This window comes from Nocardia otitidiscaviarum NBRC 14405 (assembly GCF_000308635.1).
Lineage (GTDB): Bacteria > Actinomycetota > Actinomycetes > Mycobacteriales > Mycobacteriaceae > Nocardia > Nocardia otitidiscaviarum.
In genome coordinates this window covers 1-57671 of sequence record NZ_BAGD01000101.1, presented here as the reverse complement: position 1 = coordinate 57671, position 57671 = coordinate 1, and the positions used below count along the sequence as shown (strand labels likewise).

49 protein-coding genes and 2 pseudogenes (1 of these 51 running past the window's edge) are annotated in these 57671 nt (G+C 68.9%); 20 read left to right on the top strand and 31 right to left on the bottom strand.

Features of this window, described 5'->3' with window-relative positions:
* Positions 1-204, bottom strand: partial view of an NAD(+) synthase gene (locus ON31_RS22945; RefSeq protein WP_051037631.1) — the beginning only. The gene continues 1887 nt to the left of window position 1, outside the view; the window shows 204 of its 2091 coding nt (coding positions 1-204); the start codon lies at positions 202-204; its stop codon lies off the left edge, out of view.
* 279 nt (positions 205-483) lie between these two features.
* Here ON31_RS22945 and ahcY point away from each other — a divergent pair, with 279 nt between their 5' ends.
* Positions 484-1959 carry an adenosylhomocysteinase gene (gene ahcY, locus ON31_RS22940; RefSeq protein ID WP_039816702.1) on the top strand — a complete coding sequence of 492 codons (1476 nt, stop codon included), beginning with the start codon at positions 484-486 and terminating at the stop codon, positions 1957-1959.
* A gap of 115 nt (positions 1960-2074) precedes the next feature.
* Here ahcY and ON31_RS22935 read toward each other — a convergent pair whose 3' ends face one another.
* Positions 2075-3178, bottom strand: a complete 1104-nt coding sequence (locus tag ON31_RS22935) for a glycerophosphodiester phosphodiesterase (protein WP_039816700.1) — start codon at positions 3176-3178, stop codon at positions 2075-2077.
* Between the two features lie 102 nt (positions 3179-3280).
* On the opposite strand from ON31_RS22935, the gene ON31_RS22930 reads away from it, so the two are divergent.
* The 7 genes and pseudogenes from ON31_RS22930 to ON31_RS22900 all read left to right on the top strand — a co-directional run bounded on the left by ON31_RS22930 (position 3281) and on the right by ON31_RS22900 (position 12193).
* A complete protein-coding gene (locus tag ON31_RS22930; protein ID WP_039816698.1) occupies positions 3281-3928 on the top strand; it encodes a dTMP kinase in 648 nt (215 codons plus the stop codon).
* Between the two features lie 79 nt (positions 3929-4007).
* Positions 4008-4685 (top strand): MtrAB system response regulator MtrA, encoded by a 678-nt coding sequence (gene mtrA / locus ON31_RS22925; RefSeq protein ID WP_029931579.1) that lies wholly within the window; start codon positions 4008-4010, stop codon positions 4683-4685.
* A pseudogene (gene mtrB / locus ON31_RS22920) lies at positions 4682-6277 on the top strand (MtrAB system histidine kinase MtrB); the annotation flags it as partial. The gene mtrA and the pseudogene mtrB, both read left to right, overlap by 4 nt.
* Positions 6278-7167: 890 nt before the next feature.
* Positions 7168-8982 carry an MtrAB system accessory lipoprotein LpqB gene (gene lpqB / locus ON31_RS22915; RefSeq protein ID WP_039816696.1) on the top strand — a complete coding sequence of 605 codons (1815 nt, stop codon included), beginning with the start codon at positions 7168-7170 and terminating at the stop codon, positions 8980-8982.
* Between the two features lie 239 nt (positions 8983-9221).
* On the top strand, positions 9222-9866 hold the full coding sequence (locus ON31_RS22910; protein ID WP_039816694.1) for a ComF family protein: 645 nt from the start codon (positions 9222-9224) through the stop codon (positions 9864-9866).
* A gap of 267 nt (positions 9867-10133) precedes the next feature.
* A complete protein-coding gene (gene hpf / locus ON31_RS22905) occupies positions 10134-10772 on the top strand; it encodes a ribosome hibernation-promoting factor, HPF/YfiA family (RefSeq protein ID WP_085996472.1) in 639 nt (212 codons plus the stop codon).
* 128 nt (positions 10773-10900) lie between these two features.
* Positions 10901-12193 (top strand): acetyl-CoA C-acyltransferase, encoded by a 1293-nt coding sequence (locus ON31_RS22900; RefSeq protein ID WP_039816691.1) that lies wholly within the window; start codon positions 10901-10903, stop codon positions 12191-12193.
* A gap of 12 nt (positions 12194-12205) precedes the next feature.
* Here the strand turns inward: ON31_RS22900 and bluB are convergent, their stop codons facing one another.
* From bluB to ON31_RS22870, 6 genes are all read right to left on the bottom strand, one after another.
* On the bottom strand, positions 12206-12877 hold the full coding sequence (bluB, locus tag ON31_RS22895; protein ID WP_255222220.1) for a 5,6-dimethylbenzimidazole synthase: 672 nt from the start codon (positions 12875-12877) through the stop codon (positions 12206-12208).
* Positions 12878-12985: 108 nt separating this feature from the next.
* Positions 12986-14239, bottom strand: coding sequence for a fatty acid desaturase family protein (locus ON31_RS22890; protein ID WP_039816687.1), 1254 nt, complete (start codon positions 14237-14239; stop codon positions 12986-12988).
* A 95-nt stretch (positions 14240-14334) separates the two neighbouring features.
* Positions 14335-15756: a fatty acid desaturase family protein gene (locus tag ON31_RS22885; protein ID WP_039816685.1), complete on the bottom strand. Its 1422-nt coding sequence runs from the start codon at positions 15754-15756 to the stop codon at positions 14335-14337.
* Between the two features lie 105 nt (positions 15757-15861).
* Positions 15862-16995: a ferredoxin reductase gene (locus ON31_RS22880; protein WP_039816683.1), complete on the bottom strand. Its 1134-nt coding sequence runs from the start codon at positions 16993-16995 to the stop codon at positions 15862-15864.
* A 202-nt stretch (positions 16996-17197) separates the two neighbouring features.
* The gene (locus tag ON31_RS22875) at positions 17198-17929 is read right to left on the bottom strand and encodes a DUF6912 family protein (protein WP_255222218.1); all 732 of its coding nucleotides are present in this window, start codon (positions 17927-17929) and stop codon (positions 17198-17200) included.
* A complete protein-coding gene (locus tag ON31_RS22870) occupies positions 17913-19334 on the bottom strand; it encodes a WS/DGAT/MGAT family O-acyltransferase (protein ID WP_039816680.1) in 1422 nt (473 codons plus the stop codon). Before ON31_RS22870 ends, ON31_RS22875 begins: the two co-directional genes overlap by 17 nt.
* Before the next feature lie 440 nt (positions 19335-19774).
* Between ON31_RS22870 and secA the strand changes: the two genes are divergently transcribed.
* Entirely contained in the window at positions 19775-22609 is a 2835-nt protein-coding gene (gene secA, locus ON31_RS22865; protein WP_039816678.1) for a preprotein translocase subunit SecA, read from the top strand.
* Between the two features lie 73 nt (positions 22610-22682).
* On the opposite strand, the gene ON31_RS22860 is transcribed toward secA, so the two are convergent.
* Positions 22683-23306: a hypothetical protein gene (locus ON31_RS22860; protein WP_039816676.1), complete on the bottom strand. Its 624-nt coding sequence runs from the start codon at positions 23304-23306 to the stop codon at positions 22683-22685.
* A 68-nt stretch (positions 23307-23374) separates the two neighbouring features.
* Positions 23375-24583 (bottom strand): MFS transporter, encoded by a 1209-nt coding sequence (locus ON31_RS22855; RefSeq protein ID WP_081592664.1) that lies wholly within the window; start codon positions 24581-24583, stop codon positions 23375-23377.
* A gap of 99 nt (positions 24584-24682) precedes the next feature.
* Between ON31_RS22855 and ON31_RS22850 the strand changes: the two genes are divergently transcribed.
* A complete protein-coding gene (locus ON31_RS22850) occupies positions 24683-25612 on the top strand; it encodes a LysR family transcriptional regulator (protein ID WP_051037628.1) in 930 nt (309 codons plus the stop codon).
* Positions 25613-25752: 140 nt separating this feature from the next.
* On the opposite strand, the gene helR is transcribed toward ON31_RS22850, so the two are convergent.
* The 4 genes from helR to ON31_RS22830 form a co-directional block, all read right to left on the bottom strand.
* Positions 25753-27951: an RNA polymerase recycling motor ATPase HelR gene (gene helR, locus ON31_RS22845; protein ID WP_172544770.1), complete on the bottom strand. Its 2199-nt coding sequence runs from the start codon at positions 27949-27951 to the stop codon at positions 25753-25755.
* Between the two features lie 141 nt (positions 27952-28092).
* Complete coding sequence (locus ON31_RS22840) at positions 28093-28689, bottom strand: dihydrofolate reductase family protein (protein WP_039816671.1); 597 nt, start codon at positions 28687-28689, stop codon at positions 28093-28095.
* Positions 28686-29504: a metalloregulator ArsR/SmtB family transcription factor gene (locus ON31_RS22835; RefSeq protein ID WP_039816669.1), complete on the bottom strand. Its 819-nt coding sequence runs from the start codon at positions 29502-29504 to the stop codon at positions 28686-28688. The genes ON31_RS22840 and ON31_RS22835 overlap by 4 nt, the downstream gene beginning before the upstream one ends.
* 33 nt (positions 29505-29537) lie before the next feature.
* A complete protein-coding gene (locus ON31_RS22830; RefSeq protein ID WP_039816668.1) occupies positions 29538-31079 on the bottom strand; it encodes a sulfatase family protein in 1542 nt (513 codons plus the stop codon).
* 63 nt (positions 31080-31142) lie between these two features.
* Between ON31_RS22830 and ON31_RS22825 the strand changes: the two genes are divergently transcribed.
* The gene (locus ON31_RS22825) at positions 31143-31775 is read left to right on the top strand and encodes a TetR/AcrR family transcriptional regulator (protein ID WP_039816667.1); all 633 of its coding nucleotides are present in this window, start codon (positions 31143-31145) and stop codon (positions 31773-31775) included.
* A gap of 1 nt (position 31776) precedes the next feature.
* Here the strand turns inward: ON31_RS22825 and rsgA are convergent, their stop codons facing one another.
* The 3 genes from rsgA to ON31_RS22810 all read right to left on the bottom strand — a co-directional run bounded on the left by rsgA (position 31777) and on the right by ON31_RS22810 (position 35667).
* On the bottom strand, positions 31777-32781 hold the full coding sequence (gene rsgA, locus ON31_RS22820; RefSeq protein ID WP_029931598.1) for a ribosome small subunit-dependent GTPase A: 1005 nt from the start codon (positions 32779-32781) through the stop codon (positions 31777-31779).
* Positions 32778-34061 carry a 3-phosphoshikimate 1-carboxyvinyltransferase gene (aroA, locus tag ON31_RS22815; RefSeq protein ID WP_081592668.1) on the bottom strand — a complete coding sequence of 428 codons (1284 nt, stop codon included), beginning with the start codon at positions 34059-34061 and terminating at the stop codon, positions 32778-32780. Before aroA ends, rsgA begins: the two co-directional genes overlap by 4 nt.
* Positions 34062-34158: 97 nt before the next feature.
* On the bottom strand, positions 34159-35667 hold the full coding sequence (locus ON31_RS22810) for an aldehyde dehydrogenase family protein (protein ID WP_039816665.1): 1509 nt from the start codon (positions 35665-35667) through the stop codon (positions 34159-34161).
* 146 nt (positions 35668-35813) lie between these two features.
* On the opposite strand from ON31_RS22810, the gene ON31_RS22805 reads away from it, so the two are divergent.
* Entirely contained in the window at positions 35814-36575 is a 762-nt protein-coding gene (locus ON31_RS22805) for an SOS response-associated peptidase (protein ID WP_051037634.1), read from the top strand.
* Positions 36576-36647: 72 nt separating this feature from the next.
* Here the strand turns inward: ON31_RS22805 and ON31_RS22800 are convergent, their stop codons facing one another.
* From ON31_RS22800 to ybaK, 4 genes are all read right to left on the bottom strand, one after another.
* Positions 36648-36959 (bottom strand): hypothetical protein, encoded by a 312-nt coding sequence (locus tag ON31_RS22800; RefSeq protein WP_029931602.1) that lies wholly within the window; start codon positions 36957-36959, stop codon positions 36648-36650.
* A gap of 186 nt (positions 36960-37145) precedes the next feature.
* The gene (locus ON31_RS22795; protein ID WP_039816662.1) at positions 37146-38843 is read right to left on the bottom strand and encodes an MDR family MFS transporter; all 1698 of its coding nucleotides are present in this window, start codon (positions 38841-38843) and stop codon (positions 37146-37148) included.
* Positions 38840-39379, bottom strand: coding sequence for a MarR family winged helix-turn-helix transcriptional regulator (locus tag ON31_RS22790; protein ID WP_051037627.1), 540 nt, complete (start codon positions 39377-39379; stop codon positions 38840-38842). Before ON31_RS22790 ends, ON31_RS22795 begins: the two co-directional genes overlap by 4 nt.
* A 120-nt stretch (positions 39380-39499) precedes the next feature.
* The gene (gene ybaK / locus ON31_RS22785; protein WP_039816659.1) at positions 39500-39991 is read right to left on the bottom strand and encodes a Cys-tRNA(Pro) deacylase; all 492 of its coding nucleotides are present in this window, start codon (positions 39989-39991) and stop codon (positions 39500-39502) included.
* Between the two features lie 292 nt (positions 39992-40283).
* Here ybaK and ON31_RS22780 point away from each other — a divergent pair, with 292 nt between their 5' ends.
* Positions 40284-41009 carry a sigma-70 family RNA polymerase sigma factor gene (locus ON31_RS22780; RefSeq protein WP_039816719.1) on the top strand — a complete coding sequence of 242 codons (726 nt, stop codon included), beginning with the start codon at positions 40284-40286 and terminating at the stop codon, positions 41007-41009.
* An 8-nt stretch (positions 41010-41017) separates the two neighbouring features.
* The gene (gene rsrA, locus ON31_RS22775) at positions 41018-41287 is read left to right on the top strand and encodes a mycothiol system anti-sigma-R factor (RefSeq protein ID WP_039816717.1); all 270 of its coding nucleotides are present in this window, start codon (positions 41018-41020) and stop codon (positions 41285-41287) included.
* A gap of 89 nt (positions 41288-41376) precedes the next feature.
* Here rsrA and ON31_RS38605 read toward each other — a convergent pair whose 3' ends face one another.
* Positions 41377-41451 (bottom strand): 50S ribosomal protein bL37, encoded by a 75-nt coding sequence (locus tag ON31_RS38605; RefSeq protein ID WP_115061593.1) that lies wholly within the window; start codon positions 41449-41451, stop codon positions 41377-41379.
* Between the two features lie 102 nt (positions 41452-41553).
* Here ON31_RS38605 and ON31_RS22770 point away from each other — a divergent pair, with 102 nt between their 5' ends.
* Positions 41554-41769, top strand: coding sequence for a biotin/lipoyl-binding carrier protein (locus ON31_RS22770; protein ID WP_029931608.1), 216 nt, complete (start codon positions 41554-41556; stop codon positions 41767-41769).
* 81 nt (positions 41770-41850) lie between these two features.
* Positions 41851-43365, top strand: a complete 1515-nt coding sequence (locus tag ON31_RS22765; protein WP_039816657.1) for a sensor histidine kinase — start codon at positions 41851-41853, stop codon at positions 43363-43365.
* 177 nt (positions 43366-43542) lie between these two features.
* Here ON31_RS22765 and ON31_RS22760 read toward each other — a convergent pair whose 3' ends face one another.
* Positions 43543-43797, bottom strand: a complete 255-nt coding sequence (locus ON31_RS22760) for a WhiB family transcriptional regulator (RefSeq protein ID WP_011211115.1) — start codon at positions 43795-43797, stop codon at positions 43543-43545.
* 258 nt (positions 43798-44055) lie between these two features.
* Positions 44056-44997: a diacylglycerol/lipid kinase family protein gene (locus ON31_RS22755; protein WP_039816654.1), complete on the bottom strand. Its 942-nt coding sequence runs from the start codon at positions 44995-44997 to the stop codon at positions 44056-44058.
* 83 nt (positions 44998-45080) lie between these two features.
* On the opposite strand from ON31_RS22755, the gene ON31_RS22750 reads away from it, so the two are divergent.
* Entirely contained in the window at positions 45081-45512 is a 432-nt protein-coding gene (locus tag ON31_RS22750) for a hypothetical protein (protein WP_039816651.1), read from the top strand.
* Positions 45513-45639: 127 nt separating this feature from the next.
* Positions 45640-46179, top strand: coding sequence for a DinB family protein (locus ON31_RS22745; RefSeq protein WP_039816650.1), 540 nt, complete (start codon positions 45640-45642; stop codon positions 46177-46179).
* Here ON31_RS22745 and ON31_RS38110 read toward each other — a convergent pair whose 3' ends face one another.
* From ON31_RS38110 to ON31_RS22715, 6 genes and pseudogenes are all read right to left on the bottom strand, one after another.
* Positions 46180-47772: an RNA polymerase sigma factor gene (locus tag ON31_RS38110; RefSeq protein WP_255222217.1), complete on the bottom strand. Its 1593-nt coding sequence runs from the start codon at positions 47770-47772 to the stop codon at positions 46180-46182.
* A gap of 140 nt (positions 47773-47912) precedes the next feature.
* Positions 47913-48299 carry a YciI family protein gene (locus ON31_RS22735; protein ID WP_255222216.1) on the bottom strand — a complete coding sequence of 129 codons (387 nt, stop codon included), beginning with the start codon at positions 48297-48299 and terminating at the stop codon, positions 47913-47915.
* Between the two features lie 53 nt (positions 48300-48352).
* Positions 48353-48826, bottom strand: a complete 474-nt coding sequence (locus tag ON31_RS22730) for a GNAT family N-acetyltransferase (RefSeq protein WP_039816648.1) — start codon at positions 48824-48826, stop codon at positions 48353-48355.
* Positions 48827-48836: 10 nt separating this feature from the next.
* Complete coding sequence (locus ON31_RS22725; protein ID WP_039816710.1) at positions 48837-49439, bottom strand: acid phosphatase; 603 nt, start codon at positions 49437-49439, stop codon at positions 48837-48839.
* A gap of 60 nt (positions 49440-49499) precedes the next feature.
* Positions 49500-50729, bottom strand: a complete 1230-nt coding sequence (locus ON31_RS22720) for an Rv3212 family protein (RefSeq protein ID WP_039816646.1) — start codon at positions 50727-50729, stop codon at positions 49500-49502.
* Between the two features lie 1926 nt (positions 50730-52655).
* Positions 52656-54278 (bottom strand): annotated as a pseudogene (locus ON31_RS22715) (DEAD/DEAH box helicase); the annotation flags it as partial.
* A 430-nt stretch (positions 54279-54708) separates the two neighbouring features.
* On the opposite strand from ON31_RS22715, the gene ON31_RS22710 reads away from it, so the two are divergent.
* A complete protein-coding gene (locus tag ON31_RS22710) occupies positions 54709-55743 on the top strand; it encodes a polyhydroxyalkanoate synthase family protein (protein ID WP_255222215.1) in 1035 nt (344 codons plus the stop codon).
* Positions 55744-55768: 25 nt separating this feature from the next.
* A complete protein-coding gene (locus tag ON31_RS22705) occupies positions 55769-56464 on the top strand; it encodes a ferritin-like fold-containing protein (protein WP_039816642.1) in 696 nt (231 codons plus the stop codon).
* A gap of 13 nt (positions 56465-56477) precedes the next feature.
* Here the strand turns inward: ON31_RS22705 and ON31_RS22700 are convergent, their stop codons facing one another.
* Positions 56478-57332: a glycosyltransferase family 2 protein gene (locus ON31_RS22700; protein ID WP_039816705.1), complete on the bottom strand. Its 855-nt coding sequence runs from the start codon at positions 57330-57332 to the stop codon at positions 56478-56480.
* Between the last annotated feature and the right edge of the window lie 339 nt (positions 57333-57671).

Genomic DNA, 57671 nt, shown 5'->3' with positions numbered 1-57671 from the left:
CAACTCCGGGAACACGGTCAGCACCGCCCCGCGCTCGGCCGCCTGCCGCGCCAGCCCCAGCGTCTGCTCGGCGTTGTAGGCCGGATCGGCCACCCGCACCCGCGGTACGGCCACCGCCACCCGCGCGAACCCGTGCCGATACAGCGAATCGAACGGCAGTTGCTGTGCCACCGGCGGCCCCTTACGTCCCGGCCAATCGATCATGCCGCCCGCAAATCTACCCATGCCCGCCCCGGAAACCCACCAACCGCCCCGCAGGTCCCTGCCTCGGCCGGTCCGATCCGCCGGGCACCCGCGGCGGCCAGGCGAGTTCGCCGCCTCTGCCCGGCAGCACGGACCCCGCCCGTCTCCCGCCGGGGTCCGGGGCGGCAGCCCCGAGACCGATCTCATCGACCCCCGGTAGGGGGTTTCCGGGGCGCAGCCCGGGAAAGCCTCGTGAGTTGGACTAGCCTTGCCTGGGAAGCAGCCGACCAGGAGAGGCAGATGACGACCGCAGTGTCCAGCATGATGACCCCCGATGTCCGCAACGGGATCGATTACAAGGTGGCGGACCTGTCACTGGCCGAGTTCGGCCGCAAGGAGATTCGCCTGGCCGAGCACGAGATGCCGGGCCTGATGGCGCTGCGTCGCGAGTACGCTGACGTGCAGCCGCTGCGGGGTGCGCGGATCTCCGGTTCGCTGCACATGACCGTGCAGACCGCGGTGCTGATCGAGACGCTGGTCGATTTGGGCGCTCAGGTGCGCTGGGCGTCCTGCAACATCTTCTCCACCCAGGACCATGCCGCCGCGGCCGTGGTGGTCGGCCCGCACGGCACCGTGGACGAGCCCAAGGGCACCCCGGTCTTCGCCTGGAAGGGCGAGACCCTGGAGGAGTACTGGTGGGCCGCCGAGCAGATGCTCACCTGGCCCGATGAGCCCGCCAACATGATCCTCGACGACGGCGGCGACGCCACCATGCTGGTGCTGCGCGGCGCGCAGTTCGAGAAGGCCGGTGTGGTCCCGCCCGCCGATGAGAACCACTCCGCCGAGTACACCGTGTTCTTGAATCTGCTGCGGGAGCGGTTCGAGACCGACAAGGGCAAGTGGACCGCGATCGCCGAGTCGGTCAAGGGCGTCACCGAGGAGACCACCACCGGTGTGCTGCGGCTGTACCAGTTCGCCGCCGCCGGTGAGCTGTCCTTCCCGGCCATCAATGTCAACGACTCGGTCACCAAGTCCAAGTTCGACAACAAGTACGGCACCCGCCACTCGCTCATCGACGGCATCAACCGCGGCACCGATGTGCTCATCGGCGGCAAGAAGGTGCTGATCTGCGGTTACGGCGATGTCGGCAAGGGCTGTGCGGAGTCCATGGCCGGTCAGGGCGCGCGCGTGCAGGTCACCGAGATCGACCCGATCAACGCGCTGCAGGCGCTGATGGACGGCTTCGACGTGGTCACCGTGGAGCAGGCCATCGGCGCGGCCGATATCGTCATCACCTCCACGGGCAACAAGGACATCATCCTGCTCGATCACATGAAGGCGATGAAGGACCAGGCCATCCTGGGCAATATCGGCCACTTCGACAACGAGATCGACATGGCCGCCCTGGAGCGCTCCGGCGCGACCCGGCTCAATATCAAGCCGCAGGTCGACCTGTGGACCTTCCCGGATTCGGGCAAGTCCATCATCGTGCTGTCCGAGGGTCGTCTGCTCAACCTGGGCAATGCCACCGGCCACCCCTCGTTCGTCATGTCGAACAGCTTCTCCAACCAGGTCATCGCGCAGATCGAGCTGTGGACCAAGCCGGAGGAGTACGACAACGAGGTCTACCGCCTGCCCAAGGTGCTCGACGAGAAGGTCGCCAAGATCCACGTCGAGGCCCTCGGCGGCACCCTGACCAAGCTCACCAAGGACCAGGCCGAGTACATCGGCGTGGACGTGGAGGGCCCGTTCAAGCCGGAGCACTACCGGTACTGAGCCGCGGCGGGATTCGCGCCACGGCGTGAGACACCCGGGGTAGAACGACGATTCGGCCGGTCATCGATCGATGACCGGCCGAATCGGGTTTTCGGGCCGCCCGCGAAGGCCGGTGCTACCGGGTGTAGCTCGCGGGCAGCGGCATGCCCTTCTCCCGCATCACCTCGCGCGCCCGGTCGGGGTAGTCGGTGATGACGCCGTCGACGCCCTGGTCGATCACCGCCGCCAAGGTCGCCTTGTCGTTGACCGTCCAGGGGACCACCCGCAGGCCCAGCTCGTGTGCCCGGCGGACGTACGCGCTGTCGGTGACGAGGGTGAAACCGGCGTCACCGAGCTTCGCGTCGCTGTCCCAGGGGTTGACGTAACTGGGGGAGGCGATATCCGCGCCGAGGGCCTTGACGGCGGCCAGCGGATCGTCGCGGTAGTCCTCGTAGCGGATCGGCCCCAGCCACGCGCTGCCCGCCGTGAACGTGGAGTCGTCGTACAGGGCGACGGTGGGCACGGCCGGGTTCTTCGCCTTCACCAGCGGCAGGCTGCGCCAGTCGAAGCTCTGGATCTCCACCTTGTCGGTCGCGCCCGCCGCGTCCACGGCGGCCAGGATGACGTCGACGAATTCCTCGGGGGTGGCCGATTCGTCGCGGTCCTCCGCCTCGATCTTGGTCTCGATGTTGTAGCGCAGCCCCTCGAACGCGCCCGGATAGGTTTTCACCAGGTCGAACAGCTCGGGCAGGGTGGCGATGCGATTGCCCGGCAGCTCCTGGGCGGTGGGGAAGTCCGCCAGCCGCTTACCGCAGTCCAGGGTCTGGATCTGGGTGTAGGTGAGGTCGTGCACCAGCTTGTCGACGTACGGGTACTGCGGGTCGTCCGGGGTGGCGGGGGCGGTGTCGGAGCACTTCTCGTCCTCGATCTCGGGGTCGTGCCAGATGAGCGGCACCTTGTCCCGGGTGAGCACGATATCGAGTTCCAGTGTGCTGACGCCCAATTCGATGGCCTTGGCGAAGCCGGGCAGCGACTCCTCGATGGTCAGCCCGCGGCCGCCGCGATGCGCCTGTAGATCGAAGGGGCGATTCGGGTCCGCCGCGGCGCTCGCCGCGGAGGTGGTCGGCGCGGTGGGGTCGGGGTCGTCGGAACCGCAGGCGGTCAGCGCTAGGGCGGCCACCGCGACGCCGAGGGCGGCGACCGTCCGTGTCGTCGTGGACCTGGCGTGGAGGGAGGTCATGACCGGGGATGGTAGCAATCACGTGGCTATTTCGAGTGGTCGCGGCGGTGAATTGTCCGGTCACTCGCACCGTTGTCGCCGGCATTCGGTACTCTCGCGGCCATGGGAGCGTTGGTTGCGGTGGAGGGTCTGGACGGCGCGGGCAAGCGCACGCTCACCGATGCCGTCGTGTCCGCGCTGCGGGCGCGTGGTCTGCGGGTGGCCACCCTGGCCTTTCCGCGCTACGGCCGCAGCGTGCACGCCGACCTCGCGGCCGAGTCGCTGCGTGGTGGCCACGGCGACGTCGCCGCCTCCGTACACGCCATGGCGCTGCTGTTCGCCCTCGACCGGGCCGATGCCCGCGACGAATTGTCGAAGCTGTTGGTCGACAACGATATCGTGCTGCTCGACCGCTACGTCGCCTCCAATGTGGCCTATTCGGCCGCCCGGCGGGAACAGGATTCCCGCGGTGAAATCGCCCGCTGGATCGAGGATTTGGAGTTCGGCCGTTTCGAACTTCCGGTCCCGGATCTGCAGGTCCTGCTGTCGGTGCCGACCGAGGTGGCCGAGGAACGCGCGCGCAAACGCGGCGAAGCGGACACGGCGCGGGCGCTGGACGCCTACGAAAAAGACGGTGGACTACAGCGTCGCACCGCTAAGGTCTATTCCGAACTCGCCGAAACGCAGTGGCGCGGACCATGGTGGGTGCATCGGAGCGGTGACGATCCGGCAACGCTTGCCGCGCGTCTCGCGGAAATTGTTGCTGGATAGGGTTGGATGTGCGCCGGAGTAATCACGACTGTCGGCGAGGCGACCCGAACAGAGCCGGAAGGGTGACAACATAGTACTTATGAAGCCGAAGATTCTGGTCGTCGACGACGATATGGCGCTCGCCGAGATGCTCACGATCGTCTTGCGCGGCGAGGGGTTCGATCCCCATGTCGTGGGCGACGGTACGCAGGCGCTCACCGCGGTCCGGGAATTACGTCCGGATCTGGTGTTGCTGGATCTCATGCTGCCCGGCATGAACGGCATCGACGTGTGCCGGGTGCTGCGCGCGGATTCGGGCGTGCCCATCGTGATGCTGACGGCGAAGACCGATACGGTCGACGTCGTCCTGGGTTTGGAGTCGGGGGCTGACGATTACATCGTCAAGCCGTTCAAGCCCAAAGAACTGGTCGCTCGGGTGCGGGCCCGCCTGCGCCGCACCGAGGAAGAGCCGCAGGAACTGCTCTCCATCGCCGATATCGTCATCGACGTGCCCGCGCACAAGGTGACCCGCGGCGGACAGCAGATCTCGCTGACTCCCTTGGAATTCGATCTGCTGGTGGCGCTGGCCCGCAAGCCGCGTCAGGTGTTCACCCGTGAAGTGCTCCTGGAACAGGTCTGGGGCTACCGGCACGCCGCCGATACCCGCCTGGTCAATGTGCACGTGCAGCGGTTGCGCGCCAAGGTGGAGAAGGATCCCGAGAACCCTGAGATCGTGCTCACCGTACGAGGCGTGGGTTACAAGGCCGGACCGCCGTGATCGCTGGCTCCAGAAACCGCGTCGAGCGGTGGCTGGCAGCGGTGGTGGCCTGGTTTCGCAATCTCGGAGAGCAACTGGGCCACATCTGGCGGCGTTCGCTGCAATTGCGCGTCGTCGTGTCCACACTCACCCTGTCGCTGATCGTGATCACGATCTTGGGCGTCGTGCTCACCTCCCAGATCACCGACAGACTGCTGGACGCGAAGATCAACGCGGCCGTCGAGGAGATGAGTCGCGCCCGCAATACGGTGCAGTCCACCCTCTCGGGTGTGCATGATTCGAGTACCCCGCTGGTGCGGCTGGACGATGCCCGCCGCGCCTTGTCCGCGGGGAGCAGTACCAGCGGCGGAAGTGGCGGCGCGGCGGGCAGTTACGATTCCGCGCTCGCCATGTACGGCGACAATCACCGCGAACTCACCGCGGGGCCGATTCAGGAGATCCCGCCGGAACTCCGGCATTTCGTGCAATCGAATCAGGTGAGCTACCAGTTCGCGACCATCACCGACTCGGAGGGCCGCCGCGGCTCGGCGCTCATCATCGGCAGTCCCTCCGCCGAGATCGATTCGCTCGAAATCTATCTCGTCTTCCCGCTCAGCAGCGAGGAACGCAGCCTGTCGCTGATGCGCGGCACCATGCTCATCGGCGGCGTGGTGCTACTCGTGCTGCTGGCCGCCATCACCGCGCTGGTGACGCGACAGGTGGTGCTGCCCATTCGATCCGCCGCGCGCATCGCCAGCCGCTTCGCCGACGGCCGCCTCAAGGAGCGCATGCTCGTGCGGGGCGAGGACGATATGGCGCGCCTGGCCATGGCCTTCAACGAGATGGCGGAAAGCCTCTCCAACCAGATCACGCAACTCGAGGAGTTCGGAAACCTCCAGCGCCGCTTCACCTCCGACGTCAGCCACGAGCTGCGCACCCCGCTCACCACGGTGCGCATGGCCGCCGACCTCATCCACGGCTCCAGCGACGACCTCGATCCGGCGCTGGCCCGCTCGGCCGAACTGCTCGTCAACGAACTCGACCGCTTCGAGGGACTGCTCAACGATCTGCTCGAGATCAGCCGCCACGACGCGGGTGTGGCCGAACTCCAGGTGGAATCGCTGGATGTGCGGATGTGCGCGCGGGCGGCGGTGTCCACGGTGCGGCATCTGGCCAAGGAGACCGGCGTCGAGCTCGTGGTGGACATGCCCGAGGAACCGCTTGTCGCCGAGGTGGATCCGCGCCGTGTGGAACGCGTACTGCGCAATCTGCTGGCCAATGCCATCGACCACAGCGAGGGCAAACCGGTGCTCATGCGGGTGCGCGGGGACGCCGACGCCAACTCGGTCGCGTTCGTGGTGCGCGATCAGGGCGTCGGCCTGCGGCCCGGTGAGGAGAAGATGGTCTTCAACCGTTTCTGGCGCTCGGACCCCTCGCGGGTGCGGCGTTCCGGCGGAACGGGTTTGGGGCTGTCGATCAGCGTCGAGGACGCCAATCTGCACGACGGCAAGCTGGAGGCGTGGGGCGAGACCGGCGTCGGTGCCAGCTTCCGCCTGACCCTGCCCCTGGTGCGCGGCCGCAAGCTCGGCGCCAGCCCGCTACCGCTGGAACCGCCCAGGCGCCGCGGCGGCCCGCCCGCCGAGCCCCCGCCCCCGGAGGTCGGAAACCTCACCGAGGCCGCCGGATTCGTCTCCGCGGGCCCCGACGCCCCCACCCGCCCCATGACCCGGGTGGCCGACGAATCCGCCTACCGCACCGACTCCTTCCCCCACCTCGGCACGGAGCAGGTGGCCCCGCCGGAACACCCCACCGCCCAACCGGATGCACCTGGCGTGCGGTCCGGTAACGCCGAGACCCATCCGATTTCACCGGATGCCCCGGTGAGTTCGTCCGCAAGCGGAACGGATGCGCCGGAAACGGAGCCGGTCTCGGCCGAGACCCGGCCGGATGCACCGGAAAGCGGACCGGAACTGTCGCGTGGCGAGCCCAGCCCGGGCGCGCGGCAGCCGGATTCTTCGAAGGCCCAGTCGGATTCGTCGGAGCGTGAGCCGGGCGGGTTGGACGGCGATCCTGGTCCGGGCGATCCACGTCGGGATCCGCCGGGGGTCCGGCCTGCTTCGTCGGAGCGCGGACCGGGTGGTTCGACCAGCGATCCCGGTTCGGTCGAGCAGCGTCCGGATTCGTCGGACAGTCGACCGGAGGTACCTGACGCTCGGTCCGATGCGGCCGGGAGCCGGACGGAACCGGCGGGTGCTGAGCCCGGCTCGGACGATGACCGGTCGGATGGGCACGTGGACGCGGCCCGGGGGAGCGGCGTGTTCCCGTGGGGGTCGACCTCGCCCGCCGATTCGGCGCAGCCGCATACGGATGCCCCCGCCTCCCGGCGCGCCCGCGGGCGCGATGCCGGTGCCGACTCCGGTCGCCCGCGGCCTCCGGGCGCGGTCGGTTCCGGATCGGACGGTCCCGATGACAGCGTGCTCACCGAGTCAGGGGACGGGAAAGCATGAGATTGCGCAGAATCGGGCTGCTGGCCGTGCTGGTCGGTTCGCTGTCGGGCATGGTCGGCTGTGCCCAGCTGCCGGACTCCTCGGCCCCGCAGGCGCTCGGCACCCTCGACCGGCAGCCGACCAGCACCGAACCGGCGCCGCCCATCGTCGGGCGCGAGCCCGAGGCGCTGTTGCAGGACTTCGTGCAGGCCACCGCCGATCCGGCCAACCGGCATCAGGCGGCGCGCCAGTTCCTGACCCCGGCGGCGGCGGTCAACTGGGACGACGCCGAGGGCACCACCATCATCGAGAAGCCGGACACGCTGCGGGAGTCCCGCACCGAGGACACCGCCACCTACGTCATCCGCACCCGCAAGATCGGCGAACTCGAGGCCGACGGCTCCTACCGGGTCGCCGACGGCACCCTCGAGGACAAGGTCAAACTGGTCAAGATCGACGGTGAATGGCGCATCGACGACCTGCCCACCGGCGTCCTGATCGAGCGCAGCGCCTTCAACAAGTCCTACCGGCGGCACGCGCTGTACTTCAGCAATCAGGCCGGGACGGTCATGGTGCCCGACCTGCGCTGGATCGCCGCGCCCAAGGAACAGCTCACGCAGAAACTGCTGGGCCTGCTCGCCGAGGGCCCGCAGCCCGCGCTCACTCCCGCGGTGAAGAACGTGCTGTCCGGCCCCGTCAGTCTGCGCGGACCGGTCACCAAGGCCAATGGCGAGCAGGAAGCCGTGGGCGTCGGCGCGGGCGGCGTGCTCATCGACTTCTCGGGCGCGGCGGGGCTGGACGCGCGAGCCAAGGACCTGCTGGCCGCACAGGTGGTACTCACCCTGTCGGAGGCCGAGATCTTCGGGCCGTTCATGCTGCTCGCCGATGGAAAACCCCTGGATGAGCGGTACGCCCTCAATGGCTGGACCCGCCAGGACGTCGAAGCGCTGAGCCCGTCCGAGGCCGCGCGCAACCGCATCGGACTGCACGCGGTGCGGGACGGCTCGCTGGTGCGGGTCACCGACAACGGGATCGTGCCCGCGCCGGGCTTCTTCGGTACCACCCGCACCCTGCAGTCGGTGGGGCTGTCGCCGGACGGGCAGTTGGTCGCGGCGGTCGCGGATTCCGGTCGCCCCGAACCGGAGCCGGGCCGCACCCTGATCATCGGCACCTATGACGGCACCGGCTTCCCGGTGGCGACGGGCGGCCTGATCACCCGACCGTCCTGGACCTCCGACGGCACCTCGGCGTGGGCGGTGGTGGACGGGGAGCGGGTCATCCGGGCCGTGCACGACCGCGCCAGCGGGAACGTGTCGGTGCAGGACGTGGATATCTCCGCCCTGATCGCGCCGGTGGCGAGCGCCACCGGCGCGCTCACCCCGCGCCTGCCCATTACCGATCTGCGCATCTCCCCGTCGGGTGTGCGCGCCGCCCTCATCGCGGGCGGCAAGGTGTATCTGGCCGTGGTGGAGCCGCGCCCCGAGGGCCGCTACGCGCTGACCGCGCCGCTGCCCATCGCGCCCGAGTTGAGCACCGCCGCGGTCTCGCTGGACTGGTACACCCAGAACACCGAGATGGACAGCGTAATGATCGCCCGCGAGGGCACGGTCGATCCCATCGTCCGCGTGCCCATCGACGGTTCCGGCCTCAACTCGGTCACGAGTCAGAACCTCACCCCGCCGCTCCGCGTCGTGGCCGCGGCCTCCGACCGCCAGTACGTGGCCGATGCCCGCGACGTCATGGAGCTCACCAGCAGTGCCGAAGGCGGCGAACGCTATTGGCGCGTGGTGCCGGGCCTGGGCGCGAACGCCATTCCGGTACTGCCCGGCTGAATCGCCCCGCCGCGACGACCGACAGGAGTCGCCCGCCCGCGACGAGCGGCAGGAGTGGTCCGGTCGCGACGACCGGCAGGAGTGGTCCGGTCGCCACGACGGACAGGGCGGGCGGGACACGACTCAACTTGCTTACGGTGTCGGGAGCGGCGACCGGTGTCACCCCGCTAGACGGGCAAACGTGGCGTTCGGGGGTGAAAACGCCGGTGAGCAAGGCCCTGTCGGGTGACACTGGGGGCATGGGGGAGCTGCTCGATCTGGTGCTGCCGCGGACGTGCTGCGGATGTGGCGCGGGTGGGGTCGGCTGGTGTGCGGAGTGCGCCGTGACACTGGCGGGTCCACCGGTGCGGGCGCGTCCCCGCGCCGATCCCGGGGTGCCCTGCTGGGCGCTGGCACCCTATGCCGGTCCGGCGCGGCGTGCGGTACTGGCCGTCAAGGAGCAGTGCCGCCGGGAGCTGGCCGAACCGCTGGGATTGGCGGTGGCCAGGGGACTGGACCGGTTGCGCGACCACGCACGGCCGCTGGTGCTGGTGCCCGCGCCCAGTCGCCGATCCGCCGCGCGTCGGCGCGGGGGCGATCCGGTAGTGCGCACGGCGCTCGTCGCAGCGAGTTGGCTGCCGGATTGCCGGATGGTGCGGCTGTTGCGGACGCGGCCGGGTGTGCGGGATTCGGTCGGCCTGTCGCCGGGCGATCGGGAGCACAACCTGCGCGGCCGGATCATTACCGCCCGACCGTCCCGACACGCGGTGCCGATTCCGGCAAATGCCGAGGTAGTGCTTATGGATGACGTGTTGACCACCGGGGTTACCGCCCGCGAATCGGTGCGCGCGCTGATCGATGCGGGCGTGCCGGTCCGAGCCGTGTTCGTGACCTGTCGAGCTTGACTGACAGAAATTAGCGTGAACACTGGCGGAACGATCGCTGGCGTACTAGCGTCGCGATCAGACACCCGAACCGAGAGTTTGGAGGTGGCGCCTCGGACATCACGTGCCGAGCGAGTCTTCGATCGGCACACGTTTCAATCCCGCCGCACGAGCGGATTGTGCGGCCAGATCCGGGAGGTACGCGTGACGACTTCTTCACGACCTTCAGTGAAAGACGCAGACACTGCGGTGCTGGAAGCCCCTGTCCCCGAGGATGCTCCCAGGGGCATGAAGGCGGATGTGGTGGTCAAGGGACGCAATGTCGAGGTTCCCGACCATTTCCGAATTCACGTCGCGGACAAGCTTTCCCGTTTGGAACGCTTCGACCCGTCGATATTCCTCTTCGACGTGGAGCTGTTCCACGAACGCAACCGTCGTCAACGCAAGAGTTGCCAGCGGGTGGAGATCACCGCGCGTGGCAAGGGCCCGGTGGTACGGGCGGAGGCCTGTGCCGACAGTTTCTATGCCGCCCTCGAGTTGGTCGTCGCGAAACTCGAGAGCCGATTGCGCAAATTGAAGGACCGCCGTCGCGTCCATCACGGGGAGAAGACCCCCATCTCGGTCGCGGAGGCCACGGCCGGACTCATCGATGATTCCCTGTTCGCCTCGTCGAACGGGAACGGTGCCGCGAAGGCCCACGATCATGCCGCCGAGGCGGTCGACGAGGGCCAGGAGTACGCGGGACCCGGCCATATCGTGCGCACCAAGACACACCCCGCGATTCCGATGTCCGTCGACGACGCCCTCTACCAGATGGAGCTCGTCGGCCACGACTTCTTCCTCTTCCACGACAAGGAGTCCGACCAACCGTCGGTCGTCTATCGTCGCCACGCCTTCGACTACGGCCTGATCCGGCTCGCTGAGTAGAACGGCGTTTTCCACCCGCTACCGGCCGGGGCGCAGCGCCCCGGCCGCTTGCTGATACACGCTGTATCGCCTTTCTTCTTACTTTCCAGTAAGTTGGTGGTCACAGGATTCGCTGGAAAGGAAATCCCATGGCTACCAAGGGTGCTCGCCGTGCTGTCATCGTCTCCGGGGCTCGGACGCCGTTCGTCAGGGCGTTTTCCGATTACACCCGGATGGACTCCATCGATCTGGCCGATACCGCGGTCCGCGGACTGCTGGCGCGCACCGGGCTGCCCAAGGCGGCCGTGCAGGCCATCGTGTGGGGTGGGGTGATCCTGCCCGGCGCCGCGCCGAACATCGCCCGGGAGATCGCGTTGGACCTGGATCTCGACCCCGGGTGCGAGGGCTACACGGTGACCCGCGCCTGTGCCTCGGGATTACAGGCGGTCACCTCCGCCGCGGCCGCCATCGAGCGCGGCGAGTACGACATCATGATCGCCGGCGGCTCCGATTCCACCAGCAATGCCGAGGTCAAACTGCCGCAGAAGGTGGTGCACGCCGCCGCCCCGCTGGCCCTGGGCAAACCCAAGCCGAAGGACTATCTAGCGGCCGTCGCGCAGCTCGCCCCGTTCGTCGACATCGTGCCGCGCCGCCCCAAGATCCAGGAGCGCACCACCGGCGAGGTGATGGGGGAGTCCGCCGAGAAGATGGCGCGCATCCACGGCATCACCCGTGCCGCGCAGGACGAGTTCGCCGTCCGCTCGCACCACCGCGCCGCCGCGGCCATCGACTCCGGGCGTTTCGACAGCGAGGTGCTGTCGGTGACCACGCCCGAGGGCAAGACGGTCACCCGCGACGGGCTGGTCCGCCCCGGCACCAGTGTCGAGAAGCTCGCCACCCTCGCACCGGTTTTCGCGAAGGACGGCACCGTCACCGCCGGCAATGCCAGCCCGCTCACCGACGGCGCGTCCGCGGTGCTGCTGATGAGCGAGGACAAGGCCCGCGAACTCGGCTTCGAACCCCTCGCGGCCTTCCGTTCCTGGAGCTACGTCAGCGTGGACCCGCGCGATCAGGTGCTCATCGGCCCGGCCATCTCCATGCCCCGCGCCCTGGACAAGGCCGGAATGTCGCTGTCCGACGTCGACCTGGTGGATATCCACGAGGCGTTCGCGGCCCAGACCCTGTCCGTGGTCTCGGCCCTGGCCAGCACCGACTGGGCCAAGACCCGCCTGGACCGCGACACCGCCGTCGGTGCGATCGACCCGGCCACCCTGAACGTGCACGGCGGCTCGGTCTCCCTCGGCCACCCCTTCGGCGCGACCGGCGCCCGCATGGTCACCACCATGGCCAACGAGTTGGCCCGCACCGGCAAATCCACCGCCCTGCTCGGCATCTGCGCGGCGGGCGGCATCGGCGCATCGGCGGTGCTGGAAAGGGTCTGACCCGCTGGATGCTCAGGCCCGCTGCTCGCGGCTCGGGAACCGCTCCCAGTGCACGGCCGCCTCGAGCGGGCGGCGGTTCCGCCATCCGAATCGCTCCAGATCCGGGATCTCCTGGAATTCCCGCACCGGCCCCACGCACAGCCAGGCCACCGGCTTCACACCCTCGGGAACGCCGATCAATTCCGCGAGGTACGGGGTGTCGTAGAAGCTCACCCAGCCCACGCCGACGCCCTCGGCGGTGGCGGCGAGCCACAGGTTCTGGATGGCGAGAATGGTGGAGTAGAGGCCGGTTTCCGGGACGGTCGCGCGGCCGAGCACGTGGGTGCCGCCGCGCGACTGATCGTGGGTGACGACGATGCCGGTGCCGGACTCGACAATGCCCTCGATCTTGATCGGGTCGAAGGTGCGGGCGCGGTCCTCGGGCAGCGAGGCGTGGAAGGCCCGCCGCTTGTCGGCCACGTGGTCGGCGAAGGTGCGCAGGGTGTCCCCATCGCGCACCACCACGAAATCCCACGGCATCGAATTGCCGACGCTGGGTGCGCGATGCGCGGCGTCCAGAATCCGCAGCAGGGTCGCGTTGTCGACCACCGCGCCGGTGAACTCCGCGCGCACATCCCGGCGCAGGCGGATCACGTCGTAGACGTTCGGATATTCGGCGGGGGCAAGCGGACCTTCAGCACACACGCCCATCAGTGAACCAGGAGGTTTGCCGGGCGGCGCGCCCGACCTCCGCAGCCCCCCGCGACGCCCCCTGCCGATGAGGCAGGGGGCGTCGGGATCCGATCCGGCTGCTCAGCCGACCAGGGTCGGTTCCTTGCGGCGGGTGATGCGGCGGCGACCCTCGGCGAGGGCGGTGCGCAGTCCGCGGCGGCGACCGGTCGCCGGGTCCACCGCCGGTGCGCCGCCGAACGCCTTCTCCGACTTGGTCTCCGGGGCGTCGTCGGTGGTGTGGCGCAGGTACTTGTTGGGCAGCGAGAGCTTCATGATGGTGCGCCACGCCTTGGCGTACTGCACCGGCAGCGAACCGGTGGTGTAGGGCAGGTCGTACTTGTCGCACATGGCCCGTACTCGCACGGCGATGGACGCCAGCCGGTTGGAGGGCAGGTCGGGGAAGAGGTGGTGCTCGATCTGGTGCGACAGGTTGCCGGTCATGAAGTGCATGAGCCGTCCACCGGAGATATTGGCGCTGCCCAGCATCTGCCGCAGGTACCACTCGGCCTGGGTCTCGGTCTCCACATCGCGGCGGGTGAACTTCTCCGCGCCGTCGGGGAAGTGCCCGCAGAAGATCACCGCGTTGGTCCACACATTGCGAATCACATTGGCGGTGAGATTCGCGGTGAGCGTGCCGAAGAACGCCGGGCCGGTGAGCAGCGGGAACAGCAGGTAGTCCTTGCCCGCCTGCTTGGCGATCTTCTTCAGTACGAGTTTGCGGTCCTGCTCGAACTGGATGCGCTCGGGGCTGCCCGGCTCCCACTTCTTCTTGGCGACCTTGCCCAACTCCAGATGCTGGATCGCCACACCGTATTCGAAGAACATCTGCAGCAGCAGGTTGTACACCGGCTGGCCCAGGTAGAACGGCGACCACCGCTGATCGCGGGTGACGCGCAGCAGTCCGTAGCCGATGTCGTCGTCCATGCCCAGCACGTTGGTGTACTTGTGGTGCAGGAAGTTGTGGGTGATCTTCCAGTGCTCGGCCGGGCCGACATTGTCCCATTCCCAGCTGGTGGAATGGATTTCCGGATCGTTCATCCAATCCCACTGGCCGTGCATCACATTGTGGCCGATCTCCATATTCTCGATGATCTTGGCCGTGGACAGCAGGGCCACACCCGCGAACCAGGCGGGCGGGAAGAGGCTCGCGAACAGCACCGCGCGGCCGCTGATTTCGAGGCCGCGCTGCAACCGGATCACATTGCGGATGTACTTGGCGTCGCGTTCGCCACGAGACGATTCGATCTCGCGGCGAATCGCGTCCAGTTCCGCGCCGATGGCTTCGACATCCTCGGGGGTGAGATGTGCGTATTCCTTGACATCCGAGATCGCCATGGTGGTTACACTACCGTAGGTTACGGTCCCGTAGGTTGCCTACGAATGAATCCCTACCGTGTCGAAGAACGCATTGCTTTCGATATCTGATTGTGTTAGTAATTGCGGCGCAGGAAACGCGACAGCGACCGGCCCCGCTCACTGTTGCGGGCCTTCTCGCGCAGCACTTCCTTCTCCTGGCGCGCCTTCTCCTTCAGTGCCGCCCTGGCCTCGCGCAGCACTTCCTTCTCGTGCCGCGCCTTCTCCTTCAGCGCCACCTTGGCCTCGGCCATCGCCGACCGCAGTCCCTGACGCTTACCGGTGACCGGGTCGACGGGCCAGTGATGTTCGACCAGCCACTCGTCACTCGGCATCGACGGCATCGACGGCAGTGATGGCAGCGTGATGCCCGCGAACTTGCGCTCCGACGAGGTCTCCGGCGCGTCGTCGGCGGTGCGCTTGAGGAATCGGTCCGGCAGCGCGAGTTTATGAATTGTCCGGAAGGCCAGCAGATACTGCTTGCCCAGCGAACCGGTGGTGTAGGGCAGGTCGTACTTGTCGCACAGTTCGCGTACCTTCACCGACACCTGGTGGTATCGATTGCTGGGAATGTCCGGGAACAGGTGATGCTCGATCTGGAAGCTCAGATTGCCACTCATGAACGCCATCACCGGACCCGCCTCGAAATTGGCGCTGCCCAGCATCTGCCGCAGGTACCACTCGCCCCGCGTCTCGTTCTCGAACTGCTCCTGGGTGAACTTCTCGGCCCCGTCCGGGAAATGGCCGCAGAAGATCACCGCGTATGCCCAGAGATTGCGCACCAGATTCGCGGTGGCATTCGCCTTGAGTGTCTGCTTCCAGGCCGGGCCGGTGAGCGCCGGGAAGATCACGAAGTCCTTGGCGACCTGACGGCCCGCCTTCTTGAAGAACTCCTTGTTCGGCTCCGACAGCACCTGCTTGGGGTCGGTCCCCAGATGCTCCTTCACAATGGACAGATCGTGCAGGGCGATACCCCACTCGAACAGCGCCGCCAGCACCAGATTCCCCACCGGCTGGGCGAGATTGCGCGGCCGCCACTCCTCGTCGCGGGTCATGCGCAGAATGCCGAAACCCACGTCGTGGTCCATGTCCACGATATTGGTGTAGGTGTGGTGGGAGTAGTTGTGCGCGGCCTTCCACTGCGCCGACGTCCCGGTCATATCCCACTCCCAGGTGGTGGAGTGGATCTCCGGGTCGTTCATCCAGTCCCACTGCCCGTGGCTGATGTTGTGCCCGAGCTCCATGTTCTCGATGATCTTGGCGACCGAGAGCAGAGCGGTGCCGGTGATCCAGGCCCAGCGCTTCTTGGAGAAGAACAGCGTGGCGCGCCCGGCGGCCTCCAGTGCCCGCTGGGCCGCGATCGTCCGGCGGATGTACTTGGCGTCGCGCTCGCCGAGGGAGAGTTCGACCTCACGGCGAATGGCGTCGAGCTCCTGACCCAGGGTCTCGATATCGGCCTCGGTCAGATGAGCGAAAGCTTTGATGTCGGTGATTGCCACCGGCGGATCCTTCCATGATTCGAGTGCCCCGAACCGGGACGCGCGTCGCAGATCGCGCCGTGTCCGGCACCGTGCTCGACTGCCATCGAGGGTACAGGCGTCGGCTCACACATCCAGGGTGCAGTCGCCCGCGGCGGCGGAGATGCAGGTCTGCACCTTGTCCCCGGCGCGATGTTCGTTGCCGTTGCGCAGATCTCGGACATGACCATCGGTAATGGTCACCACGCAGGTCTGGCAGATGCCCATGCGGCAGCCGAACGGCATGCGCACGCCCGCGCCCTCACCGGCCTGAAGCAGACTGGTCGCCCCGTCGATCTCCACGCTGCGGCCGGTCTTGGCGAAGGTGACGGTGCCGCCCTCGCCGACCGCCGAGCGTTCGATCTCGAAGCGCTCCACATGCAGCCGCTCCCCGATACCGGCGGCGGCCCAGTGCTTTTCGGCGGAGTCCAGCATGGCGGCCGGGCCGCAGGCCCAGGTGTCGCGTTCGCACCAGTCCGGGACGCGCCGGTCCAGCTCGGCCAGGTCGAGCTTGCCGTGCTCACCGGTGAAATGCAGGTCGGCGGTGAAACTCGGGTGCCGCTCGTGCAATTCACGCAGTTCCTCGCCGAACATCACATCGTCGGGGGTGCGGGCGGAGTGCACGTGCACCACATCCGGCACCACCCCGCGACGGTCCATGGTGCGCAGCATGGCCATGACCGGAGTGATGCCCGAGCCCGCGGTGAGGAAAAGCACCTTGGCGGGCGGCGGCTCGGGCAGCACGAAGCCGCCCTGCGGCGCGGCCAGCCGCACCACGCTGCCGACCGGGACGCCCGACACCAGGTGGCTGGAGAGGAAACCCTCCGGCATGGCCTTGACCGCGATGGAGATGAGCCGCTTGGACCGATGGCCCGGATCGGTCCAATCCGGGGGACAGGTCAGCGAGTACGAGCGCCAGTGCCAGCGGCCGTTCACCAGGACGCCGATGCCGATGTACTGGCCCGGCTCGAACTTGAAGTCGAAACCCCAGCCCGGCTTGATCACCAGCGTGGCCGAATCGGCGGTCTCCTTGCGCACCTCCACGATGCGCCCGCGCAGCTCCCGCGCCGACCACAGCGGATTCACCAGGTGCAGGTAGTCGTCCGGCAGCAGCGGCGTGGTGATGCGGGCCGCGGCCCCGCGCAGCGCCTCCATCCGGGTGCGCCCCGCCGGACCGTGTTCGGCGACCGGAGCCTCCAACCACTCCCGCAGCCCTCGCATACCCCCAACTTTCAAACCCATGATCGCGGACGCTCTTCCTCGTCATCGTGTGCGCTGCTCGAGCGCTGTGCTTCTCCCGCGGCCGACCTCGTTGCCACCGCCGCGGCGCAATCGGCGCGCATCCGCACGCCTCCGCCGCCAAGGTTACGGCATCGTAGGTTACGGTGCCGTCGCCGCCGAGGGAAGAGGTCTCTCGTCAGCGCTACAGCAGGTCCAGCAGGAACGGCAGTTCCTGGGTGGCGTACCAGGCCAGTTGGTGGTCCTCGGCGTCGCCGAGCACGAATTCGGCGTCCGGATCGCCCATATCGGCGGCGTCGATGACATCCACCGCCTTGGCCACGGCGGGTTCGGCCTCCACCAGGTCCAGATGCACGGAGGCGACGCGGTTCCAGGTGATGGGGCCGCTCAGCCGCACCACCGCGTCGTCGAGGTCCGGGCGCAGGGTCGCGCCCTCCACATCGGCTGCGACGACGGCACGGCGGTAGACCGGGCGGTGTGAGACGTCGGTCGGGGCGGGGCCGTCGGCGGTCGCCGGATCCAGCACAGCCTCGGCGTCATCCCCGCCGTCGGTGTCCGCCGAGTCGCCGGTGTCGTCCGTCCGGGCCGCGACATCACCGGCATCGTCCGTGGCACCGGACCCGCCGGCCGCGTCACCGTCGTCCCCGGTGCCGTGCAGTTCGTCCGCGGCCCGGTCGTCGGCGAGCAGTCGCAGCGAGGCGCGCGCGGCCTCGCCCATGGCGACCTCCGCCAGCTCCTCGTCATCGCCGGAGGCGTACGCCTCGCGCAGGGCTGGGGTGACCGCGAAGGCGGTGTCGTTCACCGCCCGCAGCTCCCGCTCGGTCACCAGCTCCCGCAGCATGGCCACGGTGACGGGTACGTAGACCCGTAGCTTCCCGGATACGGCGCGGTGGGACGACTCACTGGACGCAGGCACCGAGCATCTCCTCCATCGACTCGTGCACCGACGCGGTCAGCACCGCGATATCGGCCATCGCGTCGCGATCGGCATTGAGCCCGTAGAACACGCGCCCGTCGTAGGACGTGATCCCGATGCTCAGCGCCTGATAGCGCAGCAATGGTGATACCGGATACATCTCCAGCATCCGCGCGCCGCCGATGTACATCGGCCGCTGCGGACCCGGCGCGTTGGTGATCACCAGATTGAACGTGTGTTCTGCGAACGTACTCGCTGCCCGCACGCTCATAGCATGCAGGCTCGCCGGGGCGAATCCGGCCATGTGCACCAGGGTCCGCGCGCGCACGCCGTGCTGATGCTTGGTGTGCACCTCGGTGGCGTGCCTGAGGTGCGAGAGCCGGATGACCGGATTCGGTTCGCCGACCGGCAGATCCACCAGCAGCGAGGTCACCCGACCGGCCGGTTTCAGCTGCCCGTCGGGTCCCTCGGAGTACACGCTCATCGGCACCACGGCCCGCAACGCCGAGGATTCGGTGAGCACCTCGCCGCGCGAGAGCAGCCAGTTGCGCAGCGCGCCGGTGACCACCGAGAGGACCACATCGTTGATGGAGCAGTCGAATCTGCGGCGGATCTTGCGGTAGTCCTCCAGATCGGTGCGCGCCACCTCGAACCGTCGATTGCGCGAGGTCCGGGTATTGAGCGGACTGTCGGCGAAGCCGACCGCGGCGGCGCGCACCATGGACACCATCTTCTTCACGGCCTTGCCGGTGGCGTCGACGAAGGCGAACGCCTCCGCGCCCTGGTGGCGGAGGACATCGAACGCCTCCCGCGGCTGGGTGGCCAGGTGCAGGATCGCGCCGATCAGCAGTTCCAGGTCGGCGGGTTCGCGATGCGGGGTCCAGGCGTCGTCGGCGAGTTCGCGGGGCGCGGCGGAGGAGTCCAGGATCACATGCCCGATCTCCAATGCGGCGTCACCGTCCACCAGTGCCGAATGCGTTTTGGTGAAGACCGCGCAGCGTCCCCCGGCCAACCCCTCGACCAGGTACATCTCCCACAGCGGCCGGGTGTGGTCGAGCGGATGGGAGGCCAGCCGGGCGACCAGATCGTGCAACTGCGCGTCGGTCCCGGGTTCCGGCAGCGCCGAGCGGCGGATGTGATAGGTGATGTCGAACCCGGCGTCGTCCACCCAGACCGGACGGCCCAGCGCGAACGGGATCTCGCGGACCTTGCGCCGGTAGCGGGGGACCAGCGGCAGGCGGGCCTCCACCAGTTCGACGAGCCGGTCGTAATCCAGCGGCCGCCTACCGGAGTTCCCGGTGGAGCCGGGATTTCGCAGAATCGCGAGAGAGCCGATGTGCATCGGGTTACTACTCGATTCGAGCCGATAGAACGACGCGTCCTGCGGCGTCAGTCTGGTGATCACGCTGCCCGCTACTCCCTGCTTTTCCCTGCCGACCGCACTCATCCTGCCGCTCCGGTCGGCGGTATGTGTGCCGGTTCTGTGCGCAAGCGATCCGGATCACTGGGGAAATCGGGCGTCGATGCCCGGCCCCCTGCGCCGTCGCCGAACCCCTCTCGAGTGCGCGAGCACGCGCACCCACGCGACGGACGCTCACCATCCTACGCCAAGGCCGGTGAAACAGGTTCTGCGCCAAAACGATTCGCTGAGTAATAGCTGAAGTCGGGAAATCGCCCCGCGGCCGCCCCGGGCGAGCGCCGCGGTCGCCGCCCGGTCACCCGCTCGCGCACTTCAGCGCATACGATCGGGACAGCATTACCATGGGGTTTGGCCGTGCATCCGCGCGGCCCGAAACCCTCCGGGGAATCAAGACCGACACACCTACCAGAGGACTGACTGAGCCCGTGCCTGCGCTGACACTTTCGAGGTTGCTACGGATTGGTGAGGGTCGCACGGTCAAGCGGCTGTCGCATCTGGCGGACGAGGTCATCGCCCTCGACGAGGAATTCGAGGCCCTCGGCGACGCCGAGCTGCGCGCCAAGACCGACGAGTTCAAACAGCGCTACGCCGACGGGGAAACCCTCGACGAACTGCTGTTGGAAGCGTTCGCGGTGGCCCGCGAGGCGTCCTGGCGCGTGCTCAACCAGAAGCACTACAAGGTGCAGATCATGGGTGGCGCGGCCCTGCACATCGGCAATATCGCCGAGATGAAGACCGGTGAGGGCAAGACCCTCACCTGTGTGCTGCCCGCCTACCTCAACGCCATCAGCGGCGAGGGCGTGCACGTGGTCACGGTCAACGACTACCTGGCCCGGCGCGACGCCGAGTGGATGGGCCGCGTGCACCGCTTCCTCGGCCTCGAGGTCGGCGTGATCCTGTCGGGCATGACCCCGGCCGAGCGCCGCGCGGCCTACGCCGCGGACATCACCTACGGCACCAACAACGAGTTCGGCTTCGACTACCTGCGCGACAACATGACCCACTCGCTGGACGATCTGGTCCAGCGCGGGCACAACTTCGCCGTGGTCGACGAGGTCGACTCCATCCTCATCGACGAGGCCCGCACCCCGCTCATCATCTCGGGCCCGGCCGACGCCTCCTCGAAGTGGTACGCGGAGTTCGCCCGCATCGCGCCGCTGCTCAAGAAGGACCTGCACTACGAGGTCGACATCAAGAAGCGCACCATCGGCGTGCACGAGGCGGGCGTCGAATTCGTCGAGGATCAGCTCGGCATCGACAACCTGTACGAGGCGGCCAACTCGCCGCTGGTCAGCTACCTGAACAACGCCATCAAGGCCAAGGAGCTGTACACCAAGGACAAGGACTACATCGTCCGCAACGGCGAAGTGATCATCGTCGACGAGTTCACCGGCCGCATCCTGGTGGGCCGCCGCTACAACGAGGGCATGCACCAGGCCATCGAGGCCAAGGAGGGCGTGGAGATCCAGCCCGAGAACCAGACCCTCGCCACCATCACGCTGCAGAACTACTTCCGCCTCTACGACAAGCTCTCCGGCATGACCGGTACCGCCGAGACCGAGGCGGCCGAGCTGCACCAGATCTACAACCTCGGCGTGGTGCCGATCCCCACCAACAAGCCGATGGTCCGCAAGGATCAGGCCGACCTCATCTACAAGACCGAGGAGTCCAAGTACGCCGCGGTCGCCGACGACATCGCCGAGAAGCACGAGGCGGGTCAGCCGGTGCTGGTCGGCACCACCTCGGTGGAGCGCTCGGAGTACCTGTCCAAGCTGCTGACCAAGCGCGGCATCCCGCACAACGTGCTCAATGCCAAGTTCCACGAGCAGGAAGCCACCATCATCGCCGAGGCCGGGCGGCCCGGCGCGGTCACCGTCGCCACCAATATGGCCGGTCGCGGTACCGATATCGTGCTCGGCGGCAACCCGGACATCATCGCCGACATCCTGCTGCGCAAGCAGGGCCTGGACCCGGTGGAGACTCCGGACGAGTACGAGGCCGCCTGGCACGGCACCCTCGAACGGGTCAAGCAGCAGACCGAGGCGGATGCCGAGGCGGTGCGCGAGGCCGGCGGGCTGTACGTGCTCGGCACCGAGCGCCACGAGTCGCGGCGTATCGACAACCAGCTGCGCGGCCGCTCCGGCCGTCAGGGCGACCCGGGCGAGTCCCGCTTCTACCTGTCGCTGGGCGACGAGCTCATGCGACGCTTCAACGGCGCGGCGCTGGAGTCGATCATGACCCGGCTCAACCTGCCCGACGACGTGCCGATCGAGGCCAAGATGGTCTCGCGGGCCATCAAGTCGGCGCAGACCCAGGTCGAGCAGCAGAACTTCGAGATCCGCAAGAACGTCCTCAAGTACGACGAGGTCATGAACCAGCAGCGCACGGTGATCTACGCCGAGCGTGCCCGCATCCTCGAGGGTGAGGATATGGAGGGCCAGGTGCAGGAGATGATCACCGACGTCATCACCGACTACGTGAACGCGGCCACCGCCGAGGGCTATGTCGAGGACTGGGATCTGGACAAGCTCTGGACGGCCCTGAAGACGCTCTACCCGATCAGCATCGACTACCGCGATCTAACCGGTGAGTCCGAGCACGGCGAGGTCGGCGACCTGGACCGCGACGAACTGCTGGACGCCATCCTCGACGACGCGCACACCGCCTACGAGAAGCGCGAAGCCGAGATCGACGGCCTCGCGGGCGAGGGCAGCATGCGCAATCTGGAACGCCAGGTGCTGCTGAGCGTGCTGGACCGCAAGTGGCGCGAACACCTCTACGAGATGGACTACCTCAAGGAGGGCATCGGCCTGCGCGCCATGGCGCAGCGCGATCCGCTGGTCGAGTACCAGCGCGAGGGCTTCGACATGTTCACCGCCATGCTCGACGGTCTGAAGGAGGAGTCGGTCGGCTTCCTGTTCAACCTCCAGGTCGAGGTGCAGGCGCCGCAGCCCGCCGGTGTGAACGTGGCGCCGGGCCTGCAGTCGCCGGTCGGCTCCCGTCCGCAGCCCGTCGAACAGCCCGCCCCGGCCGCCAACGGCGCTCCGGCGGCGCTGCGCGCCAAGGGTATCGACGACTCCGCCGGATCCCGTGCGTTCAGCTACTCCGGTCCGGACGAGGGCGGCCACGCGGCCGTCCACAGCGATGCCGAGGAATACGGGCACGCCGCGACCACCACCGGCACCCGCCGGGAGCGCCGCGAGGCCGCCCGGGCCGCGAGCAAGCACGACAAGGCCCCGAAGTCCAAGCGCCGCCGCTGATTCCACCGATGACGAGGGCGTCCGAGCCGCGGCTCGGACGCCCTCGTCGGCTATCGGATCGACGCCGCGCGGGTCAGTTGTAGACCGCGCCGAAGGACGGGACCGAGATGGTGCCCAGCTGGTACTGGTAGCCGTCGGGGTGGGCGTCGCTGACGGGGACCGACCAGCGGTGCCAGAGGCTGCCGTACACGGCGGCGACGATCAGACCCGGCCCCGGATCGAGGACGGCGGTGCGGATGGTGGTGTCCACCGGAATGTCCTGGTGTTCGGTCAGGACGTTGGTGCCGCTGCGGCCATTGGACAGATTGATCCACACCACTTCGAGTTTGGCGCCGCCTTGATCGGGCGCGATGGTGCCCGGGCCGCCGAAGAAGCCGAAGCGGAAGCCGTCGATGCCGAGCGCGATGCCCGAACCGTAGACGCCGGGGCCGTTGCCACGGCCGATATCCGACTGTGCCGGAATCTGGAACGGCTGGGCGGGCAGCGCCACCTCGGTGGCGGACTGTCCGGATGCGAGCAGGCGGTCCACGGCCTGTTCGGCGGCGGGATTCCCGGCCGCCGCGGTGCGCAGTTCGGTGACCGCCGTGGTCCAGTCGAGTTCCGGTGCGGCGGTGGCGGGGCCGTTCGCGATACCGATGATCGCCGCGGTGGCCGCGATGGTGACGCTGATACGACGAGTGAAGCGGGTGCTACGCATAATCGGATCTCCTCGGATTGTGCTGTACCGCATACCTATCGGTCCCTATCGAAACATCGCGGGCGCGGTCAGGGTCGAGGACTCGCCGGGGCGTGGCCCGTTGCCGCCGCGAGTAGTGCGGCGAATCCGAACAAACCGCCCACAACCATGGCCGCCGCCACGCCGAGGCGATCAGTCACCAGTCCGCCGAGCAGCGCGCCCGCCGCGATGGCCGCATTGAAGACCGCGACGAACAACGCCGATACGCTCTCCCGCGCCGTGGGATCCGCGGCCGCCAACCACAGCTGGGCGCTCACCGAGACGCCGCCGTACGCCAGCCCCCACACCGCCACCAGCAGCACCGCGGCGGGCAGCGCCGCACCCAGCACCGGCAGCAGCGACACCGTCGCGCCGAGTGTCGTGGCGATGACCATCAGGGTGCGGCGCGGGGACCGGGCCGCCAGTGCGCCTGAGGCGAAATTGCCCAGGACGCCGGTGATTCCGTAGACCAGCAGCAGTGTCGACACCAGGCTCGCGCCCGCGTGCGCCCGGCTCTCCAGCACCGGGCGGATATAGGTGTAGGCCGCGAAATGCCCGGTCACCAGGAAGGCGATCACCACCAAACCGGTGCGCACCCGCGGAATTCGCGCCCGGCCCAGTGCGGCGCGCAGCGAAACCGCCTGTTCGGCGGGCAGTTTCGGCAGGCAGGCCAGCATGGCCGCGCCGACCAGCAGCCCCAGGCCCGCGACCACAGCGAAGGCCGCCCGCCACCCGGCGACCGCCCCGATGAACGTCCCCGCCGGAACGCCGAGCACCGAGGCCACCGCGACACCGCTGAACACCAGCGCGGTGGCGGACCCCACCGACCTCGGCGGCACCAGACGCACGGCCAGTCCCGCCGCGATCGCCCAGACCCCACCCATGCCGACCCCGACCAGTACGCGCGCCGCGATCAGCGCGACCGGACCCGGGGCCCATGCGGTGCCGAGATTGCCCAGCAGCACCACCGCCATGAGCGCCGCCAGCATGGTGCGCCGATCGAACCGCCCGCCCCACGCGGTCAGCAGCGGCGCCGAGACGGCGGCGACCAGGCCGGTCACGGTCAGCGACAGTCCGGCGGTGCCGGCGCTGATGCGCAGCGCCTCGCTCATCGGCGTCAGCAGTCCCACCGGCAGCATCTCCGAGGTGACCACCGTGAAGGTGCCCCCGGCCAGGGCGGCCACCCCGGCCCAATACCGCGGCTGGGCCGAATTGCACTGGGCTACAGCTGTCTTCGCGACTTCCTCGACATGCTCCATGGCTCCAGCCAACTGCCCGCGACGGCCGGGAACAACGGCGAAGTGCTCACGGTTCCATGAGCCGGGCTAATGAATCGTCGGCGAGGGTCGGGAGAACATATGGGCAGCCTGGACGTCCGGGAACTCGAGGCATTCCTGGCCCTGGCCGACGAGCTGCACTTCGGCCGCGCCGGTGCCCGGCTCTACCTGTCGCAGAGCCGGGTGAGCCAATTGCTGCGCTCACTCGAACAGCGGGTCGGCGCCACCCTGGTGGAGCGCACCAGCCGCCGGGTGCGGCTGACCCCGCTCGGTGTCGCGTTCCTGGCCGAACTGCGGCCCGCGTACACGGCCCTGCACGCCGCCCTCGACACCGTCCGCGCCGCCGCCCGCGGCATGTCGGGCACGGTGCGCCTCGGCTTCCAGGGGGCGACAAACGAACATCTGGTGAGCGCCATCGCGCTGTTCACCACCCGCTACCCGGACTGCGCCATCGAGCTCACCGAGATTCCGCTGTCGGACCCTTTCGGGGCGGTGTACCGGCACGAGGTCGACGCCGCGGTCGTCCTGCTTCCGGTGCGTGAGCCCGAAATCGTGCTCGGACAGGTGTTCTCGCCGCAGGCGGTGTCGGTGGCGGTGCCCAGCGGCCATCCGTTCACCCGCCGCGCCCGCGTCGCGGTCGAGGATCTGGCCGCGACCGCGCTGATCGGCGTGCGCGGCCCGGCCCCGGACTACTGGCGTGCGGTCCAGGCCCCGACCACCACGCCGACCGGCCGCCCGATACCCCGGGGCCCGGCGGTGGGCACCCTGGAGGAGGGCCTGGCCCTGGTGTCGGCCGGTCGCGGCGCGCTGCTGCTGTGCGATTCCACCGCCGAATACCACGGCCGCCGCCCCGTGCGGTACGTCCCGGTCACCGGCCTGCCCCCGTCCCGGCTCGGCCTGATCTGGCACCGCGACCGCGAAACCGCGCGCCTACAAGCCTTCTCGCAGGCGCTGGCCGCCACGGCACCAGCGGATACCGCAGCGGATCGACCCGCCCCGCCTGCGCCCTGACCGCCAGCGTGTCCGCCGCGCTCGTCACAGCGGCCGCCGCCCTCCGCCATCATCCGGTGTCTTTCCCGGCAACGACACTCGCAGGGTGTCACCCCGCGCGGTCGATCCGCGAACCGGGTGGGCGAACCCGGCCTGACGGATCAGGCCGGACGCGCCGTGGGGACGGGTGCCACGGTCGCGGTCAGACCGTCCAGGGCGCGCGGGAGGGGCTCGAGGTGCAGGATGGCGAGGCGCTGGGTCGCGCGGGTGAGGGCGACGTAGAGTTCGGCCGCGCCGCGCGGGCCGTCGGCCAGGATGCGTTCGGGTTCCACCACCAGCACGGCGTCGAATTCCAGACCCTTGGTTTCCGATGCCGGTACCGCGCCGGGTGTTCCGGGCGGGCCGATCACCACGCTGGTGCCTTCCCTGTCGGCCTCGGCACGCGTGAATTCCGCGATGGCGGTAGGCAGTTCGTCCGCGGTGACCCGCCGGGACCAGGGCCGCACCCCGCAGGCGCGGACCGACTCCGGCGGCCGGATGTCCGGGGCGAACTCGGCGAGTACGGCAGCGGCCACCGTCATGATCTCCGCCGGGGTGCGGTAGTTCACCGACAGCGACCGGTACGCCCAGCGGCCGGGCACATACGGTTCCAGCATCGCGCCCCAGGATCTCGCCCCGGCCGCCGACCGGCGCTGGGCGAGATCGCCGACGACCGTGAACGACCGGCTCGGGCACCGCCGCATGAGCACCCGCCAGTCCAGCTCGGACAATTCCTGCGCCTCGTCGACCACGATGTGCCGGTAGGTCCAATCCCGGTCCGCGGCAGCACGTTCGGCGAGTTCGCGGGTGTCGCGCTCGAGAAAGCGCTCGGCCAGGTCCTCGGCGTAGAGCAGGTCCTGGGCGAACAGATGGTCCTCGTCGTCCATCATGTCCTCACGCCCGACCATGAGATCCAGGACGCCCGCGGCGTATTCGGTCTGCGCCCGGCGTTCCCGCTCGGCGGCGGCCTGCTCGGCGGAGCGGTCGTGGCCCAGCAGATCGACCAGCTCGTCGAGCAGCGGGACATCCGACACCGTCCACGCCTCCCCGTCGGCGCGCCACAGCGTCGGGTCCGCGCCCGCCGCCCGCAGCCGCTCGGGGGAGGTGTACAGCTGCGCCAGCAGCTGCTGCGGGGTGAGCGTCGGCCACAGCTCGTCCACCGCCGCGCCGAAGCGCTCGTCGCGCGCCAGCTCCGCGCGCAGGTCGCCGCGCATCTGCTCCCACGCCTCGCGATCGTCGCGGGTCAGCCAGCCGTCGCCGATCCGTCCGAGCGCCCGTTCGGTGAGCGCCCAGGTGAGCACATCCAGGAACACCGCCCGCGCCTCGTTGTGCGGCAGTCCGCTCGCGCGCGCCTCGTCACGGGCCCACTCCGCGATATCGCGCCCGATCCGCACCGTGACATCGGCGAGCCGGATGGGCATCGGCTCCTCGGGCAGCCGCTGCCGATCCGCGACCGCCGCCGCGAGCACGTCGAGCATGCGCAGCGCGCCCTTGCGCCGGGCGACCTCCGGCGCGTCCTCGGCGGTGACGTGCAGTCCGGGCACGAAGTCGCCGGTCGTCATGAACACCACACTGGATTCGCCCAGCGACGGCAGCACCCGGTCGATGTGATTCAGGAACGCCGGATTGGGGCCGACCACCAGCACCCCGTGGCGTTCCAGCTGCTGCCGCTGCGTGTACAGCAGATACGCCACCCGGTGCAGCGCCACCACGGTCTTGCCGGTCCCCGGGCCGCCCTCGATCACCAGCACGCCCGGATGGTCGAGCCGGATGATCTCGTCCTGCTCGGCCTGGATGGTGGCGACGATATCGCGCATGCCCGCACCGCGCGGCGCGTTCACCGCCGCCAGTAGCGCGGCATCGCCGCGCGCATCCCCACCGGGACGGCCGAAGACGTCATCGGTGAAGTCGAGCACCTGCCGTCCGCGCGTGTGGAATCGGCGACGGCGGCGCATGTTCTCCGGATGCGCGGCGGTGGCCACATAGAACGCCCGCGCCGCCGGCGCCCGCCAATCCAGCAGGAGCGGCTCGAATGCGTCGTCCTCGTCGTAGATGCCGATCCGGCCGACATAGGTGCTCTCGCCCGACAGCGCGTCCATCCGGCCGAAGCACAGCCCGTTGTCGGCCACGTCCAGCCGCGTCGCCTCCCGGGCCAGCGTGCGTACCTCGACATCCCGGTCCACGGCCGCACCGGCGTGCGACCGCAACGCCGCGCCGTAGCGGCCCCGCACCCGCGCCCGCTCGGCGTCGAGGCGTGCGTACAGCCCGGCCACGTACTCCTGCTCGGACCGCAGCTCGGCCCCGAACTCCTGCACAGACACACGCCCTCACTTCCCGTGGCCCGATGTACCCGAGCGGAACATTTCCGCAGGTTCCGGCCACGGCCAGCGATTGTGCGCCATCCCCGGGGCCTTGCCGCAAGCCCCGGGGTCCGCTATAAGTTGAAAGTGGAAAGGAGTTCTCTACTCCGCCACGCGGTCGTAGATCACCGCCATCACACCCGATTCGCCGGTCTCCTGGAATGTCAGCTTCCACTTCGACGACGGCAGGCCGTCGTCGAACAGCCGCTGCCCGCCCCCGGCGATCTGCGGGCAGATCACCAGATACAGCCGATCGAGCAGATTCGCGGCGAGTAGTGGCTTGATCACGCTCGGACTGGTGTTGACGAGAATCTCGCCGGTGCCTTCCGTCTTCAATTCCGTGATGACGTCGGCGGTCGGGGCGTTCATCACGCGGGTGCGGTCCCACGGCGCGTCGTCCAGCGTGCTGGAGAGGACGACCTTGTCGGTGTCGACCAGCCACTTCGCGTAGCCGCGGTCGCGCGGATCGGCGTTCTCGTCGGCGGCGACCGAGGGCCAGTAGCCCAGGAAGCCTTCGGCATTGCCGCGGCCGAGCACCGCCGTGGTGGCGTTCTCGCACATGCGTGACATCTGGTCGCGGGCGACGTCGGTGCCCGCATAGGGGACGATCGCGCTCAGGTCGCCGGGTCCGCCGGGGCCGCTGTAGCGCCCGTCGAGGGTGAGGCTGATGTTGGCGGTCACGATACGGGTGGTGCTCATGGCTGTACTTCCTTCGCGAGTCGGGTGGCGATGGTGTCGGCGAGCGTGCCGAGCACCTGGTTCCAGCCGGTTTCGATACCGGCGATGTAGGGGGCGGCCGCGACGGCCGTATCGGTGAGGCTGAGATGGAGTCGCAGGCGGGTGCCGTCCGCGACCTCGGTGAGGGTCAGGTCGTAGTGGCCGGTGAAGGAGATCGCACCGGTGTCGTCCAGGACCGACAGCTCGAAGACGAGGTGTTCGGGAGCGTTGGCCGCCGCCACCCGACCCGTGGAGCGGTAGTGCCGACCCTCGGCGTCGCGGTAGTCGAGGACGGTGCGCCCGCCCGGCCTCGGCTCCAGCACGCATTCGGCGACGGTCAGTGACGGTGGAACCCACCAGGAGCCGAGCAGTTCGGCGTCGGTCCAGTACCGCCAGACCAGGTCGCGGGGCGCGGCGAGGGTGCGTTCGAAGTCGAAGTCGCGCCCGTCGGCCCACCGATCCCGCTGTGCGGCAAGGGTTTCCGTGTCGATCGCGGTGCGGTAGTGGGCCAGCGCCGCGCGGTCGTCGGAGTGTGCCGCCGCGGTGTCGGCCAGGTCCAGTAGGCGCTGTGCCAGCCCGCGCAGCGGCGGGGAGTCGAGGGCGTAGACACGCCGCTGCCCGAGCGGGAACACCGTGACGAGGCCCGCCCGGGCGAGGGTTTGCAGGTGTTTCGTGGTCTGCGGCTGCCGCAGACCGGTCAGCTGAGCCAGCTCACCGACGGATCGTGGCCGCTCGGCGAGGAGTTCGACCATGCGCCAGCGAGCCGCGTCCCCGAGTGCCGATGCGATCTGATCCATGACCAGAAGTATTCACTCGAGAGAATATTCTTGTCAAGGAATATCTTTGTGCAGTTCCTGGGCGATGAGGGCGTCCACGAGTTCGTTCAATTCGTCGACCAGTGCCGACGCGCCGCCGCCGTAGGCCAGATTGCGCAGCTCCAGCGGATCCGCCACGCGGTCGTAGAGCTCGTACTCGAAGGCGGTGCGGGGGCCGTCGATCCGGTCGGGTGTGGAGTAGCGGGCGAAGCTGTAGCGGGGCGTGATCGTGCCCCGCAGGCAGTACCGGCTGTCGGGCGGTTGTCCGCCACTGGATTTCGCGTCCGAGGTCAGCAGCAGCGCGTCGCGCACGGTGCCCGACGGGTCGGTCAGCAGCGGAGTCAGGTCACGGCCGGGTCCCGTTGCCGCGCTGCCGATTCCGGCCAGCGCCGCCAGGGTCGGCACCAGATCGACATGGGAGGAGAGCGCCTGCGTGCTGCTGCCGTGCGTGGCGGGGCGGCGCGGATCGGCGATGACCAGTGGCACGCGATTGTTCTCGCGGTAGATCATCGCGCCCTTCTGGCGCAGCCCGTGCGCGCCGCCGAGTTCGCCGTGGTCGGCCACCCGTACCACCACGGTGTCGGCGGCAGCCCCGCCGTGCTCCAGGGCGTCGAGCACCCGACCGGTCAATTCGTCGGTGCGGCGCAGCAATTCGAGGTACCAGTTGCCCCACCGCCGCCACTGTTGCCGGGCGGCGGGGGAGTCAACCTCGGTCGGCATCACCCCGCCCACCAGGTCGTTGAGGCCGCGCCAGGTGCTCTGCACGCGCGGTTTGGTGGAGAGGTCGGATTCGAAGTTCGGCGGCACCTCCGCGCCGTGATCCGGCACGTCCTCGAGGCGGTAGAAGCGTGGGCAGAACATCATGTCGTGCGGATTCACCATGCTCACCACGCACAGCCACGGCTTGCTGTCGCCGCCGTGCCGGTGCAGCCAGTCGGTGGCATGGGCGACGACCACCGGATCCTCGTGCAGGCCCGCGTTCGGGCCGCCGCCGTCCAGGATTTCGATGGCCTCGTCGAATCCGTACGCGGACAAGGCCGTCGGCTCCGGTCCCACGGAGCCGGAGAGATGCCATTTGCCGATGTACGCGGTGTGGTAGCCGCCATCTCGGAGCAGGGTGCCGAGGGTGGGGATGGCGGTGTCGAGATCGGGATTCCAGGTCTGCACCGCGCCGAGCACGGCACCCAGCAGATCCTCACTGCCCTGCACATTGTCTTTGACGCCGCTCGCCGGGGCGTGCAGTCCGGTGAAGACGGCCGAGCGCGCGGGCGAGCACGGAGCGGTGGGGGTGTGGTGCATGGCGAATCGCACGCCCCGGGCCGTCAGCCGGTCACTGGCGGGCAGCGTGAACCCCTGGGGCAGAACCACATCCGCTCGTTCCTGATCGGTCATGACCACCAGGATGTTGGGCCGGTCCGGCGGTGCCGCCTGTGCCGCGGGTGCGAGCGCGCCCCGCAGTATCGGCACCGCGGCGGGGGCGGCGGCCAGCATGGCGAGCATGCGGCGGCGATCCAGCCGGGTGGTGGTCACGGGCGGTTCGGAGCTGTGTGCGGACATGGCGCATCCCTTGCTTGAATAGTCTGCTTGAATAGTCGCTGCTACTCGAATAGCGTTCACTATGTGAATGACGACGCCAACGTAGCACGGAAGCGCCTGAGCCGCGCGGACGCCAAGGCCCGCACCCGAGAACTCCTGCTCGACGCGGCGGAACAGGTGTTCGCGCGCAAGGGTTTCGCCGGAGCGTCCGTGGAAGAGATCGCCGAGACGGCGGGCTATTCGATCGGCGCGGTCTATTCGAACTTCGGCAGCAAGGACAAACTCTTCACCGAACTGCTCTCCAGTCGCGCCGGGGGCCGCGTCCAACAGGCCGCGCGACTGCTCGCCGACGGTGACGACGCGAATCCGCTCGCCGCCCTGGGCCAACTGCTGGTCGCCGTGGCCGACAAAGACCGCGACTGGGCACCCCTGCAGGCCGAATTCTGGCTCTACGCCATCCGCAATCCGGACGCCATGGACGCCCTCGCCGCCCAGCTGCGTCGCCCGCTCGACGGCCTGACCGCCCTGCTGACCGGCGAACTCGCCGAGCGCGGCCTCCAGGACCGGGTACCCGCCGATATGCTCGCCACCATCGTGTTCGCCCTGTTCCGCGGGCTCGTGCAGCAGCGGCGTCTCGACCCCGCCTCGGTATCCGACGAGACCTTCGCCCAGGCGCTGCGCTGGCTGCTCGCCGGAATCGACACGGCCCCAGACTGATTCAGCCGGACTGGCCGCGGAACCAGGGATCGTTGGAGTTGAGCGCGGTGAGCAGCAGCCGGATGGCGGCCACCCGGCGCTGGGTGCCGGGCAGCTGATCCAGGGCGCATTCGGGATCGGCGGGCGGGCCCAGATGGGTGCAGCCGCGCGGACAGTCCTCGATGGCCTCGGAGAGGTCGGAGAACGCCTTGATGACGTCGTCCGGGGTGATGTGCGCCAGGCCGAAGGAGCGCAGGCCGGGAGTGTCGACGACCCACCCGCCGTCCGGCAGCGGCAGCGCCACCGACTGGGTGGAGGTGTGGCGTCCCTTGCCCACGCCGGACACCGTGCCGGTGGCTCGATCCGCGTCCGGGACGAGGCGATTCACCAGCGTCGACTTACCCACGCCGGAGTGGCCGATGAAGGCGGTGAGCTTGTCGTGCAACAGCTCTCGCACCGGGTCGAGCGGATCCTCGATTCCACCGTAGATGATCGTGAGATCCAAATCCTCGAAGGCGGCCGCGAATTCGGACTCCGCCACCAGATCGTGCTTGGTCAGGCACAGAATCGGTTGCAGCCCACCGACATACGCGGCCACCATGGCGCGCTCGACGAAGCCGGTGCGGGGCGGCGGATCGGCCAGCGCCACCACGATGAACAGCTGTTCGGCATTGGCCACCACCACTCGTTCGAACGGATCGGTGTCATCGGCGGTGCGGCGCAATACCGTCGAACGGTCGGCCACGCGGACGATGCGGGCGAGGGTATCCGGCTTGCCGGAGAGATCGCCGACCACATCCACCTGATCGCCCACCACGATCGGGGTGCGCCCGAGCTCGCGGGCGCGCATGGCCACGATGAGCCGCTCCGGATCACCGTCGAGCACACAGCCCCACCGGCCGCGGTCGACCGAGACGACCATGGCCGGTGCGGCATCCAGATGCCGGGGCCGAGTCTTGGTGCGGGGACGGGAACCCTTGCCCGGGCGCACCCGGACATCGGATTCGTCGTACTCGCGCCGCCTCAGCGGACCACTCCCGAGTCGGCCAGCATGCCCTCCCAGAGGGTCACGAAGTTCGGCAGGGTCTTGGCGGTGGTGCCGATGTCCTCGATCTCGATACCGGGCACGGCGAGGCCGAGAATCGCTCCGGCCGTGGCCATCCGGTGATCGGCGTAGGAATGCCAGACGCCGCCGGAGAGCGGGGTGGGATCGATGATCAGGCCGTCCTCGGTCTCGGTGACCTTGCCGCCGAGCCGGTTGATCTCGGTGGACAGCGCCGCCAGCCGATCGGTTTCGTGTCCACGCAGATGCGCGATGCCGCGCAGCCGCGACGGCGAATCCGCCAGCGCGGCCAGCGCCGCCACGGTCGGGGTCAGCTCGCCGACATCGTGCAGATCGATGTCGATGCCCGCCAGCCGATCCGGGCCGTGCACGATCAGGGTGCTGTCGTAGAAGCGGGCCTCCGCGCCCATCCGCACCAGGATCTCGCGGATCACGTCACCCGCCTGCGTGGTCAGCCGCGGCCAGTGCGGAATGCTCACCTCGCCGCCGGTCACGGCCGCCGCCGCCAGGAACGGGGTGGCATTGGACAGATCCGGTTCCACCTCCCAGTCCACCGCGCGAATGGGACCGGGCGCCACCGTCCAGGTCTGCGGTCGGCGCGGATCCTCGGGCGCGGCCACCCGCACATCGGCCTGCCGCAGCATCTGCACGGTCATCTCGATATGCGGCATGGACGGCAGCGGCGCGCCCCGGTGATGCACGGTGATGCCCTGCTCGAACCGGGCCGCGGACAGCAGCAGCCCGGAGACGAACTGCGAGGACCCCGAGGCGTCGATGGTGACCGGCCCGCCGCGCAGCGTTCCGGTGCCGTGCACCACGAAAGGCAGTGCGCTGCCGTCGATGTCGACGCCCAGCGTGCGCAGCGCGTCGAGAATCGTCCCCAGCGGCCGCACCCGCGCCTGCTCGTCCCCGTCGAAGGCCACGTCCCCACGCGCCAGCGCCGCCACCGGCGGCAGGAACCGCATGATCGTCCCCGCCAGCCCGCAGTCCACCGTCGCGGATCCGAGCTCGGCGGCGGGCGTCACCGTCAGCGTGTCACCGTCCCCCTCGATTCCCACGCCCAAGGCCCGCAGCGCGCCGATCATGAGGTTGGTGTCCCGGCTGCGCAGCGCACCGGTGATGGTGGACGGCCGATCCGCCAGCGCGGCGAGGATCAGGGCACGGTTGGTGATGGATTTCGATCCGGGCAGGGTCACGGTCGCTTGTACGGGGACATCGACATGGGGCGCGGGCCAGAAAGTCACCCCCACATCTTCGCATCCCGCAGCGTATCCGCCGCTCCGCGTCTCGATGTCGGCCCTCGGGGGCCGACATCGAGCGACCGGTTGGCAGTGGTCGGCGCTACTTGTGGCGGCCGTGGAGGAAGGGGACCAGTTTGCGGAGGAGTTTCATGGTGCGGTCGGTGCGGCTGTAGGAGAGCAGGGCCATGCCGGGGATGGTGAAGCGCTGCACCGCGATGGAGTGCGGGCGGGTGAATTCCAGCATGCCGGGCGCGCCGTGGATGCGGCCGATGCCGGAGTCACCGACGCCGCCGAAGGGCAGGGCGGCGATGGCGGCGAAGCCGAGCACCGAGTTCACCGAGGTGCAGCCCACGGACAGGCGGCGGGCGATCTCGAGGCCCTGCTTCTTGGAGTAGACCGCCGAGCCCAGGCCGTACTTGTTGTTGTTGGTGAGCTTGATGGCCTCGTCGACGCCGTTGACCGTCTTGATGGTGACGGTCGGGCCGAAGGTCTCCTCACAGACGGCGTCGGAGGATTCGTCGGCGTCCACGATGACGACCGGCGCGATGTAGGGACCCTGGACCGACTCCGGCCCGCCCAGCACCGCCTTGCCACCGTTCTTCAACGCGTCCTCGATATGGCGGCGCACGATATCGATCTGCGCGGGCATGGTCATCGGCCCGTAGGACGCCTTGTCGTCGGAGCCGGGCTTGATCTCGGTGAGAATGCGCTTCACCTCGGCGACGAACTCGTCGGCAATGGACCTGTCCACGTACACGCGCTCGACACCGGCGCAGGTCTGGCCGCTGTTGGCGGTCGCGCCCCAGGCCACGGCATCGGCGGCGGCCTTGATGTCGGCGTCGGCGGCCACGATCACCGCGTCCTTGCCGCCGCACTCCAGCAGCACCGGGGTCAGCGTCTCGGCCGCCGCGGCCATGATCTTCTTGCCGGTGGCGGTGGAACCGGTGAAGGCGATCTTGTCGACCCCGGCCCGCACCAGCGCCGCACCGGTCGCGCCGTAGCCGTTGACCGTGGTGAACACGCCGTCCGGCAGTTCCGGATTGGCCTCGGCGAAGGCGGCGGCGAAGAAGTTGCCGATACCGGTGGAGAACTCACTCGGCTTGAACACCACCGTGTTTCCGGCCGCCAGCGCGTACGCGATGGAGCCGTTCGGGGTGTACACCGGGTAGTTCCACGGACCGATGACGCCGATCACGCCGAGCGGACGCTGCTCCAGATGCGCGGAGAAGTTCGCCATGAGCGCGCCGGGGGAGACCTTCTTGGCCTTGAGCACCTTCTCGGCGTTCTTGGCCGCCCAGGAGATGTGCTCGAGCGCCAGCATGAGTTCGAGGAAGGCGTCGTCGCGCGGCTTGCCGTTCTCCGCGTGGATGAGTTCGCACAGCGCATCGGACTTCTCGACCAGTTTGCTGGTCCAACGCAGCAGGTATTTCTTGCGCTCGTCGTAGGTGAGCGTGCCCCAGGTGGCGGCGGCGGTACGGGCCTTGGCGACCGCCGCCCGCACGGCGTCCTCATCGTCGATCCGGTACGTGGCCAGCGTTTCGCCGGTGGCCGGGTTGACGGATGTCAGTGATTCGTCCCGCTCGGTGACGGCGGTTTCGGTAGTAGACATGATGTGCGGCGATCCCTTGGTGAGAATGTGATGGGGAGAACGTCTCACACCCGTCAACTGAAGTCAATTGCCATCAGTTACGTGTGCCACATCCACGGTACGCCGATGCCCGTCATCTGTCGGTGCCCGATGGCAGCATGGTCCACATGTGCGGTAGGTACGCGACTACGACGAATCCGGCGTCGCTGGCCGTCGAGCTCGACGCCATCGACGAAACCGACGACACCGGAACCCCCAACTACAACGTGGCCCCCACGAATCAGGTGGTCACGGTGGTGGAGCGGCACGACCGCGAACATCCGGAGGAAGCCGCCCGACTACGCGTCCGGATGATGCGCTGGGGCCTGATTCCGCCGTGGACCAAGGCCGCCGAGCCGGGCGTGCCCGCCAAGGGCAAGCCGCTGTTCAACGCCCGCGCCGACAAGGCCGCCACCACCGCCTCGTTCCGCGACGCGGTGAAGAAGCGGCGCTGCCTGGTGCCCATGGACGGCTGGTACGAGTGGGTCACCGACGTGAACGAGCAGGGCAAGGCCGTCAAACGGCCCTTCTTCATGTCGCGTGCCGACGGTGAGCGGCTCTATATGGCGGGCCTGTGGTCGGTCTGGCGCGACCGCGAGGTGCGGGATTCCGAACCACTGCTCTCCTGCACCATCCTGACCACCGACGCGGTCGGCGACCTCACCGAGATCCACGACCGCATGCCGCTGCCCATGCCGCGCGCGCACTGGGATGCCTGGCTGGACCCGGACCATCCGGCCCCCGCGGAACTCCTGGAAACGCCCGCCCCGCAAGACATCGCGGACATCATCGCGCGGCCGGTGCCCATGCTGGTGAACAGCGTGAAGAACAACGGCCCGGAACTGCTGGGCCGGGTGGACGAGCAGGCCGGGCAGACCAGCCTGCTCTAGCGGGCCCGGAAACCCGGCGCAGACAACTGTGCCCGCCGCGGGACGCGACGGGCACGATGCTCGATACGGCCATCAGACCTTGCACTTGACCGAGTCCAGCGCGAAGGAGATGCCGCATTTGGCCACGCCCGCGATGGTGTCGATGACCTTGGTGGCCAAGCCGCCGCCCAGGTTCTCGGCCTTCTCGATGTTCTTGTCCTTCTTCGGCTCCCCGGACGGGCCGGGATCGCTGCCGAGCGGGTAGTTCGGATTCGCCGGGGCGGTCAGCACCAGCCCGGGCGCCGCGTGCGCGGTGGCGGCGGTTGCCAATCCGGGACCCACGACGAGGACCGCCGCGCCACAGACGGCGATCCCGACGGTGCGTACACGCTGACGGGGGGACATACCGCATCACATCCTCGGGTCGAACGACTGTTGTCGGTGAACTGCGGAACTGCGAGCGCGTCCTCAAGTAACGCACATATCCGGCGCGAACCCGAGGATCCGCGCCGGACGCGTCGTATTATGCCCTGGACTCGGCCGCGGGCGTGGCCTCGTCCGTCGATGTGCGTGTCCGGCCGATGTGCGCGGCTAGGCGATGGTCTTGGCGGCCGCCGTGACCTCCGCCTCGGTCCGTTCGGCCTCGGTGCGCGCCTGGATGCCGCCCGCCGTGCGCAGCGGCACCTCCTTCCAGAACGCCACCAGCAGCAGCGCGATCACCGACACCCCGGCGGCCACCAGGAACACGGTGTCCATGGCATCGGCGAATCCGGCCTTGAACGGTGCGGCCAGGGTCGGATCCAGCTGCTGGATGATCGAGCTGTCCTGCATGACCTCACCCGCCGCCGAGTGATCCTGCCGGGCCAGCCCGGTGGCCAGCGCCCGGTCGGCCGGATTGTCGCTGCGCGCACCGGCTACCACCGCGGCCTGGAATTCCGGCCGCGCCGACGCCGCCCGCAGCTCATCGGAGATGTTCGGGGTGAGCTGCGAGAACAGAATGGACAGGAAGACCGCCACGCCGAGCGTGCCGCCGATCTGCCGGAAGAAGGTCGCCGCCGCGGTGGAGACGCCCATATCCTTCGGCGGCAGTGCGTTCTGCAGGGCCAGCATCAGCGGCTGCATGAGATTGCCCAGGCCCAGACCGGTGATCGCCATGAAGACCATGACCACCCACAGCTCGGTATCGGCGGACACGAGGTGCAGCAGGAACATGCCCAGTGTCACCAGCACAGCGCCGATGGGCGGGAACCAGCGGTAGCGCCCGGTGCGCGAGATGAGCTGCCCGGAGATGATCGAGGCCGTCATCATGCCCAGCACCAGCGGCAGCATCTGCATGCCCGCCAGCGTCGGACTGGAGCCCTGCACCACCTGGAGGTACTGCGGCAGCAGCGTGATGCCGCCGAACATGGCCATGCCGACCACGAAGGAGATCACCACACCCAAGGCGAAGGTGGAGTTCTTGAAGGTGCGCAGCGGAATCAGCGCGGCATCGCCCTGCCGGGCCTCCACCGCGATGAAGCCCAGGATGCCGAGTGCGCCGATGAGGTAGCAGGCCAGGGAACCCCCACTGCTCCAACCCCATTCGCGGCCCTGCTCGGCCACCACCAGCAGCGGCACGATGCCGATGGCGAGCATGAGCACGCCGAACCAGTCGACCGGCACCCTGGACCGTTCCACCTTGGGCAGCCGCAGCACCCGCGACACCACGGCCAGCGCCACCAGGCCGATCGGCACGTTCACCAGGAACACCCAGCGCCAGCCGGTGATGCCGAGAATCTCGTTCTGCCCGGAGATGAGGCCGCCCAGCACCGGCCCCACCACGCTGGAGGTGCCGAAGACGGCCAGGAAGTAGCCCTGGTAGCGGGCGCGTTCCCGGGGGCTGACGATATCGCCGAGGATGGTGAGCGCCAGCGACATCAACCCGCCCGCGCCCAGGCCCTGGAATGCCCGCGCCGCCGCGAGCTGGTACATCGACTGGGCGAGGGTGCACATGAGCGAGCCCGCGATGAACAGGGTGATGGCCGCCAGGTAGAAGGGCTTGCGCCCGTACATGTCCGAGAGCTTGCCGTAGAGCGGCGTGGCCAGCGTGGCGGTGATCAGGTAGGCGGTGGTCACCCACGCCTGGAGCGAATACCCCTGTAGGTCATCGGCGATGGTGCGGATGGAGGTGGAGACGATGGTCTGGTCCAGCGCACCCAGCAGCATGCCGAGCATGAGCCCGCTGAGGATGGTGAGGATCTGTCTGTGGGTGAAACCCGCGGAGTTCGGTGTGTCGGTGGTGGCTGTCACGAATGTCTCTCTGCCGCTTGGGAAGTCGGGAAAAGGCTGGTGAGCAGGGCGCTGCGGGTGGTTTCGTAGTCGTCCACGAAGCGCCGCAGCAGCGCGGCGAAGGTCTCGCGGTCCGCGCTGGTCCAGTCGGCCAGCATGAGTCGCAGCGACTGATTGCGCCGGGCGCGGATCTCGGCTGCGACCGCGCGTCCGGCGTCGGTGACGGACAGGACGCTGACGCGCCCGTCGGCGGGATCGGCGCGGCGTTCCAGGAAACCGCGCTTCACCAGAGTGGCGACCTGCCGGCTGACGGTGGAGGCGTCGGAGTAGAGCGTTTCGGCCAGTGTGCCCGAGCGCATCGGTCCCTGGCAGATCAGCTGGAACAGGATGGCGAAGGCGGCCGGTTCCACCTCGCCGTCGCTGGCGACGGCGATCTGCGCATTGGTGCGCTCGCGCAGGCGGTGCAGGCGGATGAGCTGCCGGGCGACATCGTCGATGAGCGCCTCGGGGATATCGGCTGACGGCGCGTCCACGCCGGGAGCCGGGGATGCGGGCATATTTCGGCACACCTCCTTTGCTTGGGCTGTACAACTATTTGTATCAGACAACTAGTTGTAGAAAGCAAATATGTGGGAAGATCCATTCCCGCCCGGCGCGGGCGTGGATTCGAAGGGGAGTCAGCCCGCGGTGACGGACGCGGTGACCGCTCCCGTCAGGCGCACCAGATCCTCCGGTGCGACCTCGATCTCCAGCCCGCGCTTACCGGCGCTGCACAGCACCCGATCCCACTTCAGCGCCGACTCGTCGAGCACCGTCGGCAGCCGCTTCTTCTGCCCCAGCGGCGAGATGCCGCCCAGTACATAGCCGGTGGTGCGCTCGGCCTTGGCCTTGTCGGCCATGGTGGCCTTGCCGCCGCCCAGCGCCGCGGCCGCCGCCTTCAGCGACAGTGTGTTCGGCACGGGCAGCACCGCCACCGCCAGGCCCGCGCCCACCTCGATCACCAGGGTCTTGAAGATCTGCTCGGCGCGCACGCCCAACCCCTCGGCCAGCGCCGCCACCGCCTCCGCACCGTAGGAATCGCTGCGCGGATCGTGGTGGTAGGAGTGCACCCGGTGCTCGACCTTCGCCTGCACCAGGGCGCGGATCGCGGGAGTGGAAGCAGCGGCCATAGCCGATCAGCCTAGAACGCCGCGCCCCGGCGGCGACACCGGTTTTCCGCACCCGGGAACACGGCGACCACCCGGCATGTTGCATGCCATGCGCGACCGATACCACCCGGTCGGCGGAGTGTGCGAAGGAGATGCCCAGGTGACCGTTCTGGTGGACACCCGTCCGCGGACGGCGCAGGCCCGCTCGACCGGGGCCGTGCCGCTCATCCGCATTCCCCGCCCCGCGACCGATGCCGGTTTCGCGGTGCTCACCCCGCTCGCGGTAGATTCACAAGCTACGGCGATCGAAGGGATGAGCGTGACGAGCGACGACGAAAAGGCTGTCGATCGCCCAGGCGATGACGATACGGCCATGAACGAGGGCATCGACGACCCAGCGGTCGCCGACGACAACGACGAGGAATCCGGCGCGGTCCGCAGCACCGCCAGTGACGCCGATCTGGCCGCGCGTTTCGAGCGCGACGCGCTCCCGCTGCTCGACCAGCTCTACGGCGCTGCCCTGCGCATGACCCGCAATCCGGCCGACGCCGAGGATCTGGTGCAGGAGACCTTCGCCAAGGCGTACCAGGGTTTCCGCTCCTTCAAGGAGGGCACCAACCTGCGTGCCTGGCTGTACCGCATCCTCACCAACACCTACATCAACTCGTATCGGAAGAAGCAGCGCCAGCCCGCGCAGTATCCGACCGACGAGATCACCGACTGGCAGTTGGCCGCCACCGCCGAGCACACCTCGACGGGCCTGCGCTCGGCCGAGATGGAGGCGCTCGAGGCGCTGCCGGACGACGACATCAAGCGGGCTCTACAGGAGCTTCCGGAGGAATTCCGGATGGCGGTGTACTACGCGGACGTAGAGGGCTTCCCCTACAAGGAAATCGCCGAGATCATGGGTACCCCGATCGGCACCGTGATGTCCCGTCTGCACCGCGGCCGCAAGCAGCTCAAGGGCCTGCTCGCCGATGTGGCGCGGGAACGGGGATTCAACCGATCGGGTAGCGCGCGTCAGGAGGTAACCCAGTGAGCGACGATATGGACCTGGACTGCTCGGCGGTACTCGCCGATGTGTGGCTGATCCTGGACGGTGAATGCGATCAGGCCACCCGCGATCGTCTCCAGCACCATATGGACCACTGCTCCCCGTGCATCGAACAGTACGGCCTGGAGGAGAAGCTCAAGAGCCTGCTCAACCGCAAGTGCGGCGGCGACAAGGCCCCCGACACCCTGCGCCAGCGCCTCACCATGGAGATCCGGACGACCTACACCCAGGTGGAGACCCGGCGGGTCGAATCGGGGGAATGACTTTCGCGGTGGACCCGCAAAAGCTTGAGCGGCACGTTTCCCTGTCGGAAACTGTGCCGCTCAGTGCTTTTCGACGCTAGCCGACCATTTCAGGCGTTCGGCCGCTTGCCGTGGTTGGCGCCGTTCTTGCGGCGGCTGCGCTTCTTACGTCCACGCTTACCCATCGGTTAGTCTCCCTTCTGATCGAAGGCCATTCTTTCACGTGTGGTTGGCTGTACCGGCAGCGGTACCGCGGTATCACAGGCCAACCGGAGACAAGGGGTGTCATGGCTGAGGAAGTCCTCGCGGAGATGGTGTCGACCGTTCAGGAGATCCTGGTCTCGGTCGGCGACAAGGTGAAGGTCAACGACCCGGTCATCATGCTCGAGTCCATGAAGATGGAGATCCCCGTCGTGGTGGAGTCCGACGGCACCGTCGCCTCCATCGATGTGACGGTCGGCCAGGTGCTGCAGAAAGGCGACCTCATCGCGACCATCGCCTGAGCGAACCCCTTCCCGGACAATCCCTTCCCGGGGCCCGCGTGGGAACATACACCCGACGCGGGTGAAGGAGCGTGGCTGAAATTGTCGACACTGAGCGAGCTGCTGGCCGAGCACACGGATCTGCCGGGTGCGGCCGTCGATCATCTCCAGCGGGTGGTGGGTGACTGGCAGTTGCTGGCCGACCTGTCGTTCGCGGACCTGACGCTCTGGGTCGGCGCCGGGCCGGTCTCCGACGGCGCGGATGTGGTGTGCGTCGCCCAGTGCCGCCCGACCACCGCACCCACCGTGCACCCGGAGGACCTGGTCGGCGGTCTGGCCGCCCACGATGACCATCACCAGGTGTTCGACGCGCTGATCAGCGGCGATATCGTGCGCGTCGACGTCGACAGCGAGGCCACCGGCGTCTACCACCCGCATCCGGTGCACGCCGTCCGCGAGGCCATTCCGGTGCGGGTCGGCGACGATGTGATCGCCGTGCTCGGTCGCGACACCGATGTGCAGCGCCGCAAGATGCGCTCCAATCTCGAGGTGGCGTACATGTCGTGCGCCGACGACCTGTGCCAGATGGTCAACGACGGCACCTTCCCCACGCTCGAGGACCGCACCGGCTCGCACTCCAGTCCCCGCGCGGGCGACGGCTTCATCCGGCTCGACACCGAGGGCACCGTCGTCTACGCCAGCCCCAATGCGCTCTCGGCCTATCACCGCATGGGTTTGCAGAACGATCTGGTCGGCCAGGATCTGGCGCTCACCACCCGCTCGCTCATCACCGACCCCTTCGACGCGCAGGAGGTGGTGGGCGACATCCAGGCGGCGCTGGCCGGAAAGGCCGGGCGCAGAATGGAAGTCGAGGCGCGCGGCGCGACCGTACTGCTGCGCACGCTGGTGCTGCGCCCGCACGGGGAGCTGGCCGGGGCGGCGGTGCTGGTGCGCGATGTCACCGAGGTGAAGCGGCGCGATCGGGCGCTGCTGTCCAAGGACGCCACCATTCGCGAGATCCATCACCGGGTCAAGAACAATCTGCAGACCGTGGCGGCGCTGCTGCGACTACAGGCGCGCCGCACCGAGAACGAGGAGGCGCGGCTGGCGCTCACCGAGTCGGTGCGGCGGGTCACCTCCATCGCGTCGGTGCACGAGATGCTGTCCATGTCGGTGGACGAAGAGGTCGATCTCGACGAGGTCGTGGATCGGCTGTTGCCGATCATGGCCGATGTGGCCACCGTGCACACCGCGCGGATCAAGGTGCGCCGCGCCGGATCGCTCGGCGTGTTCTCCGCGGAACGGGCGACACCGCTGGTCATGGTGCTGACCGAGCTGGTGCAGAATGCCATCGAGCATGCCTTCGACGCCGGGGAGGACGGTGTCGTCACGATTCGCTCCGAGCGTTCGGCGCGCTGGCTGGACGTGATCATCAGCGACGACGGCCGCGGCCTGCCGGACGGATTCAGCCTCGAGGGCTCCGACCGGTTGGGTCTGCAAATCGTCCGCACACTGGTCACGGCCGAACTGGGCGGCTCCATCGGCCTGCATCCGGGTAAGGATGTCGGCACCGACGCGGTACTGCGCGTTCCCCTCGGCCGCCGCTCCGCCCGCTGAGCGCGTCCATAAACGGATACGCATATTTTCGGTGTTTCTCCGGCGGTATTTCCGCTCACCGAATCGAAATGCTGGAAATGCGTCGTGGGCACAATGAAGCCCGGCACCTCCTAGGGTGCCGGGCCGAAATGCGTCTATGCCGTCGTGGGGCTGCGGCGGTGACGCCGGTCGTCCGAATCAGACGACGGTGCGGGTGCGCGTACGCGCGTTGCGACGCTTCAGAGCGCGACGCTCGTCTTCGCTCATACCGCCCCAGACACCGGCATCCTGCCCGGACTTGAGAGCCCAGGAGAGGCAGTCGGCGGTAACGGGGCAGCGCGCGCAGACCAGCTTCGCATCGGCGATCTGCGCGAGCGCAGGACCACTGTTACCCACCGGGAAAAACAGCTCGGGGTCCTCGTCGCGACAGATGGCCTTGTGGCGCCAGTCCATTCCTCTGCTCCTTTGCTAGGGCATGCGCATGACGCTGCCCTTCGGGTTTGTGGTCCGTTCACTTGTGCGACTCGAATGTTTCCGCACGGTTGCTTGTGAATGCTTTCACGAACACCGTAGATGTCAAGAGATGTGTGGTGCACCGTGGGGAAGCTCACGCTGTAAGACCCCTACATCGAGGGTCTGCCTGATCATTTGTACTCGCTCGTTCGGGTTTTCGCAGCCCAACGGCGATGTTTCTCAGGTGTGTCGGGTCGACTACGGCTGTGGCGCGACGACTTCCAGTACATCGGGTACGGCTGTGAAATTCACCATGTTGCGTCGGCCGATGAAGTCACCATCGATTTGCAAACCGATCGGCTCGCTCGCTTCGACGCGCACCGACGGGCTGTCGTCCACGCGAAACAATTTGTCCCCCTTAGGGTTTCCATTGGGAGCCAGCAACTGTCGAGCGATGCGGAGGGTGGGCAGCAGGCCCATGGTGCGCATGGCAAACACCCCGAGACCGGTCTCGAAGGAGGTGCCCGGGTTGGTTCGCACCGGCGTGTTGTCGAGGTAGGTCCACGGGCTCGCATTGGTCACGAATGCGTAATGCACTTCCGTGACCGGTTCGTGACCTGGAATCACCACGCGCACCATGGGATCGCGTCGTTTGGCCTTGAAGAACTGTTTGACGGTGGTTCGCAGATAACGGCTCGGGGTCGCGGCATGTCCGTTGGCGCGCTTGGCATCAATGGCCTCGCAGACATCGGCGTCGAGTCCGACACCGGCGCTGAAAATGAACCAGCGGTCGTCAGCGACGCCGAGGCCGATGCGACGGTCCTTGTCCACGCTGAGCAGATCGATCAACTGGTTGGTGGCACGCACCGGATCCGGATCGATCCCCAGGGCGCGGGCGAAGACATTCGCGGAACCGCCCGGAATGATCCCCAGACGCGGCAACCGCTCGCGCTGGTTCGCGGCTCCCGGCAACGGCAGGAATCCGTTGATCGTCTCGTTGACCGTGCCGTCGCCGCCGTGCACCACGATGAGATCCATCTCGATATCGGCGGCCCACTGCGCCAACTCCGCCGCATGCCCCCGGTGTTCGGTGTGCACCACGGTCAGCTGGGTGCGGCTCTCCAGTGCGTGGGCGAGCAGATCGCGTGTCTCGGGGGTCGTGGAGGTGGCATTGGGGTTCACGATCAACAGCGTCCGCACCCTGAGGAGCCTACTGAGCGAACCGATGTGCGAACCGCCCGCATGCCTCGTGCCGGGTCGATCCCGGTCGTTAGGCTGGGCGGGTGGCTGAGCAGAACTCCGGTGCGGAGAACGCGGGCGCGACCGACGTCGTGCCGATGACGGTGCGTGTGGCGGGCGCGCTGGTGACCCTGGAGGGCGCATCGGGCCTGGTGGCCATGGTCGCGCTGGTGGTGGCGGGCATCAACGGCTCGGCGCAGAACTCCGGCAACAGCTACCTGACCGCCGCGTACGCCGCGATCGTCGGCGGTGCGGTGTTCGCGGCCGGTGTCGGCCTGCTGCGCGGCAAACGCTGGGGCCGCGCCATCGCCGTCCTCACCCAGCTACTGCTGCTCGGCGTCGCCTACTACATGTTCACCTCCGACCGCCCCGAACTCGGCGCCCCCCTGGCACTGGTCACCCTCGCCGCCTTGGTGGCCCTGTTCGCCCCGGCTTCCACGCGCTGGATGGCGGCCGGGTACGACCTGTCGAAGTAGCCGCTCGGGTATGGGCCGCAATGGCCCCTGAACGCCACGCGGACGGCTTTTGGTCACCCGTCCAATAGTGCGGGGTGGTCCTGAATAAGAACGTGCTCGATGACCGTCGTTCTGCGATGCTCGCCCGATGTCCGAATCACGACGTGATCTGCTGCGCTGGCAGTTCGACCTGACCTGGGCGCTGTTCGACTACCACCTCGAGCGGCTGCGGCCCGACGACCATCGCTGGGAGCCCACACCGCTGTGCTGGACGGTGCGGCGCGATGCCGCCGGGGAGTGGATTCCGGACTGGGCCGATACCGAACCCGATCCGATTCCGGTGCCCACCATCGCCTGGCTCACCTGGCATATCGGCTGGTGGTGGTCGACGGCGCTGGATCATGCGCACGGGCGGACACCGCGCGAGCGCACCGAGATCACCTGGCCGGGTCCGGAGGCGGCGGTGGCGTGGTTGCGCGGATTGCGCTCCGACTGGGTGGAGTTGCTGGACCGGACCGATGCGGGCGATCTGGACGCCCCGGCGCGGTTCCCCTGGGGCGACGATCCGGAGAAGACATTGGCGCACACCATCGCCTGGGTGAACGCCGAACTCATGAAGAACGTGGCCGAGATCGGACAGCTGCGACTGCTGCGCGCGGCCGCCGGGGGTAGTGCGGCCGCCGGGTGATCAGCGCAGCCGCGCCAGCTCGGCCGCGAGATAGTTTCGCTGCGGGCCGTTGTCGGCGAGCAGGATGGCCTCCTCGTAGGCCAGGCGGGCCGCGTCGGTGCGGCCGAGTTCGGCCAGGAAGTGGGCGCGGGCGGCGGGCAGGTACGGATAGGTGGCCAATCGTGGTTCGGCGGTGAGGGTTTCGAGGGCCGCCAGCCCCGCCTCCGGACCCTCGGCCATACCCACCGCGACGGCGCGGTTGAGCGCCACCACGGGGGAGGGCCACCGCTGGACCAGGATGTCGTAGAGGCCGAGAATGTCGCGCCAATCGGTGGCCGCGTAGCTCGGGGACTCGGCGTGCACGGCGGCGATGGCAGCCTGTAGCGCATAGCGGCCGGGCGCCGTCGGATACGGTCCGGCCGGGCGTTCCGCATGGTCGGGTGGGATGTCGCCGTCGGTGCGCGTCTTATCGGGCGACGTCGGTGGTGGTCCGGCCTCGGGGCTGGTGTGGTCACGTGGGATGACGCTGTCCGGGCGCGCCCTGCCGGGCGTAGGCAGTGGTCCGGGTTGGTCGGGTGGGATGTCGCTGTCGGGACATGGCCTGTCGGATGGCGTCGGTCGCGGTTCCGTCCGGGGGCCGGTGTGGCCGGGCGTGGTGCCGCCGCCGGGTCGTGGCTTGCCGGGCGGCGTCGGCGGTTCTCCGGGGTGGTCGGGTGAGGCGTGGTTCGGAGTTCCGGTTCGGTGGGGTGGGTTCGACAGTGCTGTGCGGACCAGGGCCAGGCCCTCGGCGATGCGGGTGCGATCCCATCGGGTGCGGTCCTGGTCGGCCAGCGGCACCATGGCCCCGGACGCGTCGACGCGGGCGGCCCGCCGGGCGTCGGTGAGCAGGATGAGGGCGAGCAGGCCCGCCACCTCGGCGTTGCCGGGCAGCAGCAGGCGGAGCATGCGGGCCAGGTCGGTGGCGCGGTCGGCGAGGTCGTGGCGGATCAGGGCGTCTCCGGACGGTGCGGTGTGGCCGGTGGTGAACAGCAGGTGCACGACCGTCAGCACGGCGTCGATGCGTTCGGGCAGTTCGGTGGGGGCGGGCACCCGGTACGGGATGCGCGCCGCCGCGATCTTCTTCTTGGCCCGGGTGATCCGCGCCGCCATGGTCGATTCGCCGACCAGGAAGGCACGCGCCACCTCCGAGGTGGTGAGCCCGCACACCAGCCGCAGCGTCAGTGCCACCTGCGCCTCGATCGACAGCGCCGGATGGCAGCAAGTGCAGATGAGGCGCAGCCGGTCGTCGGGGATCTCGGCCGTCGCCAACGCCGCCTCGGCCGGATCCGCGCCGGTCTCGTCGGGCACCAGCAGCGGCAGCCGCCGCCGCAGCGTGGATTGGCGGCGCAGCAGGTCGAGCGCCCGGTTCCGGGCGGCGGTGGTCAGCCAACCGCCCGGTTTCGCGGGTACCCCGTCGACCGCCCACCGCGCCAGCGCCTGCGCGTACGCGTCCTGCACGCACTCCTCGGCCAGATCCAGATCCCGGGTGACGCGTACCGTCGCCGCGAGCACGAACGCCCACTCGCGCCGATGCGCATCCGCCACCGCCGCGGCCACGGCCGTGTCCGCGCCCACCGGGCGACCCCCTGGTCCGGATCGCGTTCCGCCGCTGAGATTCGCGGTGCCGTCCCGGCCATGAGGACTCGCGTGGCCGGGACGATGCCAGCCGCCGTCCGATCCCGGGTCCGGTCGCCAGGCGTCGACGGGTGTCATGGTCAGTAGTCGAGGACCGGGCGGACCTCCACGCCGCAGTCGGTCGGCATGGGGATCTGCTTGGCGATTTCGATGGCGGCGTCCAGGTCGGCGGCCTCGAGCAGGTAGAAGCCGCCCAGGTTCTCCTTGGTCTCCACGAAGGGACCGTCGGTGACCAGGAAGCCGCCGCTGCCGTCGGGGCGGATGCTGGTGGCGGTGGTGTGCCAGGCCAGCGCCTCGCCGCCCAGCACGGCCTCCCTGTTGCGTTTCTCGAATTCGTAGTGCTGCTGGAGTACCGGCTCCAACAGGCTGGGCTCCGGATTTTCCCAACGGGCGTCGTCGAAGATGAGTGCCACGTACTTCGGCATGGTGTGTCCCTCCTGCGTCGTGCGGTCCGCTGTTCGGACCATCCACCTCCTCGACGCGCGCGGGCAACCGAAATCGACGAGCCGGTGCGAATTTCTCAGGATTCGGCGGCCAGCGCGGTCAGCGCGTCGCCTTCGAGCCGGTAGCCGATCCACTCCTTCTGGCCGACCGCGCCCAGCGATTCGTAGAACTCGATGGACGGCGTATTCCAGGTCAATACCGACCAGTCCACCCGCCCGTACCCCTGCGCGGCGGCCTCCCGCGCGAGCGCCACCAGCAGCGCCCGGCCCAGCCCGCGCCCGCGCGCCTCCGGCTTGACGTACAGGTCCTCCAGGTAGATGCCGTGCACGCCCCGCCAGGTGGAGAAGTTCAGGAACCAGATGGCGCAGCCGACCACGCCCTCCGGTCCCTCGGCCACATGGGCGAACAGCGCGGGCGATGGGCCGAACAGCGCGGTGCGCAGTTGCTCGGCGGTGAGGTGGCACTCCTCGCGCGCCTTCTCGTATTCGGCCAGGTCGTACACCAGTTCCACGAGGGCGGGGATATCGGCGGGCGTGGCGCGGCGGATCATCGATGCCCTTTCACAGGTCGTCCAGATGTGCGATCAGATTGTGCGCCCGCAGCGTACGCGCGTCGTGGTCGTGGCCCAGCACGCTCACCCCGGCGGTGGACATGAAGAACCGGCGGCCCTCCCGCACCTCGAGGTCCAACCAGCGGGCGATGAGGGCGCGCGAGAAGTGGCCGTGGCCGACCAGCACCACATCGTGGCCGCGCAGCTCCGGCCCCACCCGGTCCAGCACGCGGTCGGCGCGCGCGCTCACCTGCGCGGCCGTCTCACCGCCGGGAACGGTGCCGGTCCAGATGGTCCAATCCGGATCGTGCTCCCGGATCTGCGGCGTGGTGATGCCCTCGTAGTCGCCGTAATCCCATTCGGCCAGGTCGTCGTCGACGCGGTCGGCGGGGAATCCGGCCAGTTCGGCGGTGTGCACGGCCCGCTGCCGGGGACTGCTGATCACCAGGGGGTCGCGCAGCGCCAGCCCTTCCAGGATCTTGGCGGCCGTGCGCGCCTGTGCTTCGCCGGCGGCGGTCAGCGGCAGGTCGGTGCGGCCGGTGTGCTTGCGGGCCCGTGACCATTCGGTCTCGCCGTGTCGCAGCAGGACCAGGCGGTGTTCGTTGTCGGCCATGAAATCGATCATGCCTGACGACAGTTCGGGCGCGGGGGACGCGGACGCGCCGGTGGTGTGTTACGGGGCGTCCCCGCCGAGGGCGTACAGCTGTCCGCCGCGCCGCTCCAGCACGGTCGGCCCCACCACCGCCACCGAGATCGGTTCGCCGTGATAGTCGCTGCGCCGCACAGTAATCAGCGAACTCGTCGCGCCGGTGTCGGGGGCCACGGCGGCGAGGCCGTCGGCGACCGGGACCAGCAGGCGGCCCGACATGAGCGCCGGTGTGCCGAGCACACTCTCCAGAATCCAGCTCGGTGCCAGCGTGGCGGAGTTCAAGGCGATCAGACTGTTGCCGGTGAACGCGTAGACGGTCGAGCCGATCCGAGCCGTGCGCGCCCCGTCGGTGAAATCCGCCGGGAGCGGATAGTTGGCGACCGGGTTGCCGGAGATGTCGTACAGCGCCAATCGTGGTTCGCTGGAACCGCTTCGGGGTAGGTAGAGCGCGACCCGGCTGTCGGAGACCGCGAGCACCCGGGCGTTCTCGTCCGCGCCGCCGGGCGCGGTGAGCACGTGTGAGCTGTGCACATCCGGCACCGTGGCGTCCTTGGGGGCCGAGTTCTGCACGGTGAGTCGGTCGGCGTCCTCGTCCGGGCAGCGCTCCAGCACCGCCAGATTCTTGGAACTCGAAGCGGCGGAAAGGAATCGGCATCCGCTGCGGGGCTGCGTGTTCGGGTTCACCGGGGCGTCGACATACCCGTACTCGAGGGTGCGCACCAGATCCGAGCGCCACATCTCCAACCGGCGCGGACCGAGCGCCAGCACATGGGTGCCGTCCACCGTGAGTTCGACGCGATCGTCCATATAGCTGGAGCGGGCGGTCTGTCGCGCCCCGGTCTCACCGTAGAGCTGGGTGGTCTGGCTACACCCGCGATCGTCGCGGTAGGTGGCCACGACCATGCCGAACTGCGATTCCACCCCGCACAGGGACAGGTCGCGGCGGTACATCCACACCTGTTCGCCGGTGCGCGGATCGCGGCCGGTCACGGTGCTGCCGTCGGCGGTCACCGCGACCCCGCCGACCGTCAGCGCGCGCTGTGCCGCCCCGTCCGGGGCGTGCCAGAGTTCGCGCAGGTCGGAGGGGAGGCGATCCGGGGTGGGCGGGGAGGTGAGAGTGCGGTCCGCGGTGACCGATTCGGTACTCCGCGCGTCGCTGGTCCACCACACCACGACCGCCGCGATCGCCACCAGAGCGGCGATCGCGGCGGCGATGACGATATCGGCGCGCGTCCGCCGCTCTGGTGCGAGCACGTCTGCGAGACTATCCGATCCGCCCGACTAGGCCGTCGCGGCGACAGCGGTGTCGGCCTCGGCCGTCACGACCTCACCCTCCTCCGCCTTCCGCCGACGCCGCCGCTGCGCGGGCGCGGCCCCATCCGCGATCCCGGCCGCACCGGACCCGCCCGCATCGGTCGCCGCCGATCCGTTGGACGCTGTCGCCCCGTCGGCCTCGGTGGTATCGGCCTTGGCGCGCCGGGCGCGGGTGCGCTTCGGCGCCGCCGCGTCCGCGGTGCCCTCCGCTCCGGTCGCCGTCGCGTCCGAGCCGCTCGCGGTGCTCAGGCCCGATCCGGTTGCGCCGGAATCGGTCCCGGTCGCGCCCGGGTCGGCCGCGGTGGCAGCCGCCTTGGTGCGCCGCGCACGAGCGGATTTCGGTGCCGCCGTGCCAGAACCGTCCGCCACCGCGGCGGCCGCTGCGTCCGAGCCGTTCGCGGTGCTCCGATCGGTATCGGCCGCAGTGGTATCGGCCGCAGCCCGTCGCGTGCGGGTGCGCTTCGGCGCCACCTCCTCCGCGGCATCCGTGCCCGCCGCGTTCGAGCCGCTCTCGGCGCTCCGGCCCGATTCGGTTGCGCTGGAATCGGTTTCGGCCGTGGCCTTGGTCCGACGCGTCCGCGCGCGCTTCGGTGCCGCCGTGTCGGCCGCGGTGCCCGCGTCAGCGGTGGGGGAGACGGCCGCCGTGCTCGTATCGGCCTCGCTCGTGCCCGTGGGGGCGGGGGCGCTCTCAGCCGTCGTCGCGCTCGTGTCGGCTGCGGTCTTGCGGCGGGTGCGCTTGCGCGTCCCGGCCTCCGGCTCAGCCTCCGTGCCGGTGGTGCTCGCACTCGGTTCGGTTGTGGCGGTTCCGGTTTCGGTTGCCGCCTTGGTCCGCCGAGTACGGGTCCGCTTCGGTGCCGACGTATCGGCGTCACCTGTTGCCCCGGCCTCGTCGGTTCCCACGAGAGCGGATGCGGCCGCCGTGGCGGCCGCGGCGGGTGCGCGCGTGTCCGTTTCCGCGGTGGCGTTCGTGTTCCGGGTCGGCGCGCCCGCCTCGGCCGTGGCCTTCCGACGGGTGCGCTTCGGAGCCGCCGTCGCGGTATCGCCCAACGCCGAGGTCGCGGTCGATTCCTTTGCGGCGGAATCCGCTTGGCCGATCGAAGCCGCGGCGATGTCGGCCGCCGCCGCATCGGCACCGGCACCGGCACCGGCCGCGCCTGCCGCCTCAGACGCCGGGACGGCCGCGTCCGCGCCGGTCGCGGTGGTATCGGCTGCGGTGCGCCGGGTACGGGTGCGCTTGGGCCTCGTCACCGTTGCGTCAGCATTCGGGGCGACCATCGAGTCAGCGTTCGGTGCGACCGTCGAGTCGGCGTTCGGCATGACCGTGCTGCTCTGACCGTCGGCCGCGGAAGCTGCTGCGGCCGAGGCACTCTCGGCGTCACGGGCGGTGGCGTCAGCGGCCGTGTTCGCGGCGTCGGTGACGCCTGCGCCGTTGGTCGCGCTCGATTCGGCGGCCGTGCTCTTGGCGCGCCGTGTACGGGAGCGCTTCGGAGCGACGCGTTCCTCGGCCGCGGTGGGCTCGGAGGCATCCGTCGCCGCGTCGGTGACCGCGTCGTTCGGCGCGGCCGTGTCCGTGTTCCCGTGCGGGGCGGTACGAGGCTCGTCCGCGAGCACCGTGGAGTCGGCGTTCTCGGAACCCTGGGCCGCGTCGTCGGCGCGGTGATCGGCCGCCCCTTCGGCGCTCACCGGGGCGGAGGTGTCGGCGGTATCCGTGCCGGTGGCCCGGTCGGTGCGGTCGGCACCGCCGCGGCGACGGCGGCGACGACGGCCGGGACGGTCCGCTCGCGCCTCGTCGGACTCGGTCGCGGACGATCCGTTGTCGCGCGAAACCGCTTCGGCGGCATCGGCATTCGCCGCGTCGTCGGTGGTCCGCGCGGAACCGGCGGCCTCGTCGGACCCACCGCGTCCCCGGCGGCGACGACGGCGACGCCCGGGCTTGTCGCCCTCCGCATCGCCCGCGCCGTCGGCGCTGGATCCGGTGGTCGAGCCGGAACCGGTGGTCGCCGCATCGTCCACCGGCTGCCCGCCCCGGGTGCGGCGGCGGTTTCGCTTGCGCGGGGCGCGCGCCTCGCGCTCCACCACCACGGCGTCCTCGTCGCGTTCGGGCTTGCGCTTGCGGATCACACCGGTCACGCCCTCGGGGATGCCGAGTTCGGTGTAGAGGTGCGGGGAGCGCGAATAGGTCTCCACCGGTTCGGGAATGCCGAGCCGGAGCGCGGAATCGATGGCACTCCAGCGGTTCAGCTCATCCCAGTCCACCAGGGTGATGGCGACGCCGTGGCGGCCCGCGCGGCCGGTGCGGCCGATCCGGTGCACGTAGGTCTTCTCATCCTCCGGGCACTGGTAGTTCACCACGTGGGTGACATCGTCGATATCGATGCCGCGCGCCGCCACATCGGTGGCGACCAGCACGTCGATCTTGCCCTCGCGGAACTTCTTCAACGCCTTCTCGCGCTGCACCTGGTTCAGGTCGCCGTGCACCGCGCCGACCGCGAAGCCGCGTTCGGCCAGATCGTCGGCCACCTTCTGCGCGGTGCGCTTGGTGCGGGCGAAGACCATGGTGGCCCCGCGGGACTCGGCCTGGAGGATGCGCGAGACCAGTTCGCTCTTGTCCAGCGCGTGCGCACGGTAGACGAACTGCGAGATGCGCTCGGTGATGGTGGTGGCGTTGGCTTCCTCGGCCCGGATGTGGGTGGGCCGGTTCAGGAAGGTGCGGGCCAGGGTGATGATCGGCCCCGGCATGGTGGCCGAGAACAGCATGGTCTGCCGCTGCTGCGGCACCATGTTCAGAATTCGCTCGATATCGGGCAGGAAGCCAAGGTCGAGCATTTCGTCGGCTTCGTCCAGCACCAGCACGCCCACCTTGCCGAGCACCAGATGCTGCTGTTCGGCGAGGTCCTGCAGTCGGCCCGGGGTGCCGACGACCACGTCGACGCCTTCGCGCAGCGCCGCGATCTGCGATTCGTAGGGGCGGCCGCCGTAGATCGAGGTGACCTTCAGCGGGCCTTTCTGATTGCGCAGGTACTTGGAGGCATTCTCCAGATCCTGGGTGACCTGGATGCACAGTTCGCGCGTCGGCACGATGATGAGGGCGCGGGGGGTGCCGTCCAGGGGGGTGGTGCCGGAATCGGTGGTGGCGATGCGATGCAGCAGCGGCACTCCGAAACCGAAGGTCTTGCCCATACCGGTACGGGCCTGACCGATGAGGTCCTCACCGGCCAGTGCCAGCGGCAGGGTGAGTTCTTGAATGGCGAATGTCCGCTGGATGCCGATCTCGTCGAGGGCGCGGACGATTTCGGTGCGCACGCCCAATTCCGCGAAAGTCGGGGCGGTGTGGGTGTCGTCCAGTTCGGCTGTCAGCAGGGTGTCGGCGACGCCGGGTTCCTGCTCTACGGTGATCTTGCTCAGGTTCGTGCCTTCCTCGTATATCGCGTCTCGCGCGCACGAGGGTGTGGGGCGGGCCCGGGCGGCCCGCGACGACCACTGATCCATTCGCTGTCATCGGCCGCTGCGGGATACCCCAAGGCCGGTCGTTGGTGACCGATTGCTGGCATCTACCTGGCGCGGCGCTCGGGATGACGTGGATCCGGTGCGCGCACATTTTCTCGGACTTCGGCGACCCCTGCCCGTGCGGTTCACGCGTGCGGGCAAACCGGAGTCGGGCGAAAATTTCCGTTGTCCGGGGAGATTGTAGCGTGATACGGTCGCACACTCTTTTTCCGCCACCGCAATTGCGCGGGCTATTGCCGTATCCGCATGGTTCCTATCGGCTTCAACCGGTGCGCCAGGTCCGCGTATTCCCGGTGGCAGGTGCTGCGGCGCAGCATAATTCGATCTTCGATCGGGTGGATTACGGCCGTTCGGCAGTTGAGTTCATCACATAGGTGATACACGCTGTACCGGCATGTGCGAAGTTGAGCGGGTGAGTTTGGCAGACACCGTGACCACCGCCGCGCGCAATGCGTGGGCCCTGACCTTCGGCGCCGGCATCGAAGCCCCCGAGCCCACCCCGTCGACGGTGCTCGACGATCGGCCGCACCGCCTGCTGCACCGCTACGACGGCGCCGCCGCCGACGCCCCGGCCGTACTGCTGGTGCCGCCGCTGGCCGCGCCCGCCTTCTGCTTCGATCTGCGCCCGGACCAGAGCCTGGTGCGCTTCCTGCTCGACTCCGGCCGCGCGCCCTACCTGGTCGACTACGGCGATATCGGATACGCCGACCGCGACATGGGTTTCGAGACCTGGATCGACGACATCCTGCCCGAGGCGATCCGCCGGGTCTCGGCCGATCGGGGCGGCCGACCGGTGGACCTGGTGGGCTGGTCCATCGGCGGGGTGCTGGAACTGCTGACGGCCGCCGCGGACCCGACCCTGCCGATCCGGTCCGTCACCGCCGTCGGCGCACCGCTGAGCTACGACCACATGGTCGGCATGCCGCAGCTGCGCCAGCTCGTCAAGGTGACCGGTGACCGCGCCGCCGTGGCCGCGGTGCACCTGGCCGGGGGTGTGCCCGCCCCGCTGACCCGTATCGCCTACCGCGTCACCGCGTGGGAGCGCGAGGTGAAGCGTCCGTGGTTCATCGCCCGCAATCTCACCGACACCGCCACCCTGGCGCGCATGGAGACCATCGACCGTTTCCAGAACGCCCTGCCCGGCTACCCGGCGCGCTTCTACAACCAGCTGTGGAAGCGCTTCATGATGGCGAACGACATCGGCAAGGGCGTGATGCGGCTGGGTGAGCGCCGGATCGAGCTCGCCGATGTCACGGTCCCGGTGCTGTTGGTCGGCGGCCCCGACGACGCCATCACCGCGGCCGCCGCCGTGCGGCACGGCACCGAAACCCTGACCGGCTCGCCGGAGGTGCGCTACGAGACGGCCCCCGGCAGTCACCTCGGCATCCTGCTCGCCCGCGACACCACGTGGACCTACCTCGACAAGTTCCTCCGCGACCTGCCCTGACGCGCCGGAAGCTAGGGTGTAGAGCATGGGAGCTGACACGTCTGCCGCGCTGGGTGTTTCGGAGGTTTCGGGTAAGGTCGCCGCGGACGATCCGGGGGTGATCGACCTGTTCGCGGTGCTCGCCTACGGCGAGATCTCCGCGTTCTACCGTTTGGCCGAGGAGGCCAAGCTGTCGCCGACCCTGCGCGGCAAGGTGGCCGTCGCCAAGATGGCGGGCGCGGAGATGGACCACTTCAAAACGCTGGAGCAGGCCCTCGCGGCGCGTGGGGTGGACGTCTTCGACGCCATGGCCCCGTTCGTGCGCGCCCTGGACGCGTATCACGCCTCCACCGACCCCTCCACCTGGCTGGAGTCGATGGTCAAGTTCTACGTGGGTGACGGCATCGCCGCCGACTTCTACACCGAGATCGCCGACGCGCTGGCTCCCGAGGTCTCCGAGGTGGTCCGCGATGTGCTCGCCGAGACCAGCCATTCCGAGTTCGTGGTGGAGGAGGTCCGCACCGCGGTGGCCCAGAACCGGTCCGAGCGCGACCGGCTCACCCTCTGGGGCCGTCGCCTGCTCGGCGAGGCCATCACGCAGGCCCAGTACGTCATGGCCCAGCGCGACGAGCTCACCGATCTCGTGCTCACCGCCACCGGCGACCTGAACGGCATCGCCACCCTCTTCGAGCGCATGCAGAACAGTCACGCCGAGCGCATGGCCGTACTCGGATTGGGCTGAGCGCGAACGGCGGTCAGCGCGAGCCGATCGGGGAGATCCGCTCCGACCCGGGCCGCAGGCTGAACCGTCGTCGCCGGAAGTCCCACCAGCGGTAGATCGGCCATTGCACGGTGTGCCCCAGCCACGCCGTGACGATCATGAATCGGTGCAGCGGGCGCACGATGAACCCGTGCTCGGAGATGGTGCGCAGGCCGAGTTGCTGATATCGCCACCAGCGCAGGGGGCCGGTGCGTCTGCGGCGCGCGGAGGTCCGTGCCCGCAGCCGGGTCGGCTGGTCGATGCGCAGCCCCCGTTTCGCCAGGCACAGCGCCAGATCCAGATCGTCGACCACATCGACGCGCACGCGCGTGTCGTCGCGGACCTGGTGCCAGGCGTCCCGTCGGATCGCCATATTCGGCCCGTACAGATTCCCCACCTGTCCACCCAGCACGCCGAGCCGCAACAGCAGCCACTGCCCCGACCGCAGCAGGAATCCGATCGGCGAATCGTGATAGGTGCACAGCCCGGTGACGGCGGCGGTCTCGGGATGTTCGGCGAGGAAATCGAGGATCGTCCGGGCCCAATCCGGGTCCACCAGCGTATCCGCGTCGGTGCGGGCGATCACGTCGCCGCGGGCCTTGTCGAAGCCGCAGTTGCGCGCCGCCGCGATGCCTCGGGTCGGCTCGTGCACGAGTGCGAGTTTCGGGTGGTGCTCGGCGATCCGGTGCACGATATCGGCGGTGGCGTCGTCGCTGCCGTTGTCGACGACGATGATCTCGTCGATATCCGGTTGGGGCAGCAGGCGTTCGAGTGTCCGGGCGATCGAGGTGGCCTCGTTGAGGGCCGGAATGACCACCGACAGCGTCTGTCGGGGAGTGGGACGGGGCATCGGACTGTCCATTTCGCTATCCCAGGTGTCGACTGAGCGCTCGATCCTCGCAGTCTTCGCCCCATCCCGCATCCCCAGGAATGGGAAATCCGGACGGCCTCGCGTTCGACGAATATTATTGCGTCGCATCGCCGTTGAGTGGTGCACACCTGCGACCGAAGCGCTGAGAGCGGATTCCATGAACGATGCACCACCGACCGCGCGCACACCGGAGTTGGTGTCGATCATCATCCCGGTCCACAACGGACTGCCCGATCTCGACGAACAGTTGAACGGGCTGGCGGAGCAGGACTACTCCGGCCCGTTCGAGGTGCTGATCAGTGATAACGGGTCCACCGA

Excerpts from the sequence above, each read along its gene's own strand:
- ahcY (WP_039816702.1), top strand. The coding sequence starts at position 484 with ATGACGACCGCAGTGTCCAGCATGATGACCCCCGATGTCCGCAACGGG.
- ON31_RS22935 (WP_039816700.1), bottom strand. The coding sequence starts at position 3,178 with ATGACCTCCCTCCACGCCAGGTCCACGACGACACGGACGGTCGCCGCC.
- ON31_RS22930 (WP_039816698.1), top strand. The coding sequence starts at position 3,281 with ATGGGAGCGTTGGTTGCGGTGGAGGGTCTGGACGGCGCGGGCAAGCGC.
- mtrA (WP_029931579.1), top strand. The coding sequence starts at position 4,008 with ATGAAGCCGAAGATTCTGGTCGTCGACGACGATATGGCGCTCGCCGAG.
- lpqB (WP_039816696.1), top strand. The coding sequence starts at position 7,168 with ATGAGATTGCGCAGAATCGGGCTGCTGGCCGTGCTGGTCGGTTCGCTG.
- ON31_RS22910 (WP_039816694.1), top strand. The coding sequence starts at position 9,222 with ATGGGGGAGCTGCTCGATCTGGTGCTGCCGCGGACGTGCTGCGGATGT.
- hpf (WP_085996472.1), top strand. The coding sequence starts at position 10,134 with ATGAAGGCGGATGTGGTGGTCAAGGGACGCAATGTCGAGGTTCCCGAC.
- ON31_RS22900 (WP_039816691.1), top strand. The coding sequence starts at position 10,901 with ATGGCTACCAAGGGTGCTCGCCGTGCTGTCATCGTCTCCGGGGCTCGG.
- ON31_RS22890 (WP_039816687.1), bottom strand. The coding sequence starts at position 14,239 with ATGGCGATCTCGGATGTCAAGGAATACGCACATCTCACCCCCGAGGAT.
- ON31_RS22880 (WP_039816683.1), bottom strand. The coding sequence starts at position 16,995 with ATGCGAGGGCTGCGGGAGTGGTTGGAGGCTCCGGTCGCCGAACACGGT.
- ON31_RS22860 (WP_039816676.1), bottom strand. The coding sequence starts at position 23,306 with ATGCGTAGCACCCGCTTCACTCGTCGTATCAGCGTCACCATCGCGGCC.
- ON31_RS22855 (WP_081592664.1), bottom strand. The coding sequence starts at position 24,583 with ATGGAGCATGTCGAGGAAGTCGCGAAGACAGCTGTAGCCCAGTGCAAT.
- ON31_RS22850 (WP_051037628.1), top strand. The coding sequence starts at position 24,683 with ATGGGCAGCCTGGACGTCCGGGAACTCGAGGCATTCCTGGCCCTGGCC.
- ON31_RS22840 (WP_039816671.1), bottom strand. The coding sequence starts at position 28,689 with ATGAGCACCACCCGTATCGTGACCGCCAACATCAGCCTCACCCTCGAC.
- ON31_RS22835 (WP_039816669.1), bottom strand. The coding sequence starts at position 29,504 with ATGGATCAGATCGCATCGGCACTCGGGGACGCGGCTCGCTGGCGCATG.
- ON31_RS22830 (WP_039816668.1), bottom strand. The coding sequence starts at position 31,079 with ATGTCCGCACACAGCTCCGAACCGCCCGTGACCACCACCCGGCTGGAT.
- ON31_RS22810 (WP_039816665.1), bottom strand. The coding sequence starts at position 35,667 with ATGTCTACTACCGAAACCGCCGTCACCGAGCGGGACGAATCACTGACA.
- ON31_RS22805 (WP_051037634.1), top strand. The coding sequence starts at position 35,814 with ATGTGCGGTAGGTACGCGACTACGACGAATCCGGCGTCGCTGGCCGTC.
- ON31_RS22800 (WP_029931602.1), bottom strand. The coding sequence starts at position 36,959 with ATGTCCCCCCGTCAGCGTGTACGCACCGTCGGGATCGCCGTCTGTGGC.
- ON31_RS22790 (WP_051037627.1), bottom strand. The coding sequence starts at position 39,379 with ATGCCCGCATCCCCGGCTCCCGGCGTGGACGCGCCGTCAGCCGATATC.
- ybaK (WP_039816659.1), bottom strand. The coding sequence starts at position 39,991 with ATGGCCGCTGCTTCCACTCCCGCGATCCGCGCCCTGGTGCAGGCGAAG.
- ON31_RS22780 (WP_039816719.1), top strand. The coding sequence starts at position 40,284 with ATGAGCGTGACGAGCGACGACGAAAAGGCTGTCGATCGCCCAGGCGAT.
- rsrA (WP_039816717.1), top strand. The coding sequence starts at position 41,018 with ATGGACCTGGACTGCTCGGCGGTACTCGCCGATGTGTGGCTGATCCTG.
- ON31_RS22770 (WP_029931608.1), top strand. The coding sequence starts at position 41,554 with ATGGCTGAGGAAGTCCTCGCGGAGATGGTGTCGACCGTTCAGGAGATC.
- ON31_RS22760 (WP_011211115.1), bottom strand. The coding sequence starts at position 43,797 with ATGGACTGGCGCCACAAGGCCATCTGTCGCGACGAGGACCCCGAGCTG.
- ON31_RS22745 (WP_039816650.1), top strand. The coding sequence starts at position 45,640 with ATGTCCGAATCACGACGTGATCTGCTGCGCTGGCAGTTCGACCTGACC.
- ON31_RS22735 (WP_255222216.1), bottom strand. The coding sequence starts at position 48,299 with ATGGTCCGAACAGCGGACCGCACGACGCAGGAGGGACACACCATGCCG.
- ON31_RS22730 (WP_039816648.1), bottom strand. The coding sequence starts at position 48,826 with ATGATCCGCCGCGCCACGCCCGCCGATATCCCCGCCCTCGTGGAACTG.
- ON31_RS22725 (WP_039816710.1), bottom strand. The coding sequence starts at position 49,439 with ATGGCCGACAACGAACACCGCCTGGTCCTGCTGCGACACGGCGAGACC.
- ON31_RS22705 (WP_039816642.1), top strand. The coding sequence starts at position 55,769 with ATGGGAGCTGACACGTCTGCCGCGCTGGGTGTTTCGGAGGTTTCGGGT.
- ON31_RS22700 (WP_039816705.1), bottom strand. The coding sequence starts at position 57,332 with ATGCCCCGTCCCACTCCCCGACAGACGCTGTCGGTGGTCATTCCGGCC.